General features: G+C 62.2%; 54 protein-coding genes (1 of these 54 running past the window's edge). 36 read left to right on the top strand and 18 right to left on the bottom strand.

Going from position 1 to position 57311, the window contains the following annotated elements; translation table 11 throughout:
• The 9 genes from BACI9J_RS16300 to BACI9J_RS16260 form a co-directional block, all read left to right on the top strand.
• Nucleotides 1–1996 carry the 3' portion of an MFS transporter gene (locus tag BACI9J_RS16300; protein ID WP_159735291.1) on the top strand. The gene continues 143 nt to the left of window position 1, outside the view, so only the last 1996 of its 2139 coding nucleotides appear in the window; the start codon falls outside the window, past its left edge; its stop codon occupies nt 1994–1996.
• 301 nt (nt 1997–2297) lie between these two features.
• Complete coding sequence (locus BACI9J_RS16295) at nt 2298–4031, top strand: ABC transporter ATP-binding protein (RefSeq protein ID WP_159735290.1); 1734 nt, start codon at nt 2298–2300, stop codon at nt 4029–4031.
• Nucleotides 4028–6106 (top strand): ABC transporter ATP-binding protein, encoded by a 2079-nt coding sequence (locus tag BACI9J_RS16290; RefSeq protein WP_159735289.1) that lies wholly within the window; start codon nt 4028–4030, stop codon nt 6104–6106. The genes BACI9J_RS16295 and BACI9J_RS16290 overlap by 4 nt, the downstream gene beginning before the upstream one ends.
• A gap of 56 nt (nt 6107–6162) precedes the next feature.
• Nucleotides 6163–6579, top strand: coding sequence for an acyl-CoA thioesterase (locus tag BACI9J_RS16285; RefSeq protein WP_159736515.1), 417 nt, complete (start codon nt 6163–6165; stop codon nt 6577–6579).
• An 80-nt stretch (nt 6580–6659) separates the two neighbouring features.
• Nucleotides 6660–7424 carry a copper homeostasis protein CutC gene (locus BACI9J_RS16280; RefSeq protein ID WP_159735288.1) on the top strand — a complete coding sequence of 255 codons (765 nt, stop codon included), beginning with the start codon at nt 6660–6662 and terminating at the stop codon, nt 7422–7424.
• A gap of 37 nt (nt 7425–7461) precedes the next feature.
• A complete protein-coding gene (locus BACI9J_RS16275; RefSeq protein WP_236558732.1) occupies nt 7462–9543 on the top strand; it encodes a DUF5107 domain-containing protein in 2082 nt (693 codons plus the stop codon).
• A gap of 105 nt (nt 9544–9648) precedes the next feature.
• Nucleotides 9649–11883, top strand: coding sequence for an McrB family protein (locus BACI9J_RS16270; protein ID WP_159735287.1), 2235 nt, complete (start codon nt 9649–9651; stop codon nt 11881–11883).
• Between the two features lie 91 nt (nt 11884–11974).
• Entirely contained in the window at nt 11975–13183 is a 1209-nt protein-coding gene (locus tag BACI9J_RS16265; protein ID WP_159735286.1) for a 5-methylcytosine restriction system specificity protein McrC, read from the top strand.
• Nucleotides 13184–13216: 33 nt separating this feature from the next.
• Nucleotides 13217–13468 (top strand): PLD nuclease N-terminal domain-containing protein, encoded by a 252-nt coding sequence (locus tag BACI9J_RS16260; RefSeq protein ID WP_159735285.1) that lies wholly within the window; start codon nt 13217–13219, stop codon nt 13466–13468.
• Nucleotides 13469–13471: 3 nt separating this feature from the next.
• Here the strand turns inward: BACI9J_RS16260 and BACI9J_RS16255 are convergent, their stop codons facing one another.
• Complete coding sequence (locus BACI9J_RS16255) at nt 13472–15142, bottom strand: sensor histidine kinase (protein ID WP_159735284.1); 1671 nt, start codon at nt 15140–15142, stop codon at nt 13472–13474.
• A 99-nt stretch (nt 15143–15241) separates the two neighbouring features.
• On the opposite strand from BACI9J_RS16255, the gene BACI9J_RS16250 reads away from it, so the two are divergent.
• Nucleotides 15242–15988 carry a response regulator transcription factor gene (locus tag BACI9J_RS16250; RefSeq protein ID WP_159735283.1) on the top strand — a complete coding sequence of 249 codons (747 nt, stop codon included), beginning with the start codon at nt 15242–15244 and terminating at the stop codon, nt 15986–15988.
• On the opposite strand, the gene BACI9J_RS16245 is transcribed toward BACI9J_RS16250, so the two are convergent.
• Nucleotides 15985–16362, bottom strand: a complete 378-nt coding sequence (locus tag BACI9J_RS16245) for an Hpt domain-containing protein (protein ID WP_159735282.1) — start codon at nt 16360–16362, stop codon at nt 15985–15987. The two genes, BACI9J_RS16250 and BACI9J_RS16245, sit on opposite strands and share 4 nt — an antisense overlap.
• A gap of 190 nt (nt 16363–16552) precedes the next feature.
• Here BACI9J_RS16245 and BACI9J_RS16240 point away from each other — a divergent pair, with 190 nt between their 5' ends.
• Nucleotides 16553–16738 carry a hypothetical protein gene (locus tag BACI9J_RS16240; RefSeq protein WP_159735281.1) on the top strand — a complete coding sequence of 62 codons (186 nt, stop codon included), beginning with the start codon at nt 16553–16555 and terminating at the stop codon, nt 16736–16738.
• Nucleotides 16739–16764: 26 nt separating this feature from the next.
• Here BACI9J_RS16240 and BACI9J_RS16235 read toward each other — a convergent pair whose 3' ends face one another.
• From BACI9J_RS16235 to bioB, 3 genes are read right to left on the bottom strand one after another with little or no spacing between them, the layout of a single operon-like run.
• On the bottom strand, nt 16765–17205 hold the full coding sequence (locus tag BACI9J_RS16235; RefSeq protein ID WP_159735280.1) for a very short patch repair endonuclease: 441 nt from the start codon (nt 17203–17205) through the stop codon (nt 16765–16767).
• Nucleotides 17206–17246: 41 nt separating this feature from the next.
• The gene (bsaP, locus tag BACI9J_RS24790; protein ID WP_442858646.1) at nt 17247–17522 is read right to left on the bottom strand and encodes a biotin synthase auxiliary protein BsaP; all 276 of its coding nucleotides are present in this window, start codon (nt 17520–17522) and stop codon (nt 17247–17249) included.
• Nucleotides 17519–18550 carry a biotin synthase BioB gene (gene bioB, locus BACI9J_RS16230; protein ID WP_159735279.1) on the bottom strand — a complete coding sequence of 344 codons (1032 nt, stop codon included), beginning with the start codon at nt 18548–18550 and terminating at the stop codon, nt 17519–17521. Before bioB ends, bsaP begins: the two co-directional genes overlap by 4 nt.
• Before the next feature lie 195 nt (nt 18551–18745).
• On the opposite strand from bioB, the gene BACI9J_RS16225 reads away from it, so the two are divergent.
• Nucleotides 18746–20515 (top strand): purine-cytosine permease family protein, encoded by a 1770-nt coding sequence (locus BACI9J_RS16225; protein ID WP_159735278.1) that lies wholly within the window; start codon nt 18746–18748, stop codon nt 20513–20515.
• Nucleotides 20516–20707: 192 nt separating this feature from the next.
• Here the strand turns inward: BACI9J_RS16225 and BACI9J_RS16220 are convergent, their stop codons facing one another.
• Complete coding sequence (locus BACI9J_RS16220; RefSeq protein WP_026005342.1) at nt 20708–20893, bottom strand: CsbD family protein; 186 nt, start codon at nt 20891–20893, stop codon at nt 20708–20710.
• A gap of 109 nt (nt 20894–21002) precedes the next feature.
• Here BACI9J_RS16220 and BACI9J_RS16215 point away from each other — a divergent pair, with 109 nt between their 5' ends.
• Entirely contained in the window at nt 21003–21986 is a 984-nt protein-coding gene (locus tag BACI9J_RS16215) for an SDR family oxidoreductase (protein WP_328699801.1), read from the top strand.
• On the opposite strand, the gene BACI9J_RS16210 is transcribed toward BACI9J_RS16215, so the two are convergent.
• Entirely contained in the window at nt 21983–23158 is a 1176-nt protein-coding gene (locus BACI9J_RS16210) for a zinc-dependent alcohol dehydrogenase (protein WP_159735277.1), read from the bottom strand. The genes BACI9J_RS16215 and BACI9J_RS16210 overlap by 4 nt on opposite strands.
• A gap of 132 nt (nt 23159–23290) precedes the next feature.
• On the opposite strand from BACI9J_RS16210, the gene BACI9J_RS16205 reads away from it, so the two are divergent.
• The 13 genes from BACI9J_RS16205 to BACI9J_RS16145 all read left to right on the top strand — a co-directional run bounded on the left by BACI9J_RS16205 (nt 23291) and on the right by BACI9J_RS16145 (nt 35130).
• The gene (locus BACI9J_RS16205) at nt 23291–23494 is read left to right on the top strand and encodes a hypothetical protein (RefSeq protein WP_159735276.1); all 204 of its coding nucleotides are present in this window, start codon (nt 23291–23293) and stop codon (nt 23492–23494) included.
• Between the two features lie 91 nt (nt 23495–23585).
• Nucleotides 23586–24008, top strand: a complete 423-nt coding sequence (locus BACI9J_RS16200; protein WP_236558860.1) for a hypothetical protein — start codon at nt 23586–23588, stop codon at nt 24006–24008.
• A 134-nt stretch (nt 24009–24142) separates the two neighbouring features.
• Nucleotides 24143–24721, top strand: coding sequence for a hypothetical protein (locus BACI9J_RS16195; RefSeq protein ID WP_159735274.1), 579 nt, complete (start codon nt 24143–24145; stop codon nt 24719–24721).
• A 27-nt stretch (nt 24722–24748) separates the two neighbouring features.
• Nucleotides 24749–25372: an SIS domain-containing protein gene (locus tag BACI9J_RS16190; protein ID WP_236558731.1), complete on the top strand. Its 624-nt coding sequence runs from the start codon at nt 24749–24751 to the stop codon at nt 25370–25372.
• 150 nt (nt 25373–25522) lie between these two features.
• Nucleotides 25523–26593, top strand: a complete 1071-nt coding sequence (locus BACI9J_RS16185) for an alkene reductase (RefSeq protein WP_159735273.1) — start codon at nt 25523–25525, stop codon at nt 26591–26593.
• 213 nt (nt 26594–26806) lie between these two features.
• Complete coding sequence (locus BACI9J_RS16180) at nt 26807–27505, top strand: GntR family transcriptional regulator (protein ID WP_159735272.1); 699 nt, start codon at nt 26807–26809, stop codon at nt 27503–27505.
• Between the two features lie 272 nt (nt 27506–27777).
• Nucleotides 27778–28779, top strand: a complete 1002-nt coding sequence (locus tag BACI9J_RS16175; RefSeq protein ID WP_159735271.1) for a sugar phosphate isomerase/epimerase family protein — start codon at nt 27778–27780, stop codon at nt 28777–28779.
• 4 nt (nt 28780–28783) lie between these two features.
• Nucleotides 28784–30538 (top strand): dihydroxyacetone kinase subunit DhaL, encoded by a 1755-nt coding sequence (dhaL, locus tag BACI9J_RS16170; protein ID WP_159735270.1) that lies wholly within the window; start codon nt 28784–28786, stop codon nt 30536–30538.
• Nucleotides 30535–31017, top strand: a complete 483-nt coding sequence (locus BACI9J_RS16165; protein WP_159735269.1) for a ribose-5-phosphate isomerase — start codon at nt 30535–30537, stop codon at nt 31015–31017. Before dhaL ends, BACI9J_RS16165 begins: the two co-directional genes overlap by 4 nt.
• A gap of 2 nt (nt 31018–31019) precedes the next feature.
• Entirely contained in the window at nt 31020–32009 is a 990-nt protein-coding gene (locus BACI9J_RS16160; RefSeq protein ID WP_159735268.1) for a 3-hydroxyacyl-CoA dehydrogenase family protein, read from the top strand.
• 20 nt (nt 32010–32029) lie between these two features.
• Nucleotides 32030–32794: an SDR family NAD(P)-dependent oxidoreductase gene (locus BACI9J_RS16155; RefSeq protein WP_017197721.1), complete on the top strand. Its 765-nt coding sequence runs from the start codon at nt 32030–32032 to the stop codon at nt 32792–32794.
• Nucleotides 32795–32961: 167 nt separating this feature from the next.
• The gene (locus BACI9J_RS16150; protein WP_159735267.1) at nt 32962–34311 is read left to right on the top strand and encodes an MFS transporter; all 1350 of its coding nucleotides are present in this window, start codon (nt 32962–32964) and stop codon (nt 34309–34311) included.
• Between the two features lie 3 nt (nt 34312–34314).
• Complete coding sequence (locus BACI9J_RS16145) at nt 34315–35130, top strand: triose-phosphate isomerase family protein (protein WP_268891975.1); 816 nt, start codon at nt 34315–34317, stop codon at nt 35128–35130.
• Here BACI9J_RS16145 and BACI9J_RS16140 read toward each other — a convergent pair.
• Nucleotides 35114–38701 (bottom strand): TM0106 family RecB-like putative nuclease, encoded by a 3588-nt coding sequence (locus tag BACI9J_RS16140; RefSeq protein ID WP_159736510.1) that lies wholly within the window; start codon nt 38699–38701, stop codon nt 35114–35116. The two genes, BACI9J_RS16145 and BACI9J_RS16140, sit on opposite strands and share 17 nt — an antisense overlap.
• Before the next feature lie 112 nt (nt 38702–38813).
• On the opposite strand from BACI9J_RS16140, the gene BACI9J_RS16135 reads away from it, so the two are divergent.
• The 3 genes from BACI9J_RS16135 (at nt 38814) to BACI9J_RS16125 (ending at nt 42485) form a co-directional block, all read left to right on the top strand.
• On the top strand, nt 38814–39266 hold the full coding sequence (locus BACI9J_RS16135; RefSeq protein ID WP_159735266.1) for a nucleoside deaminase: 453 nt from the start codon (nt 38814–38816) through the stop codon (nt 39264–39266).
• Nucleotides 39267–39400: 134 nt separating this feature from the next.
• Nucleotides 39401–39835, top strand: coding sequence for a CBS domain-containing protein (locus BACI9J_RS16130; RefSeq protein ID WP_159735265.1), 435 nt, complete (start codon nt 39401–39403; stop codon nt 39833–39835).
• Between the two features lie 151 nt (nt 39836–39986).
• Complete coding sequence (locus BACI9J_RS16125) at nt 39987–42485, top strand: Tex-like N-terminal domain-containing protein (protein WP_159735264.1); 2499 nt, start codon at nt 39987–39989, stop codon at nt 42483–42485.
• Between the two features lie 101 nt (nt 42486–42586).
• On the opposite strand, the gene BACI9J_RS16120 is transcribed toward BACI9J_RS16125, so the two are convergent.
• From BACI9J_RS16120 to BACI9J_RS16110, 3 genes are all read right to left on the bottom strand, one after another.
• Nucleotides 42587–43636, bottom strand: coding sequence for an alpha/beta hydrolase (locus tag BACI9J_RS16120; RefSeq protein ID WP_159735263.1), 1050 nt, complete (start codon nt 43634–43636; stop codon nt 42587–42589).
• Entirely contained in the window at nt 43633–43995 is a 363-nt protein-coding gene (locus BACI9J_RS16115) for a DUF1622 domain-containing protein (RefSeq protein WP_159735262.1), read from the bottom strand. Before BACI9J_RS16115 ends, BACI9J_RS16120 begins: the two co-directional genes overlap by 4 nt.
• Nucleotides 43996–44147: 152 nt before the next feature.
• Nucleotides 44148–45062 (bottom strand): MSMEG_6728 family protein, encoded by a 915-nt coding sequence (locus BACI9J_RS16110; protein WP_159735261.1) that lies wholly within the window; start codon nt 45060–45062, stop codon nt 44148–44150.
• Nucleotides 45063–45145: 83 nt separating this feature from the next.
• Here BACI9J_RS16110 and BACI9J_RS16105 point away from each other — a divergent pair, with 83 nt between their 5' ends.
• The 3 genes from BACI9J_RS16105 (at nt 45146) to BACI9J_RS16095 (ending at nt 47647) form a co-directional block, all read left to right on the top strand.
• Nucleotides 45146–46177 (top strand): adenosine deaminase, encoded by a 1032-nt coding sequence (locus BACI9J_RS16105; RefSeq protein ID WP_159735260.1) that lies wholly within the window; start codon nt 45146–45148, stop codon nt 46175–46177.
• A gap of 146 nt (nt 46178–46323) precedes the next feature.
• Nucleotides 46324–47268, top strand: coding sequence for a pullulanase X25 domain-containing protein (locus tag BACI9J_RS16100; RefSeq protein WP_159735259.1), 945 nt, complete (start codon nt 46324–46326; stop codon nt 47266–47268).
• Between the two features lie 94 nt (nt 47269–47362).
• Nucleotides 47363–47647, top strand: coding sequence for an acylphosphatase (locus BACI9J_RS16095; RefSeq protein ID WP_159735258.1), 285 nt, complete (start codon nt 47363–47365; stop codon nt 47645–47647).
• 14 nt (nt 47648–47661) lie between these two features.
• Here BACI9J_RS16095 and BACI9J_RS16090 read toward each other — a convergent pair whose 3' ends face one another.
• Together BACI9J_RS16090 and BACI9J_RS16085 are read right to left on the bottom strand one after the other, a co-directional pair.
• A complete protein-coding gene (locus tag BACI9J_RS16090; protein WP_159735257.1) occupies nt 47662–48054 on the bottom strand; it encodes a type II toxin-antitoxin system VapC family toxin in 393 nt (130 codons plus the stop codon).
• Nucleotides 48051–48317, bottom strand: a complete 267-nt coding sequence (locus BACI9J_RS16085; protein ID WP_159735256.1) for a type II toxin-antitoxin system Phd/YefM family antitoxin — start codon at nt 48315–48317, stop codon at nt 48051–48053. The genes BACI9J_RS16090 and BACI9J_RS16085 overlap by 4 nt, the downstream gene beginning before the upstream one ends.
• A gap of 85 nt (nt 48318–48402) precedes the next feature.
• Here BACI9J_RS16085 and BACI9J_RS16080 point away from each other — a divergent pair, with 85 nt between their 5' ends.
• On the top strand, nt 48403–48999 hold the full coding sequence (locus tag BACI9J_RS16080; protein ID WP_159735255.1) for a TetR/AcrR family transcriptional regulator: 597 nt from the start codon (nt 48403–48405) through the stop codon (nt 48997–48999).
• Nucleotides 48996–50057 carry an SDR family oxidoreductase gene (locus BACI9J_RS16075; RefSeq protein ID WP_159735254.1) on the top strand — a complete coding sequence of 354 codons (1062 nt, stop codon included), beginning with the start codon at nt 48996–48998 and terminating at the stop codon, nt 50055–50057. The genes BACI9J_RS16080 and BACI9J_RS16075 overlap by 4 nt, the downstream gene beginning before the upstream one ends.
• Here BACI9J_RS16075 and BACI9J_RS16070 read toward each other — a convergent pair.
• Together BACI9J_RS16070 and BACI9J_RS16065 are read right to left on the bottom strand one after the other, a co-directional pair.
• Nucleotides 50003–50911, bottom strand: a complete 909-nt coding sequence (locus BACI9J_RS16070; protein ID WP_159735253.1) for a ribokinase — start codon at nt 50909–50911, stop codon at nt 50003–50005. The genes BACI9J_RS16075 and BACI9J_RS16070 overlap by 55 nt on opposite strands.
• A 35-nt stretch (nt 50912–50946) precedes the next feature.
• A complete protein-coding gene (locus BACI9J_RS16065) occupies nt 50947–51720 on the bottom strand; it encodes a GntR family transcriptional regulator (protein WP_159735252.1) in 774 nt (257 codons plus the stop codon).
• A 135-nt stretch (nt 51721–51855) separates the two neighbouring features.
• Here BACI9J_RS16065 and BACI9J_RS16060 point away from each other — a divergent pair, with 135 nt between their 5' ends.
• Together BACI9J_RS16060 and BACI9J_RS16055 are read left to right on the top strand one after the other, a co-directional pair.
• Nucleotides 51856–53316 carry an MFS transporter gene (locus BACI9J_RS16060; protein WP_159735251.1) on the top strand — a complete coding sequence of 487 codons (1461 nt, stop codon included), beginning with the start codon at nt 51856–51858 and terminating at the stop codon, nt 53314–53316.
• Nucleotides 53317–53398: 82 nt separating this feature from the next.
• Nucleotides 53399–54391, top strand: a complete 993-nt coding sequence (locus BACI9J_RS16055) for a nucleoside hydrolase (protein ID WP_159735250.1) — start codon at nt 53399–53401, stop codon at nt 54389–54391.
• A gap of 85 nt (nt 54392–54476) precedes the next feature.
• Here BACI9J_RS16055 and BACI9J_RS16050 read toward each other — a convergent pair whose 3' ends face one another.
• From BACI9J_RS16050 to BACI9J_RS24430, 3 genes are all read right to left on the bottom strand, one after another.
• The gene (locus tag BACI9J_RS16050) at nt 54477–55229 is read right to left on the bottom strand and encodes an ArsR/SmtB family transcription factor (protein ID WP_159735249.1); all 753 of its coding nucleotides are present in this window, start codon (nt 55227–55229) and stop codon (nt 54477–54479) included.
• Nucleotides 55230–55315: 86 nt separating this feature from the next.
• On the bottom strand, nt 55316–56707 hold the full coding sequence (locus BACI9J_RS16045; RefSeq protein WP_236558729.1) for an amidohydrolase family protein: 1392 nt from the start codon (nt 56705–56707) through the stop codon (nt 55316–55318).
• Between the two features lie 332 nt (nt 56708–57039).
• Nucleotides 57040–57311 (bottom strand): hypothetical protein (locus BACI9J_RS24430; protein ID WP_236558728.1); only part of this gene is annotated, 272 nt, incomplete at its 5' end.

The raw sequence follows: 57311 nt of genomic DNA, 5'->3' as shown, positions 1-57311 counted from the left end.
GAGCAGCACGATTGTTGCCAACGCGTTGCCCACCATCATGTCCGAGCTCAAGGGCACGCAAACCGATTTCGCCTGGGTCATCACAGCCGCGCTGCTGGCGAACGCCGCAACCACGCCCATCTGGGGCAAGCTCGCGGACCTCTTCGACAAGAAGCTGCTGGTCCAGCTGAGCATCATCATCTTCGTGGCCGGCTCTGTCATGGCAGGCCTCTCCGAAACCATCCCGCTGCTGCTGACCGCCCGAGTCATCCAGGGTGTGGCCATGGGTGGCCTCACTGCCCTCGCCCAAGCGATCATCGGGTCCATGATTCCGCCGCGCGACCGTGGCAAGTACTCCGGTTACATGGGTGCCGTCATGGCCGTAGGTACTGCCGGCGGCCCGCTGTTGGGCGGCTTCATCGTTGACAGCCCGCTGGGCTGGCGCTGGACGTTCTTCGTCTGCGTGCCGCTGGCCGTCGTCGCGCTGATCCTGCTCCAGATCACCCTGAAGATCGAGCACATCAAGCGTCCGGCCAAGATCGACTGGCTCGGTTCCATCCTGCTGACCTCCGGCGTGAGCCTGCTCCTCATCTGGGTTTCCTTCGCCGGCAACCCTGACTACTACGACTGGTTCTCATGGCAGTCCGCCCTCATGGTGGGTGGCGGCGTAGCCCTTCTGGCACTTCTGGTATTCGTCGAAACCAAGGTTGCACAACCGATCATCCCGCTCAAGATCATCTCCGAGCGCACCACGGCCCTGGCCATTGTGGCTTCCGTTGCCGTCGGCATCGCCATGTTCGGTTCCTCCACCTTCCTGGGTCAGTACTTCCAGGTGGCCCGTGGCGCAACACCTACCGAGGCAGGCCTGCTGACGCTGCCCATGATCGCCGGTAACCTGATCGGCTCGGTCGCGTCCGGCATCCTGATCAGCCGCTTCGGTAAGTGGAAGAGATTCCTGATTGCAGGCTCCGTCCTCCTCATTGGTGGACTGGCCTTCGCCGGAACCATGGACCACACCACTGAACTGTGGATCGTGGCCATTTACACCGGTGTGTTCGGCCTTGGCCTTGGCATGCTGATGCAAAACCTGGTCCTTGCTGTGCAAAACACTGTTCAGGCCAAGGACATTGGAACCGCCAGTGCTTCGGTGGCATTCTTCCGCTCGGTGGGCGGCGCGATCGGCGTCTCCGTTCTCGGTGCCATCATGTCCAACCACGTGAAGGACCTCGCCGTTGAGGGCATGGCCGCAGCCGGGATCCCGGTCCAGGGTGGCTCTTCGGGAGCCAGCATGGACTTGGCCGACATGCCTGCTCCCATAGCCGAAATCATGCGTGCTGCCTATGGTGATGCGACTGCTCAGATCTTCCTGATCTCCGCGATCATCAGCGTTGTTGCCCTTCTTGCGGTGCTCTTCATCAAGGAACGCCCACTGCGCCGCACGGTTGACGCTGCTCCGGAGAAGGAACTGGTTGCCACCGCTTCCGGGGACGCCGGAATGTCCTTGGACACGTCGTCTCTGGACGCCGTAAAGGCAGACGACCTGAAAGCGTCCGACGGCGACGTCCGCAGCTTGGGTGCCAACCCCGCCGTTTCGGTGGGCGGGGGTCAGGCGGCCACAGGGGAGCGTCAGGTTTCGGCGGGCGAGCAGCAGGTCCGTCGCACCGACCGCCCCGCCTCCAGCCAGGATTCCGGCTCCGATCTCGACCTTGAGTTTGCGCGGATCCTCACCCAGGAACGGCCCCACGGCACGGCTGATGTGAAGGAAGTCCAGGAGCAGCTGTCACGCACGCAGTATGTCCTGGCCGAACAGCAGCTGCAGCTGAGCCGCGCCAACGTGGAATTGCAGGCCCGCTTGCGGGAGCAGCAAACCATTGCCGAGCAGCAGGCCCACACCGCCGAAGAACTCGCAGCGATCCGGAAGGAACTCAAACGCGAGCGCAGGCAGCAAGAGCGCATGGCGTTGCTGCTTCTCCAAGGCGTGGAAGCGCGTTCGGACCACGGCAAGCACGCAGGCTAACTCCGCCACGGATCCTGCCTCTGTTCGAATTTCAAGGCCTACTGCGGAGAGCAGGGCCAACGAGGGCGGGACTTAGAGCGCCGGCTGGGAAAACCAGTCGGCGCTTTTGCCTGCCACGACAGCCCCGGGCTGCGGCAGCGGGAGCGCCCGCGACACAGCAGATACTCCGCTGGGATGATCTTTTCCGCAGGTTGTTTCGCCGGGGCAAAGGATTTCGTACAGTAGGGAGGCTAATACTGTCAGCCCCGGCTGCAACACTTCTCTTAACTCATTCACGCACTCTTTCTAAGGACCCGTGGGCATGCTTGTCACCCTTATACGGCGCTACTCCAAGCCGTATTTGCCGCAGATCGTGGCCGTGCTGTTTTTTCAGCTGGCGTCCACCATCGCCACGCTCTACCTCCCCAGCCTCAATGCCAAGATTATTGATGAAGGAGTTTCCCGCGGAGACACCGATTTCATCTGGCAGACCGGTGCGCTCATGCTTGCTGTTGCCCTTGGGCAGGTGATTGCTGCGATCATCGCCGTGTACTTCGGCGCGCGCGTCGCCATGGCCATTGGCCGGGACCTGCGCCGCGGCGTCTTCCGGCAGGTCAGCAGCTTTTCCGCTCAGGACGTCAACACTTTCGGCGCTCCCACGCTGATCACCCGCGGTACCAATGACGTCCAGCAGGTACAAATGCTGGTGCTCATGGGCCTGAACTTCATGGTTTCAACACCCATCATGTGTGTTGGCGGCATCATTATGGCGCTCCGTGAGGATTTGAGCCTGTCGTGGCTGGTGTGGGTTTCCGTCCCGGTCCTGGTTGCCGTTGTGGGTTACCTTGTGGTCCGTCTGATGCCACTGTTCCGGTCCATGCAGACCAAGATCGACGCCATTAACGGTGTGCTGCGGGAACAGATCATCGGTATCCGGGTGGTCCGTGCGTTTGTACGCGAGCCTCACGAGGCCAAGCGCTTCGGGGATGCCAACGCAGATCTCACTGCGGTATCGGTAAAGATCGGCAACCTGTTCGTGCTGATGTTTCCGGCCATCGGCATGATCCTGCACCTGTCCACTGCGGCCGTTCTGTGGTTCGGCGGCCAGCGGGTGGATTCCGGTGAAATGCAGGTGGGCGCCCTGACTGCCTTCCTCCAGTACCTGTTGCAGATTCTGATGGCAGTCATGATGGGCACGTTCATGGCCATGATGATTCCTCGCGCGTCTGTTTGTGCAGACCGCATCGGCGAGGTTCTGGACGTTGAGCCTTCCATTCACAACCCCACCTCACCAGTGGTTCCGGCCGAGAAGAAGGGACGCGTGGAGTTCCGCGACGTCACGTTCAAGTATCCAGGTGCGGAGGCGCCAGTGCTGAGCAACATCTCCTTCACTGCCGAGCCCGGTAAGACCCTGGCCATCATCGGCTCCACGGGCGCGGGCAAGACCACTTTGGTCTCGCTGCTGCCGCGGCTCTACGACGTCGCGTCCGGTGACGTACTGCTCGACGGCGTTCCTGTCACCAAGATGGACGCCTCGGAGATCACCAGCCGTGTCTCTGCCGTGCCTCAGAAGCCATACCTTTTCTCGGGGACAATTGAGCACAACCTGCGCTTCGGCAAGCCCGATGCCACGGATGACGAACTGTGGGATGCGCTGGAAACGGCACAGGCCAAGGGCTTCGTGGAAGAAAAGTCATCCGGTTTGAACCGGCGCATTGCCCAAGGCGGTACCAACGTATCCGGTGGCCAGCGCCAGAGGCTGTCCATTGCCAGGGCTTTGGTCACCAAACCGAATGTGTACCTGTTTGATGACTCGTTCTCCGCTTTGGATGTTGCAACCGACGCCAGGCTACGCAAGGCCCTGAAGGCCAAGACCCGGGACGCCACGGTCATCATCGTGGCCCAGCGCGTCTCCACCATCGCGGATGCGGACGAGATCCTTGTACTGGATAACGGCAGGATCGTTGACCGTGGAACACACGACGAACTGCTGGAGACGTCACCCACGTACCAGGAAATCGTTGAATCCCAGCTGAGCGTGGAGGAAGTGGCATGAGCGAGCAGAACCAGCAGAAGAAGCGTGGCTGGGCTGCCAAGGCTCAAGCCGCCAAGGATGCCAAGGCAACAGCTGAGGCTGAGGTAGCAACCGAGTCGTTGGAGGACGACGAGTTCATCGAAGAGGAATACGTCCCCTCCGAAGCCGACGGCGGCATGTTCGGCGACGTCCCGGCAAAGAAAGCCAAGGAGTTCTGGCCCTCAGCCAAGCGACTCATGGGCTTGCTGAAACCCGAGGCCGTGGGCGTGTACATCGTGATCGGCCTCGTTATTGTCTCCGTGGTCCTCAACGTGATCGCCCCCAAGGTCCTTGGTAATGCCATGGACGTCATCTTCGGCGGCGTCATGGGCCGGCAGATCCCTGAGGGTGTCTCCCAAGAGCAGTTCGTGGAACTCATGCGCCAGCAAGGCCAGGGCAACTTTGCGGACATGGTCTCCAAGATGGAACTCACCAACGGGATTGACTTCCCCAAGCTGACGTTCCTCATTTCGATCGTGCTCCTCATGTACTTTGTGGCCAACATCTTCCTGTGGGCCCAGGGCTGGTTGCTCAACAGGATCGTCATGCGGGTCATCAAGAAGCTCCGCAACGACGTCCAGGCCAAGCTCAACCGGCTGCCGTTGAACTACTTCGACACCCGCCAGCGTGGCGACATCCTCTCCCGCGTGACCAACGACGTCGACAATGTTCAGCAGGGGCTCCAGCAGGCGTTCTCCCAACTGGTCAGCTCGGTGCTCACTGTCCTGGGCATCACGGTGATGATGTTCATCGTGTCCTGGGAGTTGGCGCTGATTGCCTTGATCGCGCTGCCGTTGTCCGGCATCGTGGCGGGCGTCATTGGTGCCCGGAGCCAGAAGCTCTTCGCAGCACAGTGGAAGAACACGGGTGCATTGAACGGCCAGATCGAAGAATCGTTCTCCGGCCACGACCTCGTGAAGGTCTTCGGCCGCGATGCCGACATGCTGGACCGTTTCGACGAGAAGAACGAGGAACTCTACAAGGCGTCCTTCGGTGCGCAGTTCGTCTCCGGCATCATCTTCCCGGCCATGAACTTCGTGTCCTACCTTTCCTACGTAGGCATTGCCGTGGTGGGTGGCCTGCGTGTTGCCTCGGGCTCCATGAGCCTTGGTGACGCCACCGCCTTTATCCAATACTCCCGGGAATTCACTCAACCCCTGGGCCAGATTGCGGGCATGGCCAACATGCTTCAGTCCGGCGTGGCCTCGGCCGAGCGCGTCTTCGAGTTCCTGGATGCTGATGAAGAAGTTGAAGAGACCGGAACCCGCAACCTGCCCGCCAAGACCGACGGCCACGTTGAGTTCGAGCACGTGTCATTCAGCTATGTGGAGGACAAGCCGCTCATCGAGGACCTGTCCTTCGCTGCTGAACCCGGCCACACCGTAGCGATCGTTGGCCCCACCGGTGCGGGTAAGACCACATTGGTGAACCTCGTGATGCGTTTCTACGAGCTCAACGCGGGCAGGATCACGTTGGACGGCGTGGACATCAAGGACCTCAGCCGCGCAGAACTGCGGTCCAAGGTGGGCATGGTGTTGCAGGATGCCTGGCTGTTTGGCGGGACCATCTACGACAACATCAAGTACGGCAACCTGGACGCTACCGAGGAACAGATCATGGAGGCGGCGAAGGCCACCTACGTGGACCGCTTCGTGCGCGCCCTACCGGACGGTTACCAGACCATCATCGATGAAGAAGGCAACAACGTCAGCGCCGGTGAAAAGCAGCTCATCACCATTGCCCGTGCCTTCGTCTCTGATCCTTCGTTGCTGATCCTGGACGAAGCTACAAGCTCCGTTGACACCCGTACCGAGTTGCTGCTGCAGAAGGCCATGGCTGCCCTGCGCACTGACCGGACGAGCTTCGTGATCGCCCACCGCCTCTCCACCATCCGGGACGCTGACACCATCCTGGTGATGGAGAACGGCAAGATTGTGGAGCAGGGTAACCACACCCAACTGCTCGCACTCCAAGGCGCGTACTACCGCTTGTACATGTCCCAGTTTGCAGGCGAAGAAGACGCTGCAGTGGATGACTCGACGGCGGTGCACAGCTGAGCACGGAGCCACTGAAGGAGTCTGTGGCACCCGGGCGCATGGAGGTTCTTGTACCCATGCGCTGGGGTGACATGGACGCCTACGGCCACATCAACAACGTCCAGATTGTGCGCATGCTGGAGGAAGCCCGTATCGCAGCGTTCGGGCCACCCCGCGGGGCCGGCCTTCCGGGCAAAGAGCCCCCGGCGGCCCTGTTCAATGATGTTGAAGAGGGCATCATGACCCTGGTTGTGGAGCACAAGGTCCGGTACGTCAGGACTTTGGATTACCGCAACATCCCCGCTGTTGTGGAGATCTGGGTGGGGGCGATTAAAGGCGCAAGCTTTGATCTTCACTATGTCATCAAGGATCCGGTCACCCGGGAGGACTGCGTCAAAGCCACCACTCACCTGGCGTTCGTGGCCGAAGCCACCGGACGGGTCCTCAGGCTCACTCCGGAGCAGAAGGAAAAGCTGCAGAAGTACCAAGGCTGACGAGTCTTTGTACAGCTGATGCCCTTGAGGGACTCTCTTGAGGGCATCGGCTGTACAAAAACTCCGCGTAGAGTTTCAACATGAAACTCGAAATTGCCGTAGTGAGTGCTGCGGGTGCAGGGGCGGCCGCCGCTGAAGGCGCGGATCGGATTGAACTGTGCAGCAGCCTCGAACTTGGTGGCGTTACGCCTAGCCAAGGGCTCATGGAAGCGAGCTTGGAGCACGTCGACGGTCGTCTGGAGACCCATCCACTGATTCGCTGCCGGCCCGGTGATTTCCGGTATTCGGCATCGGATGTGGACACCATGGTTCACGAGATCCGCCACCTGCTGGCTCAGGGTGCCCATGGAGTGGTGGTGGGGGCGCTCACGGCTTCCGGGGACGTGGACCTTCGCACCGTCCAGCGCTTGGTGGATGCCGCAAAGGAGGCCAACCCGGCGGCACAGTTGACGTTCCACCGGGCCATCGACAAATCGAGGGACCCTTTGGCCGCCCTTGATCAGCTCATGGAACTGGGCTTCACGCGGATCCTCACCTCCGGCCATGCAGCCACGGCAGGGGCTGGTCTGGACACCCTTTCGGACATGGTGGAACGGGCCAGCGGCACTCTTGAAATCATGGCGGGTGGGGGACTGACCCTGGAGGACATTCCCGCGATGCACGCGGCCGGACTGTCCGCGGTTCACCTGTCCGCCAAGAGGACGGTCTCTACCCTCGCCGACGCTGCAATCTCTTTGGGTACCCAGGACGACGGTGATCCCACCGCTTACATCGTGACGGATCGCGAGATTGTCCGGGCGGCCAAAGCGAAAGTCAACGCGCTGAATCTGTCCATGCCCAGGTAACCCCTGCGCGGCGTCATGGGCCAGGCAAACTGAGAAGGTGACGTTGATTTTCGACGACGAGGCCGCCACCGGCAACGCCAATGCCCCGGCTATCCCCGGCTTCCAATCTGCCGGGAGCTACGGCCCGGCGAAACCATCACCCTGGAGCCGCAGCGCGGCCTCCTCCTCACGATCGGATACTGACGTGGCCATCACCAGAAACTCCAACCTCACCGTCACCACCATCTCCCTGACCATGGCCGATCCAGGGCCGCTCAACCCCCTGCCGGTGGTGGCGGCCGAGCTGGACCAGCCGTACACCGTGGGGGAGGGCGTGCCGGAGGAACTCCAGGCGTCGGCCCGCTACGGAGTGGTGCCCAACGTTTACCCCTACCTCATGCAGGACGGCTACAGCCGGGACGCGGCACCCAAGGAACTGCCCGCCGTCGTGCTTGAAAACAGCAAGCTGAAGGTGACGGTCCTTCCGTCGCTGGGTGGCCGGATCTGGGAGCTGTTCGATAAGACCACAGGTAAGCAACTCCTCCACACCCATAAAGCCCCGCAGCTGGCCAACATTGCGCTTCGTAAAGCTTGGTTCGCCGGCGGGCTGGAATGGAACATCGGCACGCGTGGTCACTCGCCCACCAGTTGCGATCCGCTGCACACAGCAATCGTGCACACCCCGACCGGCAAACACATCCTGCGCATGTGGGAGTTCGAACGCCTGAGGCAAGTGGTGTTCCAGGTGGACATTTGGCTGCCGGAGGACTCTGAGGTCCTGTTCGCCGCGGTCCGGTTGCGGAACCCGAATGACCACGACGTCCCCATGTACTGGTGGAGCAACGCCGCCATCCCGGAAACGGACCGCACGCGGGTGATCGCTCCAGCGGATGAGGCTTTCGGGAGCGATTACGCCACGGATATCACCCGCGTCACGCCCACCCGGCACGAAGGCTACGACGCCACTTGGTTGGTCCATAGCCCGCACGCGGCCGACTTTTTCTTTGACATCGACCCCTCCGAACGGCGTTGGGTTGTGGCTGCAGACAACGACGGCGATGGGCTGGCCATGCTGTCTACGGGACTCCTGCGGGGAAAGAAGCTGTTCGTATGGGGCCAGGGCCAGGGAGGTAAACGGTGGCAGGAGTGGCTGAGCCCCGGTGCCGGAACCTACGCCGAAATCCAGGCAGGCCTAGCGCAGACACAGTTCGAACACCTGGTGATGCCGGCCGGTGCCGAGTGGGCCTGGGTGGAGGCCTACGGCAACGGACACCTGAAAGCGGATATCTCGCACGGCACGGACTGGGACGCTGCGGTGGCACACGCCAGCGAGCGTCTGGAACAACTCCTGCCCCATGAGGAACTCGAGGCGATGCTTCCCGCAGCTATCCGTGACGCCGACGTCCCGCCGTCAAAAATGCTGCTGCAAGGCAGCGGTTGGGGTGTGCTGGAGCGTGCGCGGCGGCTCAAAACCGGCAAGCGCTGGATTGATGAGAGCGGTACGCCTTTTGTGGATGAGAGTGTCACGGCCGAGCAGGAACCATGGCTCGGGCTGCTGCACGGTAGAGCGTTCGACGGCGCGCCCTCCTTCGTCGCCGGGGCGGACTGGGAGGAACTGCTTGCGGGACAAAGCAGCGCTGAGGCGAAGTTCCATCTGGCCACCATGAGGCATGCCCGGCAGCACCTTGACGGAGCGATGCAGCTGTATGGAGAGGTGCTGGCCGGCGCGGCCAAACCTTCAACCACCGCGCTCGCCCACCGCGGGTTGGCCTTGGCCCTGTTCGCAAGGGGACACGATGCTGAGGGCATCGCCGAGCTCCGGAGAGGTGTAGAGACCGACCCCTCCAGCACAGCTTTGCTAACGGAGGCCGTCACGCTCTGCATCCGCCACGGCGACCCTGAGCTTGCGCTGGAACTGACAGAGGCGGCACCCAAGGAAGGCCCCGGCGTCGGACGCTTGAGGTTCCTGCGGGCGCTTGCCTTGGCCCGGACGGGCAACCCGGCTGAGTCCGCTGCGATCCTGCGGGAGGGCGTTGAGATTCCGGATCTGCGCGAAGGGGAAGACGCAATCGCGGCTCTGTGGGAGGAAGTCTGTCCTGGGGAGGCAGTTCCTTTCAGCTACCAGTTCGGCATGCACTGATAGTCGCTCCGCCCAGTGACAGCCGCCCCGCCGCAGGTCAGAGGGGCTAAGCGGCAAGGCTGTGGATATCCAGATGCTTGGCTAAACCAAACAAGGTAAGTTGGCATGGTGATTCCCTCCGTAATAACAGCCATTGACCGCGCCCCCGGAGTCTCCAAGGAGATCGAGGACGCGGCTTGGTATGTGCTGGGTCCGGCGCTCCACGGGAGACCTTCGGCGCTGGACGGCCGGACGTTGACGTGGACCGCGGATGCGGCGGGCGAGCTCCTGGAAAGGCTCGAACGCGGAGTTGAGGACTCCAAAGCCCCCATGATGACCAACCTCCGCCAGAACCTCGAGGGAGCGTCCCGGGAGGCCAAACTGCTGGCCGTGGAACTCCTGTTCCTGCAATCACTCCCGCTCGCACATGAAGTTAAGTCACTGCGGGTCAAGCGTGCCCGCGTCGCCGAAGCGGCCTCGTGGGTTCAGCCGGCCATCGAGCTGCCAAAAGAGCTATATGAGGGCATGACGGACCACGGCGTCATCCGGGACCGCACCGCCGAGTTCAACTGGACCATCTGGGACCACCTCAAATGGCTGTGCCGTTTTGTAGCCCATGTGGACAGCCAAAGCACGGCCACCATCAATGAAGCGCTCGCGGACCCGCTGAAGTTCCATGAACTCGCTGCCGCTACACCGGAGGATCAGCCCGCCCTGCGCCGCAGCATCGAATACTTGGTGTGGCCGAGCTACTTTGAGCCCGTGGTGGCGGACGTTGAACGCCAGGAAATCAGGGATGCCTTTGCTTCGCTGGTAGGAGGGGCCGGAGGTGACAGTGATGAAGACATCACTGCAGACATCCACCGGATCCGCCTGCATTTGGACGAGCAAGCCGGGCAGCGGATCGATTGGTATGCCCGCCAACTGGTGAGCCAATGGCGCAAGGTAGGCGATCCGGGGCGCCGCTCCTGGCTCCTGAGGACCCATCACGATCATGCTGACCTCCTTGCCGCCTGGGTTGCCGAGGAGAAGGCCACCCTGGACGTGGAACACCTGCGCACCCTCACCGCCGGCGTTACGGCAGGCGTGGTTCAGCACGCCGTGGATGAGGATTACAAGCACCTGGGCTATGTGGAACGGGAAGACACCAAAACGGCAGTCTTCGCTTTCCTCACGGTCATGAAGCCGGGCGATCTCACGCTGTACCAGCACGCCGGCCGGGTCAGGGTTGGTGTGGTCCTTGGTGAACCCGAGCACCACGAGGACAACAGGCGGATCCGCCGCAAGGTCCGCTGGTTCGATGACAGCTACGCCATCCCCGAGCTCCCGCGCCACGCCCAGCGGCAACTCTCCACCCCGGGCATCATTGTGGATGTCACAAGGGTCATTCAGGCGTTGCAGGAACTGCTCCCGGTGGAAGCCGAAACCGATGGTGAGGATGAGGCACCGCCCACCACCGTCGTCGAGGTTATTCAGCAAGGGTTCAGGCCCCTGACCGAAGAGTTCGCAACGTCCCTGCACATGGATCTTGAACCGCTCAAAGAGATCGCGGAACTGCTCGAGGACAACCGCCAACTGGTTCTGTACGGTCCGCCGGGAACGGGCAAAACCTACCTGGCCAAGCACCTTGCCGCCGAACTGGCCGGTGACCACACTGATGAACGCGTGAAGCTGGTGCAGTTCCACCCCTCATATGCCTACGAGGACTTCTTTGAGGGCTACCGGCCGGACAAGACCGACGACGGCCAGGTGTCCTTCAAACTCGTCGCCGGACCCCTGCGGCGTCTCGCGGAGGAAGCTGCCAAACCGGAGAATGCGCACAAACCGTATTTCCTGATCATCGACGAAATGAACCGCGCCAATCTGGCCAAGGTCTTCGGCGAGCTCTACTTCCTCCTGGAGTACCGGGATGACCGCATCTACCTCCAGTACAGCCCCAACGAGCCCTTCAGCTTGCCGGACAACCTTTACATCATTGGCACCATGAACACCGCGGACCGCTCCATTGCCATGATGGACGCCGCCATCCGGCGCCGTTTCGCGTTCATTGAGCTGCACCCCAAAGAGGAACCGATCCGGGGCACGCTGCGTCGCTTCCTGGAAGCCCGGGGTTTGGACACCCTCAACGCGGACCTGCTGGATGCGCTCAACGACGCGATCGATGACTGGGACCGGGACCTGATGATCGGGCCCTCGTACTTCATGAAGAATGCGGCCCAAAACCCCACAGGCCTTCGCCGTATTTGGAAGTACGAGCTCATGCCGTTGTTGGAGGAGCACTACCACGGGCAGTTGAACCGGGCGCAGCTCGAAGAGCGCTTCGGCCTGGAACAGTTGCTGGGACGTCTTGCAGCCCGCTAAAGCCATCCCGCCCAGGCCGGGCCGGGCGCCTGCCAGCGCGGGCGCGCCTTCAAGCGCCACGCGGCCGAACTCCGGCCCGCGGCACATCTTCATGGACGAGCTCTCCCGGGGCGTGGTGGAAAAACTCTACCCCGCATCGGCTGCGTTCATCAACACCAGCGGACTGGCGAAGGCCTCGCCCATGGGCATGGGCCTGTACAGGATTGAACCCGTGGGCAAGGTGGGTTCAGTGCGGACCGCCACGGTGCAGCTGGAAGTCCGTCCCAAAGACCGTCTGGGTCTGAGCCGGCTCCTTTTCCTGCTCAGTTACGCCGGAGAGCAGGGCTTCCGTGAGCACTCAGTGGAAGCAGTGGAGCATCCGGATTTGTGGAGCGCACTGGCGGAATCACTCGCCCAGTTGGCAGATAAAGCCCTGAGCCGCGGCGTCCTGCAGGGCTACCTCACCGTGGAAGAGTCTTTACGGACGGTCAAGGGGCGCATCCGGATTTCGGACCAGATTTCCCGGCGCCCGGGCATGATGGTGCCGTTGGAGGTCTCTTACGACGAATTCACTGAGGACATTGCGGAGAACCGTATCCTCCGTGCTGCGCTGGAGCGCATGGGCAAGGTGCCCGGCGTCCGGCCTGACGTCCTGAGCCGCCTCCGGCAGCTCAAGGGAAAGCTCGACGCCGTCACCCGCCTTCAGTCCGGAGCGCCGCTGCCGCCCTGGCGGGCCAGCCGGATGAACCTCAGATACCACCCGGTGCTGCGCCTGGCCGAGGTGATTCTCCGCAATGCCTCCGCCGAGGCAGGAGAGGGCAAGCAGCAAACCGCGTCCTTCGTGGTGGACATGGGTCAGGTGTTCGAGGAATTCGTGGGAACCGCGCTGCGCAGTGCCATGAGCGCTCATCCAGGGGAGATGCGACTCCAGTATGGCGCGCTCCTTAATGAGGCCGTCCGGGATTCCGATCGCCTCACCGTTCGTCCGGACGCTGTGCACTTCCTGGGCGGGCGGCCCGTAGTGGTCTATGACTCCAAGTACCAAGCAGCTTCCGACGCCGGTGCGTCCCTTAGCGCCGACCATTACCAGTTGCTGGCGTACTGCACAGCGCTCAGGGTCCCCACCGCCTGGCTCGTTTACGCGGGCGCGGGGGAAATGAAGCTGCGCCGGATTCTCAACACGGACATCGACATTGTGGAGTACCCGCTGGACCTGTCCCTTCCGCCGTCGGAAATCCTGGCAGCCGTGGCGGACCTGGCAGAGCAATCGTGGGGCGAAGTGGTACGCCAGGCTGTGGCGGGTGGCCCGGCGTCGGACTAGCCTGAGAAGTAAATCTTCACTGGAGGAGGCATCATGGCACGTAAGAAATCCTGGCGCGATATGACCAAAGGCCAACGGGTCATGCTGTTGGTCAGTGGAGCAATCAACATGGCCTTGTTGGGCGCTGCGCAACGAAGCATCGGCAAGACTCCTGATGATCAGATCAGGGGCAAAAAGGCGGTCTGGCGCGCTGTTTCCTTCATCAACTTCTTCGGTCCGGTCAGCTACTTCCTGTTTGGCCGCCGTCGGGACGCGGAGATGAACTCAAGCTCAGCTAAACGCTGAAGCTCAAGCGGGCATCTTCACAGTGAACGTGGTGCCCCTGCCCGGTTCGCTTTCCAGCGTGATGGTTCCGCCATGCGCTTCAACAATGGCCTTGCTGATGGGTAAGCCAAGTCCGACGCCCGGGATGGCGCTTTTGCGTACTCCGCCGGCCCGGAAGAACTTGGTGAAGGCCTCCGCCTGTTCCTCCTCGTTCATGCCCATGCCGGTATCGGTAACGCGGCAGAAGATGAAGTCCTGATCCTCCCAAGCCGCCACTTCCACGTCCCCGCCGTCGGGGGAGTACTTGATCGCGTTGGACACCAGGTTGTCCAGTACCTGCGCAATCCGTGACGAATCAACGCGGGCCTCCAGTGCGTCGGGAAGATCCACGGAGAGCCGGATGCCGGCCTTGGCTGCGCGCGGCTCCGCAGAGTTGACGCTACCGCGCACCAACTCGGCCACATCCGCTGTGTGCGGCTGGATGACGATCTGGCCCGAGCGCACGGCCAGCAGGTCCGAGACGAGTGTCAGGAGCCTCTCGGCGTTTCGCCTGACGATGTCCAGCTGTTTGCGCGACCTGGCATCGAGGGTATCCGGCTCATCCAGGATCAGCTCGACGTAACCAAGGATGGACGTCAGCGGGGTACGGAACTCATGAGAGACATTGGCAACAAAATCGTCCTTGGCGGCCAGCGCATTCACCAGGTCCGTGACATCGCTGAACACCACCACCGAGCCTGCGAACTTCCCGTCGTCGTCCACCATGGGGCGGGCGCTCGCGGTGTAGGCACGTTGTTCACTTCCCGAGCCCAACCACACCAGCTGGTCCGTGAACCTTTCACCGAGGACCGCACGGCGTACCGGCCTGCGGTCCGCAACCAACGGCGTGGTCCTGTCGGTATCGAAGATCAGCAACTGGGATTCGTTGGGATCGTCATTGTCCACGGGAGTTGCCAAGGCATGCGTTTGGCGTTGCCGGCGGTTCATGAGGATGTCATGGCCATCGCCGTCCACGGCCACCACGCCCAAGGGAAGGGCTTCCATAACGGTGTTGAGGAGCCGTTCCTGTTTGGTGCTGACGCTCAATGCTTCTTTGAGGGCTTCATCCTTCTGCTCCAGTGCCCGTTGCTGGCGCACCATGCTCAGGGTGAGGACGCTGACCGAGACTCCGATGCCCAACATGAGGATGGGGAACAGGAGGGGTTTGGTGAAGTCCTGTTCGCTGAGGGTTCCCCTCACGAACAGGGGAACCCAGACAATCCCCAACGGTCCGAGGAAGGACAAGACAATAGCGAGCTTCGGGTACAACCCTGAAGCGCACAACCAGATGACGGGCAGCACCACCAGCACGCTGAGGCCGGTGATGGACTCCACCGCACCCTCGCGGGCGAAGCCGATGGAGACCATGTCCAGTATGGGGATGATGAGGAAGGTGGCGAACGGCAGCCGGTGCCACGGCACCATGATGCACAGGGCCAAGAGGAACGCTTGGCTCAGCAGGAAAATGAGGAACAGCGGATTTTCAAGCGTGGCAGGAAAATACAGCCAGACCAGAATGGCCGAAATACAGACACAGACCGATAACGGCAATTGGCTGAGCACTACGCGCATGCGCAGGGTATGTTCGTGGAAAGAGCGCCGAAAAACCAACAATTGCTTCTTTTCACCAATGTCCCACGTTGAGGGCTGGGTCATGGCACATCCACCAAAGATGCGGAAGAAAGTCGGTTCATGAGATCAGCCTAACCATAATGGATATACTTCTGAGGTTATCGAAGGGGCTGAGGGGCAGCGATGAGTGAAGCACGTGTGGGGCTGGTCATTGAAGATGACCAGGATATCCGCGAATTGGTACGCGTAGTTCTATCCCAGGCGGGATTTGATGTGCATGTTGCGTCCACCGGATCCGCAGGTGTGACATCTGCCCTTGAGCTGAATCCGGATGTTATTACGTTGGATCTGGGTCTTCCGGATATTGATGGATTCGAGGTAGCACGGCAGATCCGGAAATCCTCTGACGCCTACATCATCATGCTGACTGCCCGCGCCGAAGAGCTGGACACCCTGATGGGTTTGGAAGCCGGCGGCGATGATTACCTCACCAAGCCGTTCCGTCCCCGCGAACTGCGTGCCCGTGTTGAAGCGATGATGCGCCGGCCCCGGGCGTCGTCGGAATCCAAGAGTGCGGCTGCTGAAGAAGTGGACCCCGAGGTGAGCCACAACGGTCTGGCCGTTTCTGCCGGGTCCCGCACCGCCGTGCTGAACGGCACTGAGCTCAAACTCACCCGGACGGAGTTCGACCTCCTGCTCGCGCTGCTGGAGACCGGACGGATTGTGCGGACCAAGGCGGACCTCGCGCGTCGCCTCCGCAACGAACCGTACGACGTCGGCAGTTACGTCAGCGACGCGGATGAGCGCGCTGTTGAGGTACACATGGGAAATCTTCGCAAGAAGCTCGGCGACAGCATCCAGGCGCCGCGCTGGCTGGAGACGGTCCGCGGCGTCGGCTACAGGCTGGCTCCCTCCTCAAACAATAACTAAACAGAGGTTTCCAGCTCGTGGATGGTGCCGGACACAAAGTGGTCGATCTCTTCGACCTGCCCGGTCAGCTCGAGGAGGTGGTCCGCGTTGGGCAGGAGCCGGATGCTGATTTCCAGCTCGGTTGCCAGCCGGTTCATGCAGATGGCACCAACCATGTGGCTTGAAGTCTTCAGGCTGAGGACCGCGTCCATGGCGTCTTCAATGTCCAGTTTTTCCAGCGCACGGTGAAGTCGATCCACCCGCCAAGGCAGAAGCTCCACGTAGTTGCGTACGAAGGTGCTGATGATGGCAGGGTCGCCGCCCAGCTCGGCTTGGAGTTCGGTGAGGACGGTGCGATCCACCAGGGCGTCGATGCACTCGTCGTACTCGGACACCAAACCCCTCCCGCCTCCAAACAAAAGATTCACCACTCAACAGTAGGACCCATGGAACTACCCCAACGCCATAAATTCAAAGATTGATCCAATCTTGAGCGGACTCAGAGGCACTCTTGATCTGTCCCCCACAAAGTAGTTAAAAGCAGACCTGGGCCTATCCAGGCTGAACCAGGGAACGGGGATCAAGATGGACAGTGGTGCTCGCCCGTCACCGGGCCTCATGCTCCTCATTGTGGTCTGCATGACGGTCCTTCTTGGCATTGGCGGCTCGGCTGCCTTCGCACTCTGGCACCAGAGCTCCCAAGCTACCGTCAGTGATTCGTCAGTGAATTCCGCGCCCACCACCACAACAGTGCCCACCACCACGCCCTAGGTAACGGCCCCCGGCAATGCGCCGGTTCAGTCCTTCCCGGATTCCAGGAAAGCCGTGAGCCGGTCCTCAAGCACGGATGTGTCCTTGAGCTGGCACTCCCACACGGTGAGCACTTCCCAGCCGGCAGCCGCCAACTGTTCCCGCTGCAACGCATCCCGCTCGCGGGTTCGTGTTCGTTTCGCTTCCCAGAACTCCGCATTTGCTGCCGGGGCGTGCTGCCCTGCTTTGCAATGGTGGAAGTGCCAGAAGCAACCATTAACGAAAATGACCTTGCGCCTGCCCGCGAACACCAGGTCCGGGCGACCCGGCAGCTTCACTGCTCCGGATTGTCCGTGCAAGCGGTAGCGGTAGCCTCTTGCGTGCAGGAGCCTGCGGACCAACAGCTCAGGTTTGGTGTTCTTTCCGCGGATTTTTGACATGTTCCGGCTGCGCTGCTCCCGCGTCAAAAGGTCCCGGCTCTCAGCCATGCATCCAGCCTACCCAGGGAGTTCTTGTACAGATACCGCCCTTACGAGGTGCTGTTAGGGGCGGTATCTGTACAAAAACTCGTCAGGCCGTGCCGGGAACACACCGCGGTCCAACCCAAAGGTGTGACCTGTACTTTCATGCGGCGGCGGCACTGGGGGCAAAAGCGCGGTGGCTCCATGCCCAGGTGTTGTCGGCAGCTGCGGTGAGCGTCCGACGTCGAACCTTCAGCACCGCGCCTGTCCTCGCCTCCGCCGGGGTCATCACTACTGCCTCCGCCGCAGTGGCCGCAATACTGCTGTGAGACCGCAGCGTTCACAGCGACTTCTGAAATTCCTTGATGGGCATGTTGAGCTCCACAAGGAGGTTGAGGTCGGCGTTTGCCGGCCGGCCCAGGGTGGTGAGGTAGTTGCCCACAATGACGGCGTTGATGCCGCCGAGGAGGCCCTCCCGGGTGCCGAGATCGCCGAGGGTCAGTTCGCGCCCGCCGGCGTAGCGGAGCACGGTGCGCGGCATCGCGAGCCGGAAAGCGGCGATGGCGCGGAGGGCGTCTTTGCCGTCCATGATGCCGTGGTTTTCCAAGGGTGTGCCGGGGCGCGGGTTGAGGAAGTTCAGGGGAACCTCGTGCGGTTCGAGGGCGGCGAGCTGGGCCGCGAGTTCGGCCCGTTGTGCCAGCGATTCGCCCATGCCGATCAGCGCTCCACAGCACAGTTCCATACCGGCGGCCTTCACCATGGCGCAGGTTTCCAGTCGTTCCTCGTAGCTGTGCGTGGTCACCACTTCGGGGAAGTAGCTGCGGGCCGTTTCCAGGTTGTGGTTGTAGCGGTGGACACCCCACCCGGCCAGCTGGTCCACCTGGCGTTGTGTGAGCATGCCCAGGGAGCAGGCGATGTTGATGTCCACTTCTTCATTGATGCGGTCAATGGCGAACTTGATCTGGTTCATGAGCTTGATATCAGGACCTCGCACGGCCGCCACGATGCAGAACTCGGTGGCACCGGTAGCGGCGGTTTCCTTGGCGGCTTTGACCAGCTCGGGGATGTCCAGCCACACACCGCGAACAGGGGAGTCGAACAGGCCGGACTGGCTGCAGAAATGACAGTCCTCAGGGCAGCCTCCGGTTTTTATGGAGATGATGCCTTCCACTTCCACGTCCTCGCCGCAGTGCTTGAGGCGAACCTCATGAGCCAGCTGCAGGGCTTCGGAAATGGCTTCGTCCGGAAGCTCCAGGATTTTGATCAGCTGCTGTTCGTTCAGGCCCTCGCCTCGTTCCAGCACTTGCTGCCGGGCGATGTTAAGGATGGCGTAGGGAGCTGTTTCCCTTGTTTCTTTTGCTTGGATGGTCATGTCCTTGACGGTATCCGTGCAGGTGAACGGCGATTTTGTGGGGTGGGTACAAACGGCCGCACCGGATTTTGGCGGTGAACGCGCGAGGCCCCTGGTGCAGAAGTTACAGCTGCGAAACATGCACGTGACTGAATTGACGCGCTGCGTGACTAGCGTCGTGGGCGAAGCACCCTCCCCGGACGAAAGCGACCACGAATGAGTGACGATAAGACAAGTACCGCAACATTGGAGCCGACGACGGCGGCTGGAACCGGCGTCGTCGGCCCTACCGGAATCGGCGCCACCGGAAGCCGAGCAGCAGGAAGCGGGGCACCAGGCGCAACGGGCCCCGGCAATGCTGACGCACTGAGCGCCGCGAAGGAGAGCCTGGAGGATTACACACTCCGGTTCGCACCGCGGTCCTACCGCAAGTGGAGCGCCGGAGTGGTGGCCACCAGTGCCTTGGGCGGCATCGCCTACTTGGCTGACTTCTCCATCGGCGCCAATATTGGCATTGCGTACGGGACCGTGAACGCAATCTTCGGCATCATCGTGGCCGCAGTAATCATCTTCGCCACAGGTTTCCCCTTGGCCTACTATGCAGCGCGCTACAACATCGACTTGGACCTGATCACGCGCGGCTCGGGCTTTGGCTACTACGGCTCAGTGGTCACCAACATCATCTTTGCCACCTTCACGTTCATCTTCTTCGCCCTGGAAGGCTCCATCATGGCCCAGGGGCTCCAGTTGGGCCTGGGCATCCCGCAGTGGATCGGCTACGCAGTGTCCACCATCATCATCATTCCGCTGGTGATTTACGGAATGAAGACGCTGGCCACGTTGCAGGTATGGACCACGCCCCTGTGGCTGCTGCTCATGGTGGTTCCGGTGGGCTACCTGCTCCTGTCCCATCCGGAAAGCATCGATGCCTTCTTCGCTTTCACCGGCGCGTCCGGAGAGGGCGGTCCCAATATGGCCTCGGTGATGCTCGCCGCAGGTGTGTGCCTGTCCCTGATGGCGCAGATCGCTGAACAGATCGACTACCTCCGCTTCATGCCGCCCAAGACCGCCGAAAACAAGGGTGCCTGGTGGCGTGCGGTGATCCTCGCCGGACCGGGATGGGTGATTTTCGGCGCCATCAAGCAGATCATCGGCCTCTTCATTGCGATCTACCTCATTGCCAAGCTCGACCCCGCAGCTGCTTCTTCCGCGAATGAGCCTGTCCACCAGTTCCTTGGCGTGTACGAAGAGATGATGCCGGCCTGGCTCGCAATGACCTTGGCAGTGGTACTCGTGGTCATTTCACAGATCAAGATCAACGTCACCAACGCTTACTCCGGTTCGCTGGCCTGGACCAACTCCTTCACACGCATCACCAAGACCTACCCGGGCCGGATGGTGTTCGTGGTGGTCAACCTGGTCATTGCGCTGATCCTGATGGAGTCGAACATGTTCGAGTTCCTCAACACCATCCTGGGTTTCTACGCCAACTGCGCCATGGCCTGGGTAGTCACAGTGGCTTCGGATATCGCCATCAACAAGTACCTGCTGAAGATCTCGCCCAAGGTTCCGGAGTTCCGCCGCGGGATGCTGTACGCCGTGAACCCGGTGGGCTTCGTGTCCATGCTGGTCTCCGCAGGCGTTTCCATCGCGGTGTTCTTCGGGGCATTCGGTGCAGCTGTCCAGCCGTTCTCACCCATCTTCGCCGTGGGCCTGGCCTTGGTGCTGCCGCCGGTGCTGGCTTTGCTGACCAAGGGCCGCTACTACCTGCGCCGCACCGACGACGGCATAGATCTCCCCATGTTCGATGCCGACGGAAACCCCAGCGACGCCAAGTTGCTCTGCCACGTGACGGGCATTGAGTTCGAACGCCCGGACATGCTCCGCTCGGCTCAGGACAGGCCCGACGGCGAACCTCAGTACATCTCGTCCCTCGCCTTGTCCACGGATAAGTCGGGCGAGCTGGTGCTGCCGGCCCAAAAGTAAGCCCTCCCTGACCCAACTGAGGGACAGCACCTGCTCTGTTGAGTGCTCATTGGAGCATGTGCTGTCCCCTACTTGGGTGCACACGACTTAAGTGCACGCGAACGCCCCGGCTTCCTTTGGGGGGAGCCGGGGCGTTGTGCTGTGTGATTTTTTAGTTTTGTGTGTTCGTCAAGCTGCGTGTTGCCGTGGGGCTTACTTGTCGAAGGCGTCCTTCGCGGTGTCCTTGACGTTCTCGCCCGCCTGCTTGGTCTTTGCCGCCGCCTGATCAGCGACGCCTTCGGCCTGCAGCTTCTCGTTGTTCGTGGCGTCACCCAAGGCTTCCTTCGCCTTGCCCGTGACTTCCTGTGCCTTATTGCTGATCTTGTCTCCGAGTCCCATGGGACCTCCTTCGATGTAGTCCAACACTGACAATCGCTAGGCTAACGAGCAATTCTGGGTACTTCCTGAACACACCCCCAAAAATGGTAAGCCTGCTTACACTTATGGCATGGCTGAGGAGAACCGCAACGAAAATACGGAGCAGACCGACCTCGATGAGGACATCGCCATGGCATTGGTGAACCACGTTATTGAGAACCCGGAAGAGTCCGAGGGCGAATCGGATCCGCGGAGCAAATATCCATCCGAAGAATTCGAGCCCCAGTCCCAGGACTATCCCGGATGGACCGAGGCGATGAACCCCCGGCCCGATCACGGTGAGCAGAGCTACGTGGGACACCACCGCATGATGGGTATGCGCACGCTCATCACCGGCGGTGACAGCGGGATTGGCAGGGCGGTAGCAATTGCTTACGCCCGCGAAGGCGCGGACGTAGCGTTCACGTACCTGCCCGAAGAAGAACAAGATGCCGAGCAAACCGTCCAACTCATTGAAGACGCGGGCTGCAGGGCGTTGGCCTTACCGGGAGATTTGCAGGATGAGGAGTTCTGCCAAGACGTCATCGCCCAGACTGTGGCCGAATTCGATGGCCTCAACGTTCTGGTGAATAACGCGGGTTTTCAGATGACCACAGGCCAAGGAATCGAAGACCTCAGCAGCGAACAGTTCGACCGGACGTTCAAAACCAATGTGTACGCGCTCTTCTGGCTCACGAAAGCCGCCTTACCGCACTTGCAGCCCGGCGCCGCCATCATCAACACCTCCTCCATCCAGGGCTATCACCCGAGTCCGTCGCTGATGGATTACGCAGCTACCAAAGCAGCGATCAACAGCTTGACGTTCTCCTTGGCGGAGTCACTGGGACCACGGGGGATCAGGGTCAACGCAGTAGCACCGGGGCCGGTATGGACGCCGCTGCAACCGCCCACTCAGCCTGCCGAAAAGATTGAGAAGTTCGGCCAGGACACCCCGCTTGGCAGGGCGGGGCAGCCTGCCGAACTTGCCGCGACGTACGTCCTTCTGGCCACGGAAGAGTCCAGCTACATCTCCGGATCAGTCATAGGAGTGACCGGTGGAAAACATCTGGCCTAGGGCTTGAGCACTACCTTGATGCAGCCGTCCTGCTTCTTCTGGAATTTTTCGTAGAGGGCAGGTGCTTCGTCCAGCCCTCCGGTGTGGGTGACCAGATGCATGACGCCCAGCGGATCGGCGTCGTCCTCTACCAAGGGAAGCAACGCGTCCGTCCAGCTGCGCACATTGCACTGCCCCATGCGGAGCTGGATCTGCTTGTCGAACATGGTCATCAAGGGCATCGGATCGGCCTGGCCGCCATAGACGCCGCTCAGTGAAACAGTCCCGCCACGCCGCACCAGGTCCACTGCGGTGTGAAGCGCGGCAAGCCGGTCAACACTCATGGTTTCCATGGCCACCTGAGCAGGCTTGTCCGGGAGCAAGGAGACGGCCCGGTGGAGGAAGGACGCCACCGGGGATCCGTGCGCCTCCATGCCCACAGCGTCCACCACGGAATCGGGGCCGCGGCCGAGTGTTTGCTCACGGATCTGATCGGCCACATGGGAGCTGTAGTCCATGGTCTCGATGCCATGTGATTCCGCCATCGCGCGGCGTTCGGGGACGGGATCCACACCAATTACGCGGAAGCCTTTGTGGACGCCGATCCTTGCGGCGAACTGGCCCACGGGGCCGAGCCCGAGTACTGCCAGCGTGCCACCGTCCGGCACATTGGCGTACTCTACTGCCTGCCATGCCGTGGGCAGGATGTCCGAGAGGAATAGGTAGCGCTCGTCAGGGGCATCGGAGTCCACTTTGACGGGTCCGTAGTCCGCGAAGGGAACGCGCAAATACTGAGCCTGTCCGCCCGGGACTGAACCATACAGTTCCGAATAGCCGAAAAGCGCGGCTCCGGAACCCTTTGCTGTTACTTGGGTGGTTTCACATTGCGACTGAAGGCCCTGGTTGCACATGTAGCAATGACCGCAGGAGATGTTGAACGGCACCACCACGCGGTCGCCCTTCTTGAGCCGGTGGACTTCCGAGCCCACTTCCTCCACGATTCCCATAGGTTCGTGGCCTATCACGTCGCCCTTATGCATGTAAGGGCCCAAGACTTCATAAAGGTGGAGGTCCGAGCCGCAAATGGCGGTGGAAGTGATCCGGACGATCGCATCCGTGGGTTCCTGGATGGACGGGTCGGGGACGTCTTCGACGCTGAGCGAGCGCCGGCCTTGCCATGTCACTGCTTTCACGATTGGTTCTCCCTGCTTTTCGGCTGGGTGGGTCCCTCGCTTCTGGAGACCTTCCCAGCGAAGCAGAGATGGCGGCGGCGCACAAGGTTGCCCAGCCTCGACACCGTCATGGGGCGGGCCTAGATTGAGGCTATGAGCGAAGAACCGAATGAAGCTGAAGTGACGCATTCCCAAGCTGCCGAGCCAGAGGCTACTGCCGCCGTCGAGCATGGCAACGCTGCCGCAGGCACGGGTGACTTCACGACGGAACTGGACCCCACTTTCGTCCCGGACGAAAGTGACGAGACGCCGGAAGAGAAGCGCGCCAGGGAGCACCCGGAAGCAACTGGAAGCTAAAAGTAATAAGTAGCCTGATTACTAGTGTTAAGATGGTGGAGGGAGAGAGTTTTCGGGCAGAGCTGACCGAGGAGTGATTGCGTTGTCCATCATGAAGAATCCGCTGGTTTCCGGAGGCGTGTCGCACCTGCCCGCCAAAGGGCTGGCCTGCACCCGCTGCGGGTCAAATGATCGCCTGAACCTGGAAACCATCGAATCCATTGAACCTCACACCGGAGAACTGATGGTCTGGGTGTCCTACACATGCGTGGCCTGTGACTCGTCTTATGCCCACAACGCGCCGTTCCATGACGTGGCCGTAGTCCTCAATCGAAGCGGAAACACAACTGGCTTGCTCCAATTCGGCGGGGCATACTTCCACTGCGGCGAGCCCATGGCATTCTCTGAATCCTCTGCCCGCAGCGTCTACGCCCCCATGACCACAGAAGACGTGGACGACGGCCTGCTTGATGTGTACCTGAAAACCAAGGTCATCCAGTGCCGGTGCGGTTTCCGAATGGAGCTGCCCGTCTGAGAATCCGAACTCGTTTTGAGAAGTCCTGATCTGGGTACACCACATATACGTGGATCCCAAGCAATCTCAGGCACCCACCAAGCTCGGGCCACGAGCGGCGCCCACACAAGCCGCTCACCAGGGAGGTAACGCACATGGATACAGGAACACTGGTACTGATCATCGTGCTGGCCGTCGTCATCATTGCCGTAGTCATCATCGCTGTTGTTATAGGGCGCCGTAAAAAGGCCGAAGTCAACCGCCACCGGGCGGAGGAGCTGCGGGAAAAGGCAGCCGAAGAAGCCATCGGTGCGCACCAAGCGAAGGCCGAATCAGCCCAGGCCGAGGCGGCCGCGCTGCAGGCAGAAGTCGAAGCCAATCGGCTCCGCAGGGAAGCGGAACAGCACGCGCACAAAGCCGGAGAGGCCCACGAACGCGTTGAGGAACACCTTCGTCACGCCGACAAACTGGATCCGAATTCGAACCGGTCGCATGACGCCGACCGGGCACGCGACGCCGATCACTCGCGCGACGCCGATCGGTCGGTAGGCACGGACCGGTCGCGCGACGCCGATCGGTCGGTAGGCACGGACCGGTCGCGCGACGCCGATTCCGATCGATCCAACATTGCCGAAGGTGAGCGCCTCACTCGCGACCGCAGCAACCGTGACGGTTCAGTGCGTGACGGCTCAGTGCCCGACGGCTCAACCCGTGAGGGTGACAGGAACCTATAGTTTCAGCGGAGAAGTGGAGGTAGGGGAGTGAGTATCGTGGTGAGGCGAACAGGTCAGGCGGTGCGCTCCACTGGATCGAAGCCGAACCGGCATGCGGTAGACGTGGTCTTAGGGCATCTGGGTGAGATTGGCCCCGCCGTGGCGGCTTTGCGCCGGGAGTCTTCGCGGCTTGCCGAATGGGGCGAAGAGTTGGCCCGTGTCCGGCTGCGTGGCGGGAGCGTCTTCGCGGCAGGAAGCGATGGATCTTCGCACGAAGCGCAGAGGTTCACATCAGAGTTGAATGCCCACGATCCCGTGGATGGGTCCGGGTTCAAGGCCATCTCCATCACCAAGGGCACTGCCGGTTCGAATGGCTCCGCCGGGAGCATGGGAACTCAGATACAGAACCAGGTTCGTCGCGGTGACATCGTGGTCCTGCTCGCTGCCAAGGGCATCACTGAGGAGCTCCGTGAAGCTGCCAGCGCCGCTAAATCAAAGGGTGCACGGGTATGGGCGCTGACGGGCAAGGAGTCCAAGGACCTCGCGCAGTCGGTCAACGAGGCGATATGCATTGATACGGATCCTCCGCACGCGGAAGAGGCTCACCTCGTGGCGGTACTGGCTCTGTGCGAGTGCTTCGAAGATGCGTTGAAGACCGTCCAGCCCGAGTAAGACCCGGCCCGTTCCTCAGATGGCTATCAGTGATCCGCCGCTTGAGCGCCTCGTCCGCTAGGTCCGTGTGATGTGCGCCTCTTTCGGAATAGTTGCAGACGCCATGCAGTTGCTCAAGATGAACCTGATTCATCCTGAAAGGAACTGCGCATGCTGTTTTCCCCCCTGGCCCTCGGCGAACTTGAACTTTCCAACCGACTGGTGATGGCACCGCTGACGCGTCTGCGGGCAGGTCAGGACGGCGTGCCGGGTTCATTGATCGCTGAGCATTACCGTCAGCGGGCTTCCCTCGGGCTGATCGTGAGCGAAGGGACATACCCGACGCCTGCAGGCCAGTCCTACCCGGGACAGCCCGGACTTGTCACGGAGGAGCAGATCGCTGGCTGGAAGAACGTCACCGACGCTGTTCATGCAGAGGGCGGCCGCATCTTTGCCCAGGTCATGCACGGCGGTCGCGTTTCGCACGCCGACATCACCGGCGGCCACGAGATTGTGGGCCCCAGCGCTGTCGCTATCGATGGCGAGGTCCGCACCCCTACAGGCAAGCAGGCTTACCCGGTACCGCGCGAACTCCGCACCGACGAGCTTCCGGGGGTCATCCAGGAGATCGTCACAGCTTCGAAGAATGCCATCGAGGCAGGATTCGACGGCGTTGAACTCCACTCCGCCAACGGTTACCTGCTGCACGAATTCCTTGCACCGAACTCGAACGTTCGCACGGACAGCTACGGCGGCGCTCCGGAGAACCGGGCCCGATTCGTGATCGAGACCGTCAACGCAGTGGTCGAGGCACTCGGCGCCAACCGAGTGGGCATCCGTATTTCCCCCGAGCACAACGTGCAGGGTATCGCGGAAACTGATGCTGCCGACGTCCGCGCAACGTACGAAGTGCTGGTGGACACCATCGCTCCGCTGAACCTGGCGTACCTGAGCATCCTTCACCACGCACCCAAGAGCTCCTTGGTGCAGGACCTTCGCGAGCGTTTCAATGGCACGTTCCTGGTGAACACCGGCTTCAGCGAAATCACTACCCGAGATGAAGCTTTTGCGATCATTGAAGACGGACTCGCGGACGCCGTTGTGGTGGGCCGCCCCGCCATCGCCAACCCGGACCTTGCCCGCCGTTGGCGCGAAAGCCTGCCGCTCAACGAGCCGGATGCTTCCACCTTCTACGCTGACGGCGCCGAGGGCTACACCGACTACCCGTTCTACGCCAACTAAGCCGCTCTAAAGGCGCAAAGTACCTCAGCAAGACCACGACGTCGGCACCCATGCCCGGGTGCCGACGTCGTGGTTTAACGTGTGGTCACCCAACTCGGGGACAGCAAGTGCTCCAATGAGCCGTCATTGGAGCATGTGCTGTCCCTTGGATGGGTGGCATTGTGACAGGGCGCTTGCCCGGCCTAGTGCCGGCGTTCCTATAGGATTTGTGGCATGGCTGCTCCTTCCCCGTCCGCTGCCCGCGCTGGCTTTCCTGTCAGCCGTCAAGTGCTGGCCGACCACGTTTACGAAGCCCTCCTTGAGTGGCTCATGGACGGCCGACTCGAGCCGGGTGCAGCGGTAAGCATCGACGGGATGGCGCGCGAACTCGACGTTTCGCCAACCCCGGTGCGCGAAGCGTTGGCCCGCTTGGAGCACACGGGAATGGTCCGGCGCGTGGCTCTGAAGGGGTACCGTGTGGCTCCGGTTTTCACTCGGGAAGACTTCGCTGAACTCATGGAAGCGCGCCTTTCCATAGAGCCGGTCAACGCCCGATTGGCCTGCTCACGGATGACCCCCGATGGTCTGGACGCTCTGAAGCAAGCCGTGGAAGACCTGAAAACTGCTCCGAGGGGCGGGTCGTTTGCTGAATACCGCAGCTACCTGGAAGCCGATGAGCGCTTCCATCAGCTCATTGCCGCGCAAGCCAACAACCAATTCCTGCTCGCGGCGTACAACACCCTGGGTGGCCAGATCCAGCGTTTCCGATTGTTCGGGGGAGTGGGCATCACCGACGCCGAGCAAGCCATCGCGGAGCACCAGGCCGTGCTGGACGCCATGACCAGCGGGGATCCCGAAAGGGCTGCGGCCATGATGGTGGATCACGTGGAAAAGGTACGCGGCCGGGCGATGGCGGACGCCCCGGAGGACTAGGACCCTCGCTTCCCCTTGAGTGTGCACCCGTTTCCGCCCTGGGCACCCGTTTGGTGTTGCTGTCGCGCCCTTTCGCGCCGAATGCGCTAGTGGTTACGGGGGCGCCCGGCGGGAAGGGGTGCGCCGGCGCGGCACCAGGCACAGGACCTTCAGTGACCCTCTTCACACACATATGTATGACATATAGGATCTAGGAAGTTTCCCAAAGGTTGACAGCATTGCCCGATTCGTAAATCCTATAGGAAACAGGATTCCACGAAGGAGTGATCATCATGGCGTATAACGCCGAGAATTGGCCCATCACCGCGGCCCTCCTGCAGTTCCCCGGCACCGATGCCGCAGGGCAGCACATCAACGACGCCGATGCTTCCGTTTGGGCTTCCGTCCTCCAGGAAGTGAAGGAGGCAGGTTTTGCGAACGCAGACCTCACCGACAGCTGGGTCCGCCCTGGTGATCTGAGCAAGGAGCGCCTCGCCGAGTTCAAGCAGACCGCTGATGAAGTGGGAATCGGCGTCCCGGTCATCTCCGCCATCCGCCGCAGCGTCATCCACGCCACGGATTGGGCCGAGAACCTTGCCTACAGTCACCGCACCATCGATGCCGCTGCCGAGCTTGGATGTGAAGTAGTGTCCTTCGGGCTGCACCAGGCAATCACGCCGGAACAGCAGAAGCAGCTGTGGTTCTGGACCGTTGAGGGCTACAAGGATCCCGCGGGGGATAAGGAAGCGTGGGGCAATGCCGTCTCGCGGATCCGTGAACTTGGAAAGCATGCCGCTGAGGCAGGCATCCTGATCTCGCTGGAAATGTACGAGGACACCTACCTTGGCACCGCTGACTCATCGGTTCAGCTTGTCCAGGACATCGGCCTGGACAATGTTGGCCTGAACCCGGACCTGGGTAACCTGATCCGCTTGCACCGCCCTATAGAGGACTGGCGCGAGATGGTGGCCAAGACGCTGCCTTACTCCAACTACTGGCACGTGAAGAACTACATCCGGGACGAAGACGTGGCCCGTGACAGCTACATCACCATGCCGGCACCCATGGAAAGCGGGCTCATCAACTACCGCGAGGCCTTCAAATTCGCCTTGTCGGTGGGCTTCCAGGGCATCCTCTGCACCGAGCACTACGGCGGCGACGGGCTCAGCGTCACCGCCAGCAACCAGGACTACCTCCGCAGGCATGTCCTGCCGAAGACCGAGGGCTATGAACTCGGGAAGAGCCAAGTAGCGCAGGGACGTCAAGTACCGGCAACCCAGCTCGCAGGAGTCTAGGAAGATGACGCAGATTTTCGATAACCCGGCAGACTTTGCCGATGACGCGTTGGACGGTTTTGTAGCCGCCAACCGCGGTTACGTTGCCCGTGTTGATGGGGGCGTGGTCCGCTCCACCGAAGTTCCGGCCGGTCAGGTGGCCTTGGTGGTTGGAGGCGGCTCGGGACACTACCCGGCCTTCGCGGGGCTGGTGGGTCCCGGATTGGCAACAGGTTCAGCCTGCGGCAACATGTTCGCCTCCCCGGCCGCCGGTCAGGTGTACCGGGTTGCAAAGGCGGCAAACGCCGGCGGAGGAGTCCTGCTTAGCTACGGCAACTATGCCGGCGACGTCCTCCACTTCGGCCAGGCACAACTCCGGCTCAACGCCGAGGGCATCGAAACCCGCACTGTCACGGTCACGGATGACATCGCCAGTGCGCCGATCGAACAGATCGAAAAGCGTCGGGGCATTGCCGGGGACCTGACGGTTTTCAAGATCGCCGGCGCGGCAGCCGAAGCGGGACTGAACCTTGACGACGTCGAGCGTTTGGCCAACAAGACCAACTACCGGACGCGTTCGCTGGGTGTGGCTTTTGACGGCTGCACGCTTCCTGGCGCCAAGGATCCGCTGTTTCACGTTCCGGCCGGGCAGATGTCCCTGGGCTTGGGTATTCATGGTGAGCCTGGAATTTCCGAGCACCCCATGCCCACCGCATCCGAGCTTGCGGAGCTCCTGGTCACCAAACTGCTCAACGACAAGCCGGAGGACGCCGGTGACCGTGTGGTGGCCATAGTCAACGGCCTCGGCACGGTGAAATACGACGAACTGTTCCTGCTGTTCGGCAGGATCGAGAAGCTCCTCACAGCTGCCGGGATCACCGTTGTTGAGCCTGAGTGCGGCGAGCTGGTGACCAGCTTGGACATGTCAGGACTTTCGCTGACTCTGCTTTGGTTGGACGAGGAACTCGAGCAGTACTGGGCCGCGCCCGCCGACACCCCCGCCTTCCGCAAGGGCAGCATGACGCCCCGCGCACCGCGTCCTGAGGCAGCAATCGACGACGCCGAAACGACCGACGTCGAACAGCCCACCGCGGCCGCCGCTGAACTCGGGCGGCAAGCCGTGGCCATCCTGGGCCAGGTGCGTGACGTCGTCGTGGAGCATGAAGACGAGCTCGGCAAGCTGGACTCGATCGCCGGCGATGGGGACCACGGCATCGGCATGCGCCGTGGCGTGGATGCAGCGGCCTCAGCAGGCCAGACTGCCGCGGGTTCTTCAGTTGCAAACATTCTGACGGCAGCCGGGGAAGCCTGGAGTGAGCGGGCTGGCGGGACGTCGGGAGCGCTATGGGGTTCTGCGGTCATCGCGGCCGGACTGTCGCTGGGCAACCGCGATAGCTATACCGCCGGGGACGCCGTTGAGGCTGTGAAGGCCTTTGTACTCGCCATCACCGAGCTCGGCAAAGCCGATCCCGGAGACAAAACCATGGTGGATGCGCTCCTGCCTTTCCGGGACACCTTCCTCACAGAGCTCGACGGCGGAACTCCCGTTGACAGGGCCCTGGCAGTTGCTGCCGCGGCAGCCCAGTCCGCTGCCGCGAAGACAGCTGAACTCCGGCCACTCAAAGGCCGGGCGCGTCCCCTCGCGGAAAAGAGCATCGGCCACCCTGATCCAGGCGCAGTGTCCTTTGGACTGATCGTCGCCAGGATTTCGCAGTTCATCGATTCACAACTGGCGCCCGCTTCTTCAGCGGCAGCGGCCGGAAACGGAGCCCGAGCATGAGTAACAACCAAGGCTGGCGTATTGTCGTCGGCAATGACGAAGCGGGCGTGGAGTACAAGCAGGCGCTGCTTGCCTTGCTGGAAGCGGACCCGCGCGTGGCGTCCGTGACGGACGTCGGGGTTGGCTTCAACGATTCCACCGCCTACCCGCACGTGGCCGTGGACGCTGCCCGCAAAGTCGCCGAAGGCGAAGCAGACCGGGCATTGTTGATCTGCGGAACCGGGCTAGGGGTGGCCATTGCGGCCAACAAGGTCCCCGGGATCCGGGCCGTCACAGCCCACGACAGCTACTCAGTGGAACGGTCCGTGCTGAGCAATAACGCCCAGGTTTTGACGCTCGGCCAGCGGGTGATCGGCCTGGAACTGGCCAAAAAGCTCGTAGGGGAGTGGCTCGGCCACCGTTTCGACCACACCTCATCTTCCGCCGCCAAGGTGGACGCCATCTGCTCTTATGAGCCCGACTACACGAAGGCAGTCTGATCATGACCAATCCTGAAGCAACTGAAGCGACCGCAGGCAACGCAGCCCGGAAGATCGCCGTCGTCGGCTCCGGCTACATGGGCGGCGGCATCGCCCAGGTCCTGGCGCTCGGCGGAGCGCGTGTGGCGCTGGCCGACGTATCCGCCGAGGTGGCGCAGAAGAACTACGACCGCCTGCTGGTGGAGTCGGACCAGTTCATCGCCGATGGACTTTTCCCTGCAGGTTCAACCGAAATCCTGAAGCAGAACCTGTGGGCTGCCAAGGACATTGAGGAAGCAGTAGCGGATGCGGACTTCATCGAGGAATGCGTTCCCGAGGTCTTGGAAATCAAGCATCAGTCCCTGGCCCGGATCAGCGCCGCAGCCCGCCCGGATGCTGTGATCGGTTCCAACACGTCCACCATTTCCATCGCCTCACTCGCCGAAGCCGTGACCAACCCGGAGCGTTTCCTGGGCGTCCACTTCTCCAATCCGTCGCCGTTCATTCCCGGCGTCGAGATCATCCCTCACGCTGAAACTTCTGCCGCGACTGTGGCAGCATCCAGGGAGTTGGTCCACGCGGCCGGCAAGCAGACCGCCGTGGTCAAGGACGTCACCGGCTTTGTGCTGAACCGCCTGCAGTACGCGCTGTTCCACGAGGCAGCGCAGTTGGTGGAGCAAGGAATCGCAACCGCGGACGACGTCGACACCCTGGTACGTACCACGTTCGGCTTCCGCCTGCCCTTCTTTGGGCCGTTCGCCATTGCCGACATGGCCGGTTTGGACGTCTACAACTTCTGCTACAAGTCCCTGCAGACGGGCTTCCCGGAACGTTTCGCGACGCCAAAGATCCTCTCGGACCTGGTCGAAGCAGGAAAGCTCGGCACCAAGACCGGCGCCGGCTTCCTCAACGTGCCTGCTGAGCGCACTCCGGAACTCATCGCCTACCGCAACAAGGCCTACGTCGCCATGCAGAAGCTCATTGAAGAGCTCGGCCCGGCCCCCATCAACTAACACTTTCCAGGAGAAGACACATGACTTTCCCCGCAGAACGTACAGCCATTGTGACCGGAGCCGTTTCCGAACGTGGCATCGGCCGGGCCACGGTTAATTACCTGGCCGCACAGGGCTGGAACATCGGCATCATTGATCTTGATGACGCCGCCTGCAAGATTGCCGCCAAGGAAATCGCCGCAGAATATGGCGTGCAGGCCCACGGAGTTGGCGCGAACGTGGCCAGCGAAGCAGAGGTCCGTGCTGCCATTGACGAACTCGAGGCCGAACTGCCGCAGATCGTGGCGCTGGCCAACGTTGCCGGCGTCAGCTCACCGGTCGGCTACCTGGAACTGGAACCCGCCGAGTGGGACAGGGTGTTGAACATCAACCTCAACGGCGTCCACTACGCCACGCGTCGGGTGGCCGAATCCATGGTCAAGAACAGGATCGGCCGCATTGTGAACATCTCTTCCGTCTCCGCCCAGCGCGGCGGTGGCACGTTCTCCAAGACCCCGTACTCCGTAGCCAAGGCGGGTGTCATCGGCTTGACCCGTGCCACTGCCCGCGAGCTGGGCGAGTACGACATCACCGTCAACGCCATCTCTCCCGGCCCAATAGACACCGACATCATGGGCGGAACACTGAGCCAGGAACGCAAGGATGAACTGACCAAGGACCTTGTGGTGAACCGTGTGGGCTCCACCCGGGACATTGCAGCCGCCATCGCCTTCCTCATCAGCGAGGACTCCGGGTACATTTCCGGGCAAACGCTGAATGTGGATGGCGGACTGTACATGCACTAGGCGCTTGTTCATGAAGACCTGGACAAGAGAACGCAAGATCTACCTCGCCGTGGGCGTCCTGGCCTGCGCAGTGGGCATCATGCTCATCTTCTTTCCGCGCTGATCGCGGTTGTGCGCGACTGATCGCGCTGCATTAGTCATTTCCTGTCACTCAAAGAGGAGTTTCAATGTCTGTTGCCACCAATTCCACCAAGGAGTTGCTGGAAACGCCGGTCTTGAAATCGGCGATCTCCAAAGCGTCGCGGCGGCTCATGCCAATGCTCGTCATCCTGTACGTGGTGGCCTTCCTGGACCGCACCAACGTTGGCTTCGCCGAAGCAGCGCTGGAAGTGGACAAGGGAATCACCGCCGGTGCTTACGCGCTGGGTGCCGGAATATTCTTCATAGGCTACGCGCTGTTTGAAATCCCCAGCAACCTGCTGCTGACCAAATTCGGCGCCAAGATGTGGTTGGCCCGCATCGCCATTACATGGGGCATCGTTTCGGCCTGCTTCGCGTTCGTCCAGGGTGAGACGTCCTTCATCATCCTGCGGTTCCTGCTGGGCGTGACCGAGGCCGGTCTGTTCCCCGGCGTCATCATGTTCCTGGCGGCCTGGTTCCCCAACAAGGTGCGCGTGAAGATGTTTGCCATCTTCTATCTGGCCCAGCCGTTCTCCCAGATGATGGGTGCACCGCTGTCCGGCTGGCTCATCAACATCGGAGATCAGGTTCCTGGTGTCGCCGGCTGGCAGGTCATGTTCTTCGTTGAAGGCATGCTGGCGGTCCTGGCTGGTATCGCCGCCTACTTCTTCCTCATCAACAGCCCTCAGGATGCCAAGTTCCTCACCAAGGAAGAAAAGCGGGCACTCTCTGACGTCATGGCGCTCGAAGACACCGTCAAGGAGGAAACCGGACCACGCGGTGTCCTGGCCTCCATGCGCAACGGCCGGGTTTGGTACTTCACGGTCATCTATTTCTGCCTGCAAGTAGCGGTCTACGGCGTCACCTTCTACCTTCCGCAGCAGGTGGCGCAACTGACCGGCCAAAAGGTGGGTATCGCCGTCGGACTTCTGGCCGCTATCCCGTGGTTCTTCGGCATCTTCGCCTGCTACTTCATCGGCAAGGCAGCCAACACGGTGGCTCGCCGCCGCCGTTGGGGCACCGCATTGTTCATCTCCACGGGCCTCTGCATCTTCGGTTCCGCCTGGGCGGGCGCCAACCAGATGCCAGCCGTCGGCATCATCTTCATCACGCTCGCGGTGTGCAGCTTCCTCTCCACCGGCCCCATTTGCTGGTCATACCCGACGGCGTTCCTCACCGGAACTGCGGCGGCCGCCGGCATCGGGCTGATCAACTCCCTCGGAAACCTTGGTGGGTTTGTTGCCCCGATCCTCCGCACCACCGTCAATCAGGTCACAGCTTCGGAAACCGGCACCATGGGCGTCTACGCGCTGGGTGTCCTGCCGTTTCTCGCGGCCCTGCTGATGTTCGGTACGAAGCGTTTCAGCAACAAAGCCGACGAACTGTTGGAGAAGTAGAACGTGACGCTGCCAGTTTCCCCTGCTGTTTCCGACGCCGCGCCGGGCACCGTTTTGGTGGGCGTCAGCACCAAGATGTACATGGGGTACGCGCACAGCCTGGAATGGTTGGAACAACTGGTAGCTGAAGTGGACGCCCGTCCGGCCCTCGCGGCCGGGCGGGTGGTCCCGTTTGTGATCCCGTCGTTTCCGGTGCTGCCGGAGGCGGCTCGCTTGATTGCGGGCACACCGCTGGTTCTGGGCGCCCAAAACTGTGGATGGTCCGACGGGCCCTGGACGGGGGAGGTTTCGCCCTCCATGCTCTCGGAGCTGGGGGTTGGCCTCGTGGAGATTGGCCACGCGGAGCGGCGCCGCTACTTCGCGGAAGATGAGGCGATGATTGCCCTTAAGGTCAGCGCAGCCGTCGACGCCGGGCTGACGCCACTGTTGTGCGTGGGGGAGTCAGAGATCATGGCCCCTGCAGCAGCCGCGGATATTGTGTACGGGCAGATCAAGGAAGCTGTGTCCGGCGACTGGTCGCTTGCAACCACTTTGGTGGTTGCCTACGAACCCGTGTGGGCGATTGGTGCTCCCGAGCCCGCCTCGGCAGACCACGTTTCAGAGGTGGTTGGTTCCTTGCGTTCGTCGCTGGCCCAGCACGGCTTGGCCGGGATGCCGGTCATTTACGGAGGCTCGGCCAAGCCTGGACTGTTGCCGCAACTGGACGGAGTGTCCGGGCTTTTCCTTGGGCGCTTCGCCCACGACGCCGCCAACTTCGGCAAGGTCCTGGACGAAGCCTTGAGTCTTTGTACAGCAGATGCCCTTAAGAAGCCGTTTTAGGGTCATTTTCTGTCCAAAAACTTCGCTGGCAGAGGGCCACGAACCCGCCAAGATTTTCCAGGCCCTCGGGGTGCGTCGGCAGGTAGTTGGTCAACTCCGGCGAACGCACGACGACGGCACGCCACTGACCGCGCGACACCGCCACATTGATCCGGTTCCGGGACAACAGGAACTCCATACCCCGGGGCACTTCTCCCGCGGCCGACGCGGCCATGGAAACAATGACCACTGGAGCCTCCTGGCCCTGGAACTTGTCCACCGTTCCCACCCGAACCTTGCCCAGTCCGGCGCCCCGAAGATGGTGCTTGATCAGCTGGACCTGGGCGTTGTACGCGGCCACTACCAGCACGTCCGTCTCCTCCAGGGGACGGGGCTCCGGTGAATCAGACGGGTTGAACCAGCTCAGGCCGAGGTGGGCACGAACCTGCCGGACCACTTCCTCCGCTTCTTCGGAGGAGGACGTGGAATTGGCGGTATGCGGGACGTACACGCAGGAGACACCGGGTGCGGCACCCTCCATATGGCGTTCCTTCGCAGCAGGTGCCGATTCAAGCCGGTTGTCGTAGGAAAGCTCTGACATCGCGCTGCAGAGTTCCGGATGCATGCGCCAGGACAGTGCGAGGAAATAGCCCAACTCGGGCGGCAAGGTGTTGTAGCCGTCAGACAACCAGCCAAGAGCTGATTCGTCCACTGGCTCAGGGTGTTTGCCTTGGGTGACTTGAGGCAGTTGCTGCGGATCGCCCAAAAGCAGAAGTCGTTTGGCGGCTCGGCTCACGGCCATGGTGTTGGCCAGGGAAAACTGCCCTGCTTCGTCGATGACCAGCAGATCCAAGGAGCCGGCCGGAACCGAACTACCCACCATGGTCCACGCCGTGCCGCCGATGAGGGCCCCGCCAGGCTTGGTCAGCAGTTCTTCAACATCGCCTTTGGCGCACTGGGTCCACGGCACGGGATCGTCATGCTTGACTTCCTTGGCTACCCTCATGGGATCCACTCCGGCCTTGTCCACCGCGGCGCAGAGCATGTTCTCCACCACGGCGTGAGACTGGGCCACTACTCCCACCTTCCACCCGGCTGCGACGAGCCGTGCCAGCACGTGGGCACCTACGTGGGTCTTACCGCTCCCTGGAGGGCCTTGCACTGCAAGGTAGGAATGGTCCAAGTCGGTGATGGCTGCGGTGATGGCATCGATGTAGCCCTCAGGGCCCGGTTCCACGGGAGGAAGGGTGGGAAGGCTGCGAAGCCGGGGCGGTTTCCTTCGCACCAAATCCAGCGCGGCGTCTTGCGGCCACCCCGGAAGGGAGTCCTTGAGCTTCGTGGCCAGGGCAGCCAGGGCAGCACGCTGGCCGTTGGTGGCAATGGGCGGATCCGGAGTCAAGGCCATGGGCAGTTGGGTGAAAGCGGTGGAATCCTTGCGAAGCCCCTCGGCGATGGTGACCGTTTCGAAGTCCTCATCCTCACCCACCGCTGTGACCATAGTGCCGTTCCAGCCTGCACGGCCCAGCACGGTGGACTCTTTCCCTTGCAGCGATTCGGGCAGGGGAGAGCTGTACATGCGGAAGTACTTCTTCCCCGGTTCCAGACCCGCACCGTCACCGGACCGGCCATGGAGTTTCACCGTCCGCACGGGGTTGCTCCGGGGTGTGGGCTTGGCCCAGTCCTGGACCAGTTCAGCATGGTCAACAATGAAGAGGTCGCGCTCGTCCGGCCACTGCGAGGTTGGTTTTTCAAGGCGGTCGAAGTGTCCCCACCAGTGTTGTTTGTCCTCGCGGCGGTGATATCCCACTCCGGCGGCAACAATGCCGATGGCACGTGAGTCCGCGGTGGTTTTTTCCTCCTCGGACAGCCCGGCGATGTAGTCGAACAGCGCTCTTTCTTCCGGCGCTGCCTCGTACTTTTCGGGTTCTGTGTCAGGCGCAGGCGCAGCGTCCGCTTCACCGCCTGGTTGGATGGAGCGCTCCGCGGCGCGGGCAAGCAGCCAGTTGCGGAGTTCCAGGGTGGAGAGACAGTCGTACTCGTTATAGTCGCGGATGCCCTCGAGGATTGCGGCTGCTTCCTCAGTGTTTCCGTTGTCCCTGGCCGTGCAGTAGTCGGCGTACGCAACCACGGACGCTCCGGCGTCGGTCACGTCACCCGAGCGCAGGTGTTGCCCCATGTACAGCGGCTCCAGTTTCTTGATGCTGTAGGAGTTCTCGGAGATCCGGATGCTGTGCCGCACGGTGTCGTAGAGGTCCACCAGGACGCCTTGGCGCAGGAGGTCGTCGACGGCGGATTCGCCCACCACATGCGTCAGGGACAGGTTCCGCAGGGCTGTCTTCTCGTAGGAGGCGTAGTGGTAAATGTGCATGCCGGGATATCTGGCGCGGCGTTCGGCCACGTAGTCAAGGAAGTCCACAAGCGCCTTGCCCTCTTCAACCCGTGAGTGAGCCCAAAATGGCTTGAACACCGGCTGGGCGCCGGGTTCCACAGGGTTCTCAATGACCCCGAACAGGTACTCCAGCCCCCACTTTTCCGTAACAGGGTCCTGCCAGAGGGGGTCACCTTCGAAATCGAAGAAGATGTCGCCCGGATCAGGAACAGGCAGCCTGCCCAAGGTGTTATCCGGCAGAACGTTGTACCTGATGGCTTTGGCTTCTCCGGACTTGTCCGCGTACTTGACCAAGCCATCCGGTGTGCCCGCGCCGGTCTGCAGCCGGGCTTGCTCACGGAGCCGCAGCAAGGTGGCATCACCTGATTCCGGGAGGGCAGCCAGCTCATCAATGGTGGTGACCCCGGCTTCGATCAGTTTCTTGCGGCGGCTGATCCGCATGCCGGCCACCATCAGGAGATCCCGATGCAGTTGGACCTGCTCAGTGCAGTAATCACACCGGCCACACGCGGAGTACCGGGAGTCGCCCCACTCCACGGATCCGGCCCCGGAAATATGTGACTGAGTCATGCCAAGGAAGCGTTCCCGGCGCTCCTTGAAGACCGGGAGGATCTGGGCGAGGGGGTGGTCGCTGTGAACGCGATTGCCCAGCACCAGGGTGACGATGGGGTCCGGCGTAATTCCTGCCTGAATGAGCTGGTCTCCGTAGGCCGCCAGTTGCAGGAGGGCGGTGACCTTGGCATGGCGTGCGAGTTTAGTATCGAAGACGGCGTACTGTCCGCCGGGACGTTTCACCAGGAAATCGGAGCGCCCATGGAACTGACCATCGAAAAACGCTGCCTGAAAGACGACGTCCGCGCCGGATCGCAGGGCGTCGATGGATTCCGCGTGCTTGGCCGAAAGAGTGGCGCGGTCCATCGCTGTGGCGGGTTCGACGTCGTAAACGCCTTTCCCGGAAGCCGCATCCCACCAGCCGAACTCAGCCACGAACTCATCAAGAACCCTGTGCTCGTGATCGTCTCCCAATTTGGCAGTGCGCTCCAACATGGCATCAGCGACGAAGGCAGGTTTGGGGGCGCGGCCCAGTTTTTCATCAAGTTTCCGCAGCAGTTGGTACTCGCAGGTTGCAGCGATAACGAGGTCGCTGGCCGAGAACACCAAGTCCTGCGGAGCGCCCGTGATCTCGGGCTCAAGAAAGAACACCGCGACCCACCCACCTTTCATGCCGTCAATTAACCCTTACAGCCAAGCTATCAGCGGGCACTGACAAAATAAGTTCCGGCAAAATAGGGTCCGGCCACTTTAGACTGCAGCCATGACTGAAACAGCCCCCGCCTTTGCCCCTGCCTTCGAAGCCGCCTACCAAGCAGCCCAAAAGAGCCTCAGCGAGGGCGGCATTCCCATTGGAGCCGCACTGGCGCGGGGCGGGGAAGTCATTGCAAGCGGGCACAACGAACGCGTCCAGCACGGCGACCCGATCGCGCACGGCGAGATGTCCGCCCTCAGGGCTGCCGGACGCCAGAAGACATACCGTGACACCACGCTCTACACCACCCTGGCCCCATGCGCGATGTGCACCGGAACCATCATCCAATTCAAAATCCCCCGTGTGGTGGTGGGCGAGGCCGAAACCTTCCCGGGCGAGTTCGACCTCCTGCGCTCACGTGGCGTGGAGGTGGTAGTTCTGAACGACCCCCGATGCGTGGATATGATGCGCACTTTCCAAGAGGAACGCCCGGAGTTGTGGGCTGAAGACATCGCCGAGTAGCAGCGAAAAGACGGCCCCTTGAAAGGGAACAAATTCGCCTAGCCACACTTACCCTCCGAGCGTAGTCTGGCATCATCGGCGTCGGTGCCGAGAGGCTCCGTGCGTCGATAATCCCAATCGATGAAGGAGGACCCATGAGTGCCGTACGCGAATTCATGACAACCAACGCCCAGTGCATCGAAGAGGACAAAACTCTTCAGGAAGCCGCCAGGCTGATGAGGGACATGGACTGCGGTTCACTTCCCATCTGCGGCCACGACGGCAAGCTCACCGGCTTCATCACTGACCGGGACATTGTTGTTAAATGCCTCGCGGAAGGCAAGGACGCCCGCGAAGTGCGTGCCAGCGAACTCGCCACCGGCAAGCCGTACTGGGTGGACGCGGATGCCAATGTAGATGAGGCCGTGACCATGATGGAAGAGCACCAGGTTCGCCGGCTGCCCGTCATCAGCGATCACAAGCTGGTTGGCATCATCAGCCAAGGCGATATTGCCCGCAACCACTACGCCGAACAGCGCCTGGGCGAAATGGTGGAGCACATTTCGGCCAAGGAGCACATGTCACACTGACCGGACCAACTGCCAATCCGGCCCGTAAACCCATCCAGCCGCCGCGAGGCATCCCTTCCGGGAACGCCTCGCGGCCGCACAAACACAACGTCCCGGATAGGCCTTGGGGCTGCCTGTCTCGGAAACTGTCGGTCAGGTGAGGCAAACTGTCATGGTGACTTCAAATCTCCAACACCAGTCAGCCGACTCTGCCATCCATGCCCAGATCGCCGAAGAACTCGGCGTCAAAACCTGGCAAGTCAAAGCCGCCGTGGAACTGCTCGACGCCGGATCCACCGTCCCCTTCATCGCCCGCTACCGTAAGGAAGTCACCGGGACGCTCGATGACACCCAACTCCGCGACCTTGAAGAACGCCTCAGATACCTGCGTGAGCTGGAGGAACGACGCAAAGCCGTCCTGGAGGCGATTGCCGCGCAAGGCAAGCTGACCCCTGAACTGGAAGCCGCCGTCGTCGGCGCAGATACCAAGGCCCGCCTGGAGGACATCTACCTCCCCTTCAAATCCAAGCGCCGCACCAAGGCCCAGATTGCCCGCGAAGCCGGACTGGAGCCGCTGGCCGACGTCCTGCTGGCCAACCCGCAACTGGACCCCGCCGCCGAAGCCGCCAAGTACCTGAACGCCGAGCACTCCATAGATGACGCCGCCACGGCGCTCGCCGGGGCCCGCGCCATCCTGGTGGAGCGCGTCGGGCAGGACGCGGATCTTGCCGAAGACCTCCGCGAACGCCTGTGGAAGCAGGGACGCATGGTGTCGCGCGTCAAGAAGGGCATGGAGGCCGAGGGCCAGAAATTCAAGGACTACTTCGAGTTCACCCAGGTGCCCTCCGGCATGCCGTCGCACCGCGTGCTCGCATTGCTGCGCGGCGAAAAGGACGGCGTCCTTGAGCTCGATCTCGCCGAAGCGGACCCGGCCGACGACGACGCCCTGGTCGCCGCCCGCGGCAAGTACGAAAACGCTGTGGCCAGGTGCCTCGGGGTCGCCAATCAGGGCAGGCCCGCCGATGCCTGGCTGACGCAAACCGCGCAGCTCGCTTGGCGTGGACGCATTCTTGACCGGCTGACCACGGACCTTCGCGGCCGCATGTTCGCCGATGCCGAGGATGAAGCTGTTCGGGTCTTCGCCGCCAACCTGCGCGACGTCCTCCTTGCCGCACCTGCGGGCAACCGGGCCACTCTTGGGCTCGACCCCGGACTGCGGACGGGCGTCAAGGTGGCTGTGGTGGACGGTACGGGCAAGGTTGTCACCACGGACACCATTTACCCGCACGCACCCGCGAAGAAGTGGGACGAGGCCCTGGCTACCCTGGGACGGCTCGCCAAGCAGTACAACGTGGAGTTGGTGGCGATCGGAAATGGCACAGCCTCCCGTGAAACGGACAAGCTGGCCAACGAACTCATCAAATCCCTGGAAGCCGCAGGGTCCAAGGGCATCCAGAAACTGGTGGTTTCCGAGGCTGGGGCGTCCGTGTACTCAGCCTCTGCTTTGGCCGCGTCCGAGCTTCCGGGCATGGACGTCTCACTGCGGGGTGCTGTGTCCATTGCGCGCCGACTCCAGGATCCCCTCGCCGAGTTGGTGAAAATCGAGCCCAAGTCCATCGGCGTAGGTCAGTACCAGCACGACGTCACTGCCGCGAAGCTGGACCGTTCACTGGATGCCGTGGTGGAGGACTGCGTGAACGCCGTGGGTGTGGACGTGAACACAGCGTCGCCGGCCCTGCTCAGCCGCGTGGCCGGCGTCGGGCCTCTGCTGAGTGAGAACATCGTGGCGTACCGGAACGAGAATGGGCCGTTCGCGAAGCGCAGCGACCTCAAGAAAGTTCCACGGCTGGGAGCGAAGGCGTTCGAGCAGTGCGCAGGCTTCCTCAGGATCACCGGAGGAGCGGAGCCATTGGATGCCTCCAGCGTGCACCCGGAAGCATATTCGGTGGCCCGGAAAATTCTGGTAGCAGCCGGGGGAGGTCCCGCCACGGCGTTGGATCCGCAGGCATTCGTGGACGGCACGTTCGGCCTGCCCACGGTCAAGGACATCATGTCCGAGCTGGAGAAGCCCGGACGTGACCCCCGCCCAGCGTTCAAGGCTGCCTCCTTCTCTGAAGGCATCGAGAAAATCTCCGACCTCAAGCCCGGCATGATCCTGGAAGGTACCGTCACCAACGTGGCCGCGTTCGGAGCGTTCGTGGACGTTGGGGTGCACCAGGACGGCCTGGTCCATGTGTCGGCGCTGTCCAACAAGTTCGTCTCGGACCCGCGCGAAATCGTGAAGTCCGGCCAAGTGGTCCGAGTCAAGGTGCTGGAGGCCGATCCCGAGCGCAAGCGCATCTCTCTCACCTTGAGGCTCGACGATGAACCCGGCACTGCCGGCGGACGCACTGTCGGCGGACGCACTGCCGGCGGACGCACCTCGGGTGGGCGTGCTTCGGGCGGGCAGGGTGCCGGCGAACGTGCCGGTGGTCCCCAGGGCCAGCAGGGTCAGCGGGGCGGCGGCCAGCCCGGACAGCGTTCAGGCCAACCGGGGCAGAGCTCATCGAGGCAGGGCCCGGACGATCGTCGCCAGGGCAACCCCCGCCAAGGCAAACCCCAGCAATCCCCGGCCGCTCCTGCCAACACAGCCATGGCCGAAGCCCTGCGCCGGGCCGGACTGGGGAAGTAGACCCCGCCGCTCGGGCTCCCGGATCCCGCTCTTGTTTGTGTGGCTTCCCGTTCTACGGTGAGCTGGACGCACGAGGGCGGGTTCTGTCCGGGGTTGGTGGGTTACAAACCCGCGGTCCTGGCTTCCCACACTTCTGCATCCGAAGGTTGGAGTGCCGTGGGAAGCCAGCGTCCGATGCGGGCGAAGGCCTCACGCCGGACGGGCTCCGGTGAGAGGAAGATGTCGTGGAATGCGTTGGGCAGCCGGCTCACCGTGACGGTGTCCGCGAGGGACAGGGAGCGGTGGGCCACGGCGTCCACATTGAGTGCGACGTCGGCGGTGAGAGCATCGGCCGACCATTTCGGTTGGAGATAGCTCTTGTCCGAGAGCAATACGAGCACCGGAACGTCGATGCCCAAGCCGGCCGCTACGGTGGCCTGGCCGCGGAACACGGCATCAAGGAATGCTGGTGTGATGGGGAACCCTCGGTCAGGACGCCACTGGAGGTTATAGTCCCATTCCCCGTCGAGGGTGGCGGATACAGCCCGGGTGTAAATGCCCGGATCCACGGGCGGCAACGGCGTCAAGGGATGGAGCTTGGCGCGGAGTCCCACCAACGGGGCGATGGCGCGTCTGCCGAGCTCGGTGGCCTGAAATTCCAGCCACGGACTGTTGAGGATCAACGCCGAAGCCAGGCCAGGGTGACGCGCGGCCCACAGGCTGAGGGTGAGCCCTCCGGTGGAGTGGCCTAAAAGAATGAGCGGCCGATCCTGGCCCGAATCACCTGAGCGGCCCATTGCTGCCAGCGCCGCTTCAATGTCGGGGTCGTAGTCGGCAAGGTTGGTGACGAACCCCGGCACCATTCCCGGGCTCAAGTTGCGGCCGTAGTTATGCAGGTCCAAGGCGTAGAAACGCGCGCCTGCCCGGTGCCAGAACTCGGCAACATGCTTTTGGAAGAAGTAGTCGGACCATCCGTGGACGTATAAAACGTCGGCATCGATTCGAGTGGGACCGGGAAACTCGTCGTTGTCAGCAGCCCCGCCCACGGTCCTAAGCCACTCCGAGCGGGCGCCGAGGTACCGAACCAAGGTGGCGTTAGCACCGCCGTCGAGCTTTAACGTTTGTTGCTCGAAACCGTCGCCGAGAATGTCCGGAGCCCACGGCCCCGTCACGAGGTCTTTTCCTTCTGCCAGGGCCACCGCCCGGTGATTTCCAGCTCCAGCGAGAAGCTGAGGAACGTGCGGATCAGCACGATGATGGCCAGGACTCCGACGCTTTCAAAGGTGGGAGTGACGGCGACGGTTCTGATGATGTCGGCCGCCACCAGCAGTTCCAGGCCAAGGAGGATGGACCTGCCCAATAGTTGCCGGTATGCGCGGTAGGGGGAGAACGGTTCCAAGCCGCTGGCACGTTTGGGCTGGTAGCCGCGCAGCGCGAGCGGAATGGAGACCACGGCGCCGATCACCATCACCGCCACCCCGGCGAAGTCCATGTACCGGCCAACTGCTTCGATGATGTGCTGGAAATCCATGGTCCTCCATGCCTGGGTGCGTGACTCCACCGTCTCACAGAGCCATCGCGGTACGCAGCAGCCGCCGTCGAATCCTCGCCTTGTTCGCGTGCCGGCGCGTACAACGGTGTGCCGGCCGAACAAGGGCCGGGTTCAGCTACTGCGCGGGCTTGCTACGAAGCAGGTGCGGGGACCGGGAAGAAGACCCGGGGATCCTGAAGCAGTGCGGGGTAGTCGAAGTCGGTGCGCTTGATCACGTTGGTGACCTCGAAGTTCCGGGCAAAGCGGCCATCAACAGTGATGGGGCGGCCGTGAATGAGGCCGACGGCGAACGTCTGCCCGCCGTCGAACGGCACGGCGAGTTCGGTCTTGCCGGGCAGGGTGTTGAATGCCTGTTCCTGGGCTTGGCGCTTTCGGGTGGGCTTCTTTTCCTGCTGCTTGACTGGCCGCTTCTTGGGACCGCCCACCTTGCGCCGGGACTTTTCTTCGGCGTATACGAACTGGTACTCGTCGGGATCAGTGGGTGCGGCGGCACGGGCTTTGCCGTGCGGGGGCATGGCCACCGTGGTGAGTTGCTCCGGGGTGAGTTCCTCAACGTTGGCGCGCAGGATCCACAGGCTGTCCTCTTCCGGGTCTTCCGGGTGGAACTCGTGCTTGGGTTCCGGCCACACGTACTCGAGCTTGTCCTCGGTCCCGGGGAAGAGCTGGGCGTAGTGCTTGGGGTCCTTGGAGATCAGCTTGGAGCGGTGGCTCAGGTGCAGGTCCTCGTGTCCGAGCCACGGCGGCATGATGATCCTGGAAGCGTAATCCGGGTGGGCCGCCTGCGGTGCGAACTCCGTGATGTTGGTGCGGGTGTTGTCCGGGTGCCCGCGCCTGATCCATTCGTCGGCCATGGCCAGACCGTACATGGTGAGGGCGGGGACGTGGCCCATCCACATGCGCACGGCGGGGTGGGACTGCCAACCGTACTCCGGGATCACCAATGCGCGGAGTACCTGGAGGGCTTCGACGCGCTGTTTGCCGAGCCTTGAAGTGTCGAGCGCCGCGGCACTCTCACGGAAATCGGCGAAAGGGAGGAAAGTCTGCATCCTTTCAGTTTGAGGGTGCCGGGCGTCAGAACCAAGTTGAGTGCTCCGGGACACGTGCAGGCGTTGGGGCCTAGAGTTGCAGGGTGGAAACTTTTGGCGAGAAAACTACTGCCCCGGCGCCTCCGGTTGCCGAACTGCACCTGCACATTGAAGGGACTCTCCAGCCAGAGCTGATCTTTGCCCTGGCCGAACGCAACGGCATTGATCTGCCGTACCAAGACATTGAGGAACTCCGGGAAAAGTACGAATTTACTGACCTGCAGTCTTTCCTGGACCTCTACTACGCAAATATGGCGGTCCTGCAAACCGAGCAGGACTTCACCGATATGACCCGCGCCTACCTGAAGCGTGCTGCAGCCGGTGGAGTGCGTCATGCGGAGATCATGATGGATCCCCAGGCGCACACTTCCCGTGGCGTCGCGCTGGAAACCTGCGTCAACGGGGTGGCCAACGCCCTGGCTACCTCCGAGGAAGACTTCGGCGTGTCCACCCTCTTGATCGCAGCCTTCCTGCGCGACATGTCCGAGGATTCGGCGCTCGAGGTTCTGGACCAGCTCCTGGCCATGCACGCTCCGATTGCGGGCATCGGCTTGGATTCTGCAGAAGTGGGCAACCCGCCGTCGAAATTTGAGCGCCTGTACCAGCGCGCCGGCGAGGCGGGTTTGCGAAGGATCGCGCACGCGGGCGAGGAAGGACCGGCGTCCTACATCACGGAGGCATTGGATCTGCTTCATGTTGAACGGATCGATCACGGCATCCGGTGCATGGAGGACACGGACGTGGTGCAGCGGCTGGTTGCCGAACAGGTTCCCTTGACGGTCTGTCCCCTTTCCAACGTCAGGCTCCGCGCCGTGGACAAGCTGGCTGACCACCCTCTGCCGGAGATGCTGGCGATCGGCCTGAACGTTTGCGTGAACTCGGACGACCCCGCCTACTTTGGCGGCTACGTGGACGATAACTTCGAGCAACTGGTGAAGGTCCTGGAGTTCTCAGTTCCGGAGCAAGCCACCCTGGCAGCGAACTCCATCCGCTCCTCCTTCGCCAGCGACGCCCGCAAAGCGGTGCTGTTGGACGAGGTCACGGAGTGGGTCAAGACTTCCATCACACCTGCCTAAACACACAGCAGCCGAGACCCGCACATCACTTCCGGCGTCCGGCCTGTCACACTCAGTCACGACACACGGTGTTTACCTTCCGCAGTCGCGGGAATTAACAAATCATTGGCAAACTTTTATGGAGTATCCACCGTTGAAGGAGAAGCATGGGCGCGAATAACGCCGAAAACACCAACCTTCGTTTGAAGGCTGTACTGGACATCCTCGCGGAGAGCGTATGGTCCGGGGCAACGTTGAACGCCGGCGAGGTGCTGGCCGAAGCGATCGTCCGAGTACCTTTCAATGACCACGAGGCTGAGCTTCTCAGTGGCGGCATTCCCCGCGGCCACAAGACCCTCACCTCGGCTTCGGCCAAGCTGGTCAAGGCCGGCTGGCTCGTCAAGGGTCGTTCGGGCTGGACCATTCCGGAGGACGGCCTGCGTGCCACGGTTGCCTTCCCGGATGCAGAGGCTTTTGGGGCAGCGCTCGACGCCGGAACTCCGGTTCCTGCCGACGTCGCTGTTCCCACGGCCCCGCCGGTGAAGCCCCAGGCCAAGAAAGCGGCTGCGGCAAAGAAGACAACTGCGAGCAAGCGTGCTGCCTCGAAAACTGCTACTGAGCCTCAGGTTGCAGCTGCTGAAGTAGCGGAGCCGAAGGTAGCTGCCGCCAAGGTCTCCGCGCCGCGAGCCAAGGCTGCAACAGCAAAGGCTGCCTCTGCCACGGCTTCCTCTGCCGCGGCCGCCCCGGCTGCGAAGAAGACCACGCGGAAGGCACCGGCAAAAGCAGCGGTGACCTCCGCCGTCGAGACTTTGCCGCAGCCGGATGCCGTGGCGATTGCCGGTGACTTCAACAGGATCCTTGGCGCCCCCGAGGATTGGGCACCGCAGTATGACGAAGCCCAGATGGAGTTCAATCCCATCGTCCAGCTGTGGACGTTGACGGCTGAACTGCCTGCCGGTTTCTACACCTACAAGATCGCGCTGAACCGCTCATGGGATGAGAATTATGGTGCGTTCGGTGCCCGTGACGGCGCCAACCACGAGTTGAACCACGACGGCGGCCCGGTCACCATCACGTACAGTCACGCGACGCGGGATATCGTGATCGGCTAAGGTTTCTGCCGGCTCGAAACTTGCCCTTGTCCGCCTCACCTCCCGTTGTACGGGGAGCGGGACGGACAAGGGCAGGTTTAGTTAAGGTGGACCCATGACTGACGAAGCCCTTCGCCTCACAGCCCGCATCACCGGCATGGTCCAAGGCGTGGGATTCCGCTATTGGACAGCGCGCAAAGCGGACGAGCTCGGCCTGCGGGGAACGGTCCGCAACAGTATGGACGGTTTCGTGGAGTTGGTTGCCGAGGGATTGCGGCCAAACGTCGAGGACATGCAGGATTGGCTTCAGTCCTCGCGTGCCCCGGGCCGCGTAGAAAATGTTGACTTCCAGGTATCAGAGGCAACAGGGGAGTTCGGCGACTTCCGAATCATCGACTAGCGCCTAAGCCGCTGCTAAGCCCCGGGCGATGCGGTGGTTATCCCTGATTCGGTGGCGGCCAGAAGTAATTCCTGATCGTAAGCAACCATGCTATCGGTTTGCAGTCGAATGGCTGTTGCCAGATGAATGGCATCCGCACTTCTCAGCTGTCTCGGAAGTGCCGCCGCGTACATGAGGTCCGAGCGGGTTACATCCACAAGATTGATTCCGGCGAGTACGGCATTGATCGTTTCGAAAGGCATACTCCTGCGACGAGCTGCGCAGTGCAGTTCCGTGTAGAGGAGCATGGACGCGACCAGATGCCCTCCGGAGGCGGCCTTCTCTACCAGGTAGGCGGCAGCGGCCACTGATTCCCGTTCACTGGCCACCAACTTCATGGCGGCAGAAGTGTCGACGTAGACGATCACCGGTCGCCGCGAAGATCGGCCAAGATATCGGCTGTAGTCATGTCGCTGCTGATGCGGGGCAGGATGGTGAAGTCCACAGGAGATTCGCTGGCTGGCCGAACGCTACCGGCTTGTAGCAACCGCTCAAAGGGTGAAGCCGATGGTGGAATGAGGGTGGCCGCCACCTCGCCATTGTTGGTGACGTCTATGACTTCGCCATTCTTGACGCGTTCCAGAATTTTGCTGCTCTGGTTGCGCAGTTCCCGGTGCGGAATAGTTGTCATGATAAACCTCCGTAGCAATCGTAGCACTGTGCTCAACGGCTGGAGGAGTGGCAGAAAATATATAGACTGGTCTATTATTTCTTCCATGTCGTCTTATCCCAAAGGACTCGCAACCCGGCAGCGTTTGGTCGAATCCATGCTCGCCCTCATTCAGCTTCACGGTTATCACGGAACGGGGCTCAATACGGTGCTGGCCCGCTCGGGCGCTCCCAAAGGCTCGCTCTACTTCCATTTTCCTGAGGGGAAGACCGGCCTCGGTGTCGCAGCGGTGGGATTGGCCGGAGACCAATTCGGCCAACTGGTCAGCGAGGCCACCACGTCGGCCCCTTCGCCTGGAGACGTTGTGGACGCACTCATTGCCGAACTCAAAGACATGCTGGAAGCCAGCGAATACCAGGCAGGATGTCCCGTTTCATCCGTCGCCCTGGATGCAGGCTCTGAGAACGAGGAGCTGCGGAACGCATGCAGACGCGTATATGACGCGTGGGTTCAGGCAGTGTCCGGTTATCTGTCCACCCTCGGGCTTGAGGAGGGACGGGCGCTGCCCGTGGCGACGTCCATGATTTGCCTCGTGGAGGGGTCGCTTATTCTCTCCCGTGCCCACAAGTCCACCCAGCCCTTGGACTCAGCTGCCGCCACGCTCAAAACGCTACTGGCGGTTCACGGCGGAGCAGGAGCATGAGCGTCCGCCATGCCTTGGTGTTCGGAGCCACGGGTCACATCGGGCGGTGGCTCGTTCGGGAACTTTTGCACCAAGGGGTGACCGTCACAGTCGCGGTGCGCACCGAAGAATCCTTCCACCGGCTGGCTGACTGGCTGTCACGTCACGACGCCAACGGAACCCCAGTGCAGGCACTTGTGGACTTCAGCGCTGGTGACTTGCGCCTCGATCCGGCGTCGGACGTTTTCCGGTTCGTGACTGAAATTCACAACGTCGCAGGCGCCTTCGCCTTTGGCATGAATGCCGCAGATGCCTATTCCGCAAACGTGACCAGCGCCGAACGCGTGGTTCGTTTCGCGGCAGAATTGCCGGCGCTGACCAGGTTGGTGCATCTGTCCGGCTATCGGGTGGGCGGTCAGGATCCGGCCAAGGTGCCATGGGATGAATCCCGCCGTGCGGCGGAATACAAACGCCTGGGTGCTTATGAGGGATCCAAGGTGGAGTCCGATGCCGTCGTGCAGGCGGCCGCGCTGTCCATGGGCGTTCCCTTCACCATGGTCAATCCGGCCACGGTGATAGGAGATTCCGTCAACGGCGAGTCCAGTCAGTTGCTGGGCCTCGCCACCAGCGTCATGGACCTCTTCCATGGAAAACTGCCCGCACTGCCCGGGAATGACCGCACGTTCGTTCCTGTGGTCACGGCGGACTATTTGGCTGCATTCATGGCGCTGGTCCCCATCAGGCCCGAAGCGGAAAATGCCTCCTACTGGGTGCTGGACGACGCCACGCCGCCGTTGCCGGAGCTGCTGAGGATGCTCGGGAAGCACTTGAATGTCCGGGTGCCGTGGCTGAAGATACCCAGCGGTCTGCTGAAGAGGCTGCCACCTAAACTCACCGGCGCCGATCCGGAGACGTTGTCCTTCCTCTCGGAAGACCGCTATCCCACCATGGCTGCGCTCTCCTTGGCGGAGGCGCACGGGTTGCGCCATCCGCCCGTGGAGACTGCCTTGAGGCGATGGGCGGATTATTTGGTGGCGGCGGAACTCGCTGCATCAGTCGAACGGGTCGCCTCGATGTAGTGCTCCAACGACTTCAAGGCAGGCTGCGAGGAGGCGTCACGGACGGCGTCGGCCCCCACGGCGTTTGCCGCAGCCAAGGCATGTGAATACTCCAGCCCGGACCTGAGTGCCAGGACAAGGGCAGCGCAGAAAGCATCCCCGGCGCCGATGGTGTTGGCAATATCGGTGACCCGCACGGCTGGGGCCTCGGCTACCTTTTCGCCGTCGACGAAGATCGCCGAGCCCTCGCCGCCGTACGTCACAGCAACCAAGGGAGCATTGCGGAGGGCCGGGATCAGTTGGTACTCCGTCTCGTTCACGATCACCAGATCGCAGCGCTCCAGCAGTTCGGGGATGATCGGCATGGCAGGGGCAGCGTTCAACGCGAAGAATCCCTTGGCTCGGCGTGCGGCTTCCAACACGACTTCCTGGTCCACTTCCAGCTGGCAGAGCAGGGCCTCGTCGTCGCTGAAGGAGAGACGCTCCACGCTCACGGAAGCGTTGGCTCCCGGGCACACCATGATCTGGTTTTCGCCCTGGCCGTCTACCAATACCAGCGCGGTTCCAGTAGCGGAGTCCACCCGGGCAACGTCACTGACCTCGACGCCGGCCGCTGCCATCGCGCTGAGCAGGTTCTGTCCGGCGTCGTCCTGGCCCACGGCCCCCACCATGCGGGACCCACCCGAAAGCCGGGCTGCGGCAACGGCCTGGTTGGCCCCTTTGCCGCCGGGCTGCTGGCGGAGGACGCCTCCGCCCACGGTTTCACCGGGGGAGGGGAGGCGGCTGGCTGTAGCCGTGATGTCGAGGTTGATGCTGCCCACCACTGTGAGGGTGGGGGAGAAAGTGGGCGCAGGGGACTGCAGCGACGTGCTCATGGGAAGTCCTTTTCGGGAGGCTGGCTGGGGGGATTTCAGGAGGACTGGATGACGGAAAGATGCCCGGCTTTGGCGGCCACCAGGCATTTGGCGAGATAGAACGGGGCGCCGCTCCGGCGAACGTACTGGGTGAGGACCAGCACGGGATCGGAAGGGCGGAGCCCCAGCAACTTTGCACGGCTGGGACCTGCGGTGCTGAGGCTGATCTGGCATTCACCGGGTCCGAGGGCCTTCCCTGGCAGCCCGCTCAGAACTTCCAGAAGTGTTGAGGCGGGAAGTGTGGGAGCCTGGGCAGCTTCGGCCAAGGCCTCGGCTTCCGGGATTCCCTGGGCGACGTTCTCTTGGAGGTGTGCCACGGGCTCGCCGTTCCGGATCAGCACGCTTTCCCAGAACCACACATCCTCATCGGGCTGGACGCCAATGCCGGGCGCCACGAATTCGGACGCCGGCTGCTTGATCGCCGCTACCCGTTTGACCTGGATGTCCTGGTCGGGTCCGCCCAGAAGTTGGTCGAACGGGCGTATGTGTTCAATACCGATCCGTGGCAGGGAGTCGGCAACAAAGCGGCCAACTCCGCGGCGTGCCCTGGTGAGGCCGTCTTCTTCGAGCAACATCAGCGCTTCCCGGATTACGGTACGGCTGACGTCCATCATGCTGCCCAGTTCAGTCTCCGTGGGGAGCAGGGAACCTGGCGGCAGGACCTTGGTCCGGATTGCTTCGGCGATGCGGGAGTAGGCCGCGACGCGCAGTGGCTGCCCGGGCTGGGCCGCGATGGGTCGTGACAGGAACTGGACGGCGTTGTCGGTCAAGGGTGCCTCACTTGAGATGGGTTACGGACACTGTACCGGATGACTGTGATAGGTTGCACAAGCTCGTAATACATGCTTGTATAACAACTCACATCTCGTGGCGCCGCCCCGCGCCCTCGGACAAAGGAGTTTGATGTGAACATCCCCGCCGCCACAGGCATGCAAGCCGCAGACCCGCAGGCTGCAGACCCGCAGACAGCACAAGCGACCAGTGCAGCCACGGAAGAAGGTCGCTTCCAAGGCAAGGCCGCTGCGCTGCTGATCAGCACCTTGGTGCTGGCAGTATTGGCCTTCCAGCTCAACGCCAGCATGATCACCCCGGCACTGCCACACATTGGATCCTTCTTCGGTGAGTCACCCGAGGCCGTGGCTCAAGTGCAGTCCATGTTCTTCCTGGCCGGTGCCATCTCCGGACCCGTGATCGGCCGTTGGAGTGACTTCATCGGACGCCGTAACGCACTCCTTCTGGTGTTGGCCATCATGGGTGCGGGTACCGTGTTGTGCATTTTCGCGCCCACGCTGCCGTTGCTGGTCACCGGCCGCTTCATGCAGGGTGTCTCCAGCGCCATCTTTGCTCTCTCCTACATCGTCCTGAACGAATACCTGCCGGCCCGGCTCTTCGGCACCTCCATCGGCATCATCGCCGCCATCAACGGCGGAGTTGGCGGCGTGGACGGGTACTTCGGCGGACTCATGGCTGAGACCCTCGGCTTCCAGTCCATCTTCGTCGCCGTCCTGGTACTGGCCGCGATCGCCGTCGTGTGTGTCATCAAAGTGGTCCCTGCCGGAAAGTCCGCGGTTGCTCCGGGACGGATGGACTGGTGGGGCGCAGGATCACTGTCCGTGTTCCTGGTGTTCATCACCTACTTCGTTTCCACGGGTTCCTCGGCCGGCTGGACTTCGCCGGCAGCCCTCGGTTTGCTCGCCGGCAGCATCGCGTCCTTTACGGTCTTCTGGCTGATCGAAAAGAAGCGCGAAACCCCGCTGGTAGCAGTTCACCACCTCCGTTCACGCCAGGTGTGGCCCGTGATCGCCACCACTGTGCTGACGCTCGCGGGCATTTTCGCCATCATCAATTTCACGGTGGTTCTGTTGAGCCAGGACAAGGAGAGCGGCTTCGGACTGACTGCCTCGGTGGCTGCCCTGCTGTTCCTCACCCCTGCAGCACTCATTGGTGTGTTCGCCGCCCCGCTCGCAGGATGGATTGCCGACCGCCGCGGCTGGATCAAGACCGTCCGGGTTGGCACGGCAACCAGTCTGGCCTGCGCGATCGCCGCAGCACTCTTCGCTCACAACCAGATTGCGGTCATCATCGCCATCGCCGCGTTGGGCATCTTCTACAACGGCTTCTTCCTCACCGCCATCAACGGACTGTCCGTGCTGCTCTCGCCCAAGGAAGCACCGGCCGCGTTGCCGGGCATCAACGGTGCCTCCTTCGGCATCGGGGCGAGTCTCGGCGTCGTGGTTGTTGCGCCCTTCGCAGGTCTGGGTACCGCGGCAGGATACTCTGCAGCCCTGTGGATTTCGGTTTCCATCACTGCACTTGCGTTCATCGTGAGCCTCTTCATCGCTGCCCCCAAGGGCGAAAAAATATAACGCACGACGCCGGCACGCGGCTTTCGCGTGCAGCTCACCACTGCTTCAATCTAGCTCGCAACACCTGAAACGAGAGACCATCATGACCCAGCCCGCCCCTTTCTTCCTTGACTGCGATACCGGAATCGACGACGCCCTCGCCCTGGCCTACCTCTTGGCTTCACCACGGGCGGACCTCGTGGGAATCGGCTCCGTGAGCGGCAATGTCAGTGCAGCCGGTGGTGCCCGGAACACGCTGGACCTCTTGAACCTGGCCGGCCACCCGGACATCCCCGTGGCTGTGGGCGCGCACGATCCGCAAGTGGGCACCTTCCACGGCGGCGCCCCGCACGTCCATGGGGACAACGGAATCGGCGGAGTGGACCTGGTTCGGTCTGAGCGCGAGCCCGTCCAAGCCACGGCCGCGGAACTGCTGGTTCAGTTGGCGCATCAATACGCGGGGGAGTTGCGGCTGGTGGCCATCGGCCCCCTGACCAACATCGCCGAAGCCCTGCGCTTGGAGCCAAAGCTGCCCGAGCTCATCGCCGAAGTCACCATCATGGGTGGGGCCGCCCTGGCACCGGGGAACATCACGGCCGTTGCCGAAGCCAACATCGCCAACGACCCCGAAGCCGCTGCCGAAGTTCTCGCAGCCAGCTGGAACGTGACCCTGGTGCCCTTGGATGTGACCATGACCAACGTCCTAGAAGAAAACCACCGCCAGGAACTCCTGGCCACGGAGCACCCCGTCTCACAGGCGCTGGGTGAAATGTTGGGCTACTACTTCGGGTTCTACGTTGATATTTTCGGGCGGGCTTGCTCGGCAATGCACGATCCCCTTGCCGCAGCAATTGCCGTCAGGGGAGTGGAACTCACCCTCGCGCCCACCGTCCGCGTGCAGGTGGACACCACGGACGGACCCGGCCGCGGCCAAACCGTGTGCGACCTCCGGGGCCAATACGCCGGATTCCCGGAACAGCGTGGTGCCCGGTGCCGAGTGGTGCTGGAAATCGGTGAGGACTTCGCGCCGCACCTGCTGGGCACCCTGCAGGCGGCGTGGCTTACTGAAGCTCAGGCCGCGGCGCCCGTCGCCTGACCCGCGGCAGACTGAGGCCTCGACGACGGCGGCGGCTGCGAGCCGTCGTCGTCGTCGTCCTCCTTTAAGCCGTGGTCCAGGGTGATTACGCGTACATGAGCGAGCCGGGCGTGGTGAGGGTTTCGCCGGTCTCGAGCCAGGTCTTGAGGCCCGAAAGGATCATGGGCCAACCGCCGTAGAGCTGATCGTTGGCACCTTCGCGAAGCTGATCGTGTGTGACGGTGAGGTGGCACGAGTCGCCCACCGGTTCGATTTCCCAGGTAATCCGCGACGTCCCCTCGGCCTTGACGTCCTCGCCCCAGAGCGCCCGCATGGTTTGGACGAGCCGGCGCGGGGGATCAACCTCAATGTTCTCGCCCTCGCCCAGCGGGGCGTCAGCCTTGGGGTTCCGCATCTCGAAGCGACTGCCCGGCGTCCAATCCGAGCTCAGCGTGTTCCCGAACTGGTACTTGCTGCGGATCTCACTGTTGGTGATGGCTTCCCACAGCCGTTCCGGGGTGGTCTTGATGTAAATTTCGAAGATCTTTTCCATGGGACTTTCCAATCTGGATTTGAGGTCGCTGAGGGCAGCGGCCCATGGTTCTGCGTATTTACTCACCCAGCGATCGTGGATGAGGCGGATGGGGACCGGGTTGAGGAAGTGCAGCTTTTCGCGCCCCCGACGCCGAGTGACCACCAGACCTGCATCTTCGAGCAGCTTGAGGTGCTTGGCGATGCCGAAACGGGTCATCTCGAACCGGGCTCCCAAGGCAGAGGCAGACTGACCGTCCTCGCGGAACAGCTCATCCAGCAGTTCCCTGCGGGTTGGATCTGCCAAGGCCTTGAACACTACGTCCATGGGCTCAGAATAGGTGACTGTTTGGTCACGTGTCAACGGTTTTCTGTGCGCTCTGTAGGGTCTGCTACCTCGGTGGGACGCCTGGGCTAGAGGTTGGTCCGCACCAGAGCACCTTGGGCGATCACTGTGCTGACCTTTTCCAGAGCCGAGCCGTCGGTCAGGGGATCCGAATCGACCACTACGACGTCAGCCATGGAACCTCGAACCAGGCGTCCAACATTTTCACCACGTCCCAGCAATCGCGCCGCATTCGTGGTGGCTGCCTGCAATGCTTCCAGCGGTGTCAGTCCGGCTTCCGCGAGCAAACGAGCTTCCGTGCCGATGGGGGTCACGTCCGTTCCGAAAGAGTCGGTGCCGGCCACAATGGTGACCCCGGCGTCCTTGGCTGCGCGCACTGCTGCTTGGAGGATGGGTGTGTACTCCGTTCCGCGTGCGGCCAGGACCGGATTGGAGGAACGGGCCATGCTGGTGATGGCATCCATGGTGGGTGTAAAGAACGTGCCGCGCCGGGCCATCTCCTGGATGGTCTTTTCGGTCATGAAGACACCGTGCTCGATGCTGCGTACCCCGGCACGGACTGCGCCGTCGATTCCCTCGGCGCTGTAGGCGTGGCAGAGAACCCCGGCTCCCTTGGCTGCCTTGACGATCGCTCCGATCTGGTCCACGTTGTACACCAACTCGCGGGGATCTTGTTCGGGAATGCCCGCCCGCGGGTTTGCCCGGGTCTTGATGACTTCGGCACCGCGCTTGAGGTTGATCCGGGTCAGGTATGCGAGGTCCTGTGGTTCTTGGACGCCGCCGCTGAGTGTGGCCAGAGGCGCCAAATCCGGATCGGCCAGGAGCGAGTCCCCCTGATCCGGTGAGATGAACAGGCCGGCCGGGGTCATCCGGGGCGAGAGTCCGGGAGCCCATGACGGCAGGGCGGCCAAGGCAATGTCTTGGTAGAAAGTGCTCGAGCCGCTGCGTACGCTGGTTGCTCCGCCTTGCAGGAGGGCGCGGGCATCGGCCAGCGCATTGGCGTGGACATGGGCATCGACGAGTCCGGGAAGGACCCATTTACCCGCGGCGTTAAGTCTGCGAGCACGGTTTGCGACGGCGGCAACAGCCTTGCGCGTCTCGTCCCGTGTGCCGACGGCGGCGACCTTGCCTCCGTCCATCACCACCACTCCGTCCGCCACAGCATCGCCGGTTTTCGGGTCAACCACTGTGCCGCCCTCCACAATGAGCGCCTGGGTGGTCAGCGGACGGCCCGGGTAGTTGGGACCCGACGGCGTGTTGTCCGCAAGGGCGGCTGGTGCTGATGCCAACTGTGCAGCGATACCGGCCACGGATATCCCGGCTAGAGCTGCAGCTCCGGCGAGGATGCCGCGTCGGGGCAATTCGCCTTGGGGTTTGGGTGCTGAGGTGTGATCGTGAAGGCACATCGTGGACTCCTGGGGAATGAGCTGCTTGGCCGCGACTAGGCTGGGGCCAAGCATTTGGTATTCCAGAATGCCCCAAGGGCTTTGTATGATGCAAGCATTATCCGACACTTGGTAGAGATAAGCGCGCGTTTGGTATGCCAGTGTCTCTTTGCGCTTCACCTTCCCGGCCAATGATTACCGGATTGTCGCTGTCAGGCGAGGTGCGCAGCGCAGGTGTCATTTCATGTTGCATGTGTTGGTGTTGGTGTTGGTGTTGGTACGGCTGGGGAGGTTGCTGGAAAGTGGGCACGCGAACCATTCGTTCTTCCCTGCCGGTTGGGCTGGGCATCATCCATCCGCACCGCAGATGTCAAAAGTCGAACGTGGTACCACCGGGGCAGCGCGCATTAGTGCATGGGGGAGAAATGGCCGGTGCCAGCCCACCATGGCGGGGCATCGCGCATTTCGGCACGGGGGAGAAGCGGCCGGTGCCAGGGCGCCATGACGGGGCAGCGTCCGGCATCATCGCCCCCTGCCCCTGCCACAGCCTCTGCAGCGCCCACCCCTTTTTTGGCGTGTTTGTGTTGTGCGTGTTTATGTTCGTTGGGGTGTTTGGTGGTGGTTGCGGCGGGGTGTTTGGTGGGGGTCGATGTGGGGTGGGGGGATGAACCAGGGGACG

It is taken from the genome of Arthrobacter sp. 9V (assembly GCF_902506065.1).
Taxonomy (GTDB): Bacteria; Actinomycetota; Actinomycetes; order Actinomycetales; family Micrococcaceae; genus Arthrobacter.
The sequence above is the reverse complement of the archived record's forward strand: the minus strand, read 5'-3'. Positions and strand labels throughout refer to the sequence as shown.

Coding starts and splice junctions, on each gene's coding strand:
- BACI9J_RS16085 (WP_159735256.1), bottom strand. CDS start 48,317: ATGACAACTATTCCGCACCGGGAACTGCGCAACCAGAGCAGCAAAATT.
- BACI9J_RS16260 (WP_159735285.1), top strand. CDS start 13,217: ATGGCACGTAAGAAATCCTGGCGCGATATGACCAAAGGCCAACGGGTC.
- BACI9J_RS16070 (WP_159735253.1), bottom strand. CDS start 50,911: ATGAGCACGTCGCTGCAGTCCCCTGCGCCCACTTTCTCCCCCACCCTC.
- BACI9J_RS16195 (WP_159735274.1), top strand. CDS start 24,143: ATGGATACAGGAACACTGGTACTGATCATCGTGCTGGCCGTCGTCATC.
- BACI9J_RS16290 (WP_159735289.1), top strand. CDS start 4,028: ATGAGCGAGCAGAACCAGCAGAAGAAGCGTGGCTGGGCTGCCAAGGCT.
- BACI9J_RS16045 (WP_236558729.1), bottom strand. CDS start 56,707: ATGCTTGGCCCCAGCCTAGTCGCGGCCAAGCAGCTCATTCCCCAGGAG.
- BACI9J_RS16160 (WP_159735268.1), top strand. CDS start 31,020: ATGACCAATCCTGAAGCAACTGAAGCGACCGCAGGCAACGCAGCCCGG.
- BACI9J_RS16130 (WP_159735265.1), top strand. CDS start 39,401: ATGAGTGCCGTACGCGAATTCATGACAACCAACGCCCAGTGCATCGAA.
- BACI9J_RS16050 (WP_159735249.1), bottom strand. CDS start 55,229: ATGGACGTAGTGTTCAAGGCCTTGGCAGATCCAACCCGCAGGGAACTG.
- BACI9J_RS16080 (WP_159735255.1), top strand. CDS start 48,403: ATGTCGTCTTATCCCAAAGGACTCGCAACCCGGCAGCGTTTGGTCGAA.
- BACI9J_RS16280 (WP_159735288.1), top strand. CDS start 6,660: ATGAAACTCGAAATTGCCGTAGTGAGTGCTGCGGGTGCAGGGGCGGCC.
- BACI9J_RS16215 (WP_328699801.1), top strand. CDS start 21,003: ATGGCTGAGGAGAACCGCAACGAAAATACGGAGCAGACCGACCTCGAT.
- BACI9J_RS16270 (WP_159735287.1), top strand. CDS start 9,649: ATGGTGATTCCCTCCGTAATAACAGCCATTGACCGCGCCCCCGGAGTC.
- BACI9J_RS16205 (WP_159735276.1), top strand. CDS start 23,291: ATGAGCGAAGAACCGAATGAAGCTGAAGTGACGCATTCCCAAGCTGCC.
- BACI9J_RS16285 (WP_159736515.1), top strand. CDS start 6,163: ATGCGCTGGGGTGACATGGACGCCTACGGCCACATCAACAACGTCCAG.
- BACI9J_RS16185 (WP_159735273.1), top strand. CDS start 25,523: ATGCTGTTTTCCCCCCTGGCCCTCGGCGAACTTGAACTTTCCAACCGA.
- bioB (WP_159735279.1), bottom strand. CDS start 18,550: ATGACCATCCAAGCAAAAGAAACAAGGGAAACAGCTCCCTACGCCATC.
- BACI9J_RS16240 (WP_159735281.1), top strand. CDS start 16,553: ATGGACAGTGGTGCTCGCCCGTCACCGGGCCTCATGCTCCTCATTGTG.
- BACI9J_RS16110 (WP_159735261.1), bottom strand. CDS start 45,062: ATGCAGACTTTCCTCCCTTTCGCCGATTTCCGTGAGAGTGCCGCGGCG.
- BACI9J_RS16265 (WP_159735286.1), top strand. CDS start 11,975: ATGGACGAGCTCTCCCGGGGCGTGGTGGAAAAACTCTACCCCGCATCG.
- BACI9J_RS16250 (WP_159735283.1), top strand. CDS start 15,242: ATGAGTGAAGCACGTGTGGGGCTGGTCATTGAAGATGACCAGGATATC.
- BACI9J_RS16125 (WP_159735264.1), top strand. CDS start 39,987: ATGGTGACTTCAAATCTCCAACACCAGTCAGCCGACTCTGCCATCCAT.
- BACI9J_RS16180 (WP_159735272.1), top strand. CDS start 26,807: ATGGCTGCTCCTTCCCCGTCCGCTGCCCGCGCTGGCTTTCCTGTCAGC.
- BACI9J_RS16100 (WP_159735259.1), top strand. CDS start 46,324: ATGGGCGCGAATAACGCCGAAAACACCAACCTTCGTTTGAAGGCTGTA.
- BACI9J_RS16295 (WP_159735290.1), top strand. CDS start 2,298: ATGCTTGTCACCCTTATACGGCGCTACTCCAAGCCGTATTTGCCGCAG.
- BACI9J_RS16055 (WP_159735250.1), top strand. CDS start 53,399: ATGACCCAGCCCGCCCCTTTCTTCCTTGACTGCGATACCGGAATCGAC.
- BACI9J_RS16200 (WP_236558860.1), top strand. CDS start 23,586: ATGAAGAATCCGCTGGTTTCCGGAGGCGTGTCGCACCTGCCCGCCAAA.
- BACI9J_RS16155 (WP_017197721.1), top strand. CDS start 32,030: ATGACTTTCCCCGCAGAACGTACAGCCATTGTGACCGGAGCCGTTTCC.
- BACI9J_RS16075 (WP_159735254.1), top strand. CDS start 48,996: ATGAGCGTCCGCCATGCCTTGGTGTTCGGAGCCACGGGTCACATCGGG.
- BACI9J_RS16115 (WP_159735262.1), bottom strand. CDS start 43,995: ATGGATTTCCAGCACATCATCGAAGCAGTTGGCCGGTACATGGACTTC.
- BACI9J_RS16220 (WP_026005342.1), bottom strand. CDS start 20,893: ATGGGACTCGGAGACAAGATCAGCAATAAGGCACAGGAAGTCACGGGC.
- dhaL (WP_159735270.1), top strand. CDS start 28,784: ATGACGCAGATTTTCGATAACCCGGCAGACTTTGCCGATGACGCGTTG.
- BACI9J_RS16255 (WP_159735284.1), bottom strand. CDS start 15,142: ATGACCCAGCCCTCAACGTGGGACATTGGTGAAAAGAAGCAATTGTTG.
- BACI9J_RS16150 (WP_159735267.1), top strand. CDS start 32,962: ATGTCTGTTGCCACCAATTCCACCAAGGAGTTGCTGGAAACGCCGGTC.
- BACI9J_RS16235 (WP_159735280.1), bottom strand. CDS start 17,205: ATGGCTGAGAGCCGGGACCTTTTGACGCGGGAGCAGCGCAGCCGGAAC.
- BACI9J_RS16175 (WP_159735271.1), top strand. CDS start 27,778: ATGGCGTATAACGCCGAGAATTGGCCCATCACCGCGGCCCTCCTGCAG.
- BACI9J_RS16095 (WP_159735258.1), top strand. CDS start 47,363: ATGACTGACGAAGCCCTTCGCCTCACAGCCCGCATCACCGGCATGGTC.
- BACI9J_RS16225 (WP_159735278.1), top strand. CDS start 18,746: ATGAGTGACGATAAGACAAGTACCGCAACATTGGAGCCGACGACGGCG.
- BACI9J_RS16135 (WP_159735266.1), top strand. CDS start 38,814: ATGACTGAAACAGCCCCCGCCTTTGCCCCTGCCTTCGAAGCCGCCTAC.
- BACI9J_RS16165 (WP_159735269.1), top strand. CDS start 30,535: ATGAGTAACAACCAAGGCTGGCGTATTGTCGTCGGCAATGACGAAGCG.